The organism is Micromonospora sp. NPDC049004 (genome assembly GCF_040649315.1).
Taxonomy (GTDB): Bacteria; Actinomycetota; Actinomycetes; order Mycobacteriales; family Micromonosporaceae; genus Micromonospora.
Genome location: NZ_JBEZFG010000009.1, coordinates 271,113 through 326,871 on the forward strand (window position 1 = coordinate 271,113; position 55,759 = coordinate 326,871).

Sequence of the window (55,759 nt, forward strand, 5' to 3'; positions counted from 1 at the left end):
CCGGGCCCGGGCCCCACCCCCGGGTGGCCACCGCCGCCGGCTTCCTCCGGCCCGGGCGGGTAACGCCCCCCCCCCGGGGGGGGTGTGCCCCCGCCCCCCCGCCGGCGGTCGCACACCTCGGGGGGCTGATGACGGACGCGTCGCCGACCGAACCGACGACGTCGGGTCGAGTCGTGGAGCTGCGGGTGCACGGCGTCTCCGGGGCGGGCGCCGACCAGGTCCTCAACCGGCCGTACGTGCACCAGGTCGCCGGGGACCGCAGCGGCGGGTTCTACCGCCCCCGACCCGGCTACCCGGACTCGACCGGCACGGACGGGGTGACGCTGGAGGCGTACCGCTGGAGCGACCTGCCGTCCGGCACGGCCGTACGGACGCTGTCGCTGGTGTTCCTGTTGCCGTTCATGCTCTGCAACGTGGCGCTCTGGATGCGCCCGGAGAGCCTGCCGGGCAAACACGTCATCGTCGCGCTGTGTCGGGTGCTCGCGCTCACCCTGACGATGCTCTACGTGCTCTCCATCGTCGGGATGGCGGTGGACCTCGTCGCCTGGCGCTGCATGGGCACGCCGGCCTGCACGGCCGGACGGAGCTGGCTGTCCTGGCTCGGCGGGCGTCCGCCAGGGGTACGGCTGGGCGTGGCGGCCGTGGCGCCGGTCGCCGCGATCGGGATCGTGTGGTGGCTCGGCGCGCGCCCGAGCCACTCGTTCGACGCCTTTCGCACCGGGGCGACCCAGGAGACGTCCGTCCAGCAGTTGAGCGCGGTCGGCCAGTGGGACGGGACCCCGGTGGTGGGACGGCTGCGCTCGGTGCACGTCGCGGCCGCGTTCGCGACGCTGGACGGCAGCCTGCTCGCCGCCTGGGACAGCGAGAACGAGTCGTTGGTGCGGGCGGCGCTGGCGGTGGCGACCGGGGCCGTTCTGCTCACCTGCGTGGTGCTGCTGACGAGGGTGCGGGGCATGGACCGACCCAGCCCGGTGCCCCGGCTGGAGGCGGCCACGCGCGGGCTGCGCACGATCGCGTGCGGCCTGACGATCCTGGTGATCGCGTACACCCTGACCAGCCGCGAGCCGTGGCCGCAGAGCAGGATGCTGCCCGGCTACAGCGCCACCGTGGCCTGGTTGTTCGTCAGCCAGACCGTCCTGCTGGTGATCCTCGCGGCGGTGGTGATCTGGGTGCGCGGCAGTGGGCGACGCGCCGACGGAAAGCGGCTTTCCCGGCTGCGCGCGCTGGGCTCTCCGGTGTTCGTCACGATCGCCGCCGGGCTCGCGGTGGCGTTCTCCGCCGAGTTGGTCTACCGGGTTGCCGACGTGTTGGACCGCGGCGGCGGGCCCACCGCGCCGGAAGCCTTCAGCCCGCCACTGGCGTACAAGTGGGCGATCTTCGGGTTTTTCCTGGCAGTGCTGGCCGCGCTGCTGGTGGGCGTGGTGGCAACCGTGGCGACCCGTCCCAGCCGGTGGCGGGCCGCGCGGGCGATCGTGGCCGCCGACTTCCCGGACGCACCGCCGGAGGCGGGGGCGCGGCTGCGCCGGGTCGAGCAGGCGGTGGCGCGGGCCCGGTTCACCGAACGGCTGGAGCCCCTCACCGTCGTCTACGCCGGCTCCGCCGCGCTCGGACTGGCCACCAGTTTCCTCGGCCTGCTCCAGATCTACCCCGGGGACGTGTTCGAGCAGTACGTCGGTGTGCCCGACAGCTTCGTCAACTTCCTCATCGGGGCGGGCAGCTACACGATCGCCGCGATCCTGGTCGGGCTCGTGATCGGCGGCATCTTCGCGTACCGGACGGCCGGGTTCCGCCGGTACGTGGGCGTCCTGTGGGACCTGGGCACCTTCTGGCCCCGGGGGGCGCACCCCTTCGCCCCACCCTGCTACGCCGAGCGGGCCGTGCCGGAGCTGACCAAGCGGATCACCTACCTCGTGGACCAGGGCGCGGGGGTGCTGCTGGCGGGGCACAGCCACGGCTCGGTGCTGCTCGCGGCCACGCTGCTGCAACTGCCGCCGCGGGTCACCGACCGGGTCGCCCTGCTCACCTACGGGTCGCCGCTGAGCCGGCTGTACTCGCGTCTGTTCCCCGCCTACGTCGACGAGTCGTCGTTGCGGGAGATCGGCGAGCGCGTCGGCTGGCGCTGGGTGAACCTGTGGCGCGACACCGACCCGATCGGCGGGTGGATGTTCGCTCCGCACCGGCCCGGGGACACCGGGACGCTTACCGGGCCGGAGGCGGCGGTGGACCGCCGGTTGACCGACCCGCAGGGCGTGATGCCGCCGCCCAGCGACAGCGTGCCGCCGCCGATCCTGGGTCACTGGCCGTGCGAGTCACAGGAGGAGTTCACGCAGGCGGTGCGGGACCTGGCCGGGCGGCTGCGCGCTCAGCGCCGGACGACGGACTGAGGCGGCGGCCGGATATCGTCGCCGGGTGAGCCCGTCCAAGCAGCCCGAGCGTCGACTGATCGCCTCGAACAAGAAGGCCCGGCACGAGTACATCGTGCTGCGCACGTACGAGGCGGGCATCGTGCTGGTCGGCACCGAGGTGAAGTCGCTGCGCGAGGGGCGGGCGTCGCTTGTCGACGCGTTCGCCCACGAACGCGACGGCGAGATCGTGCTGTACGGGCTGCACATCGCCGAGTACACCTACGGCACGTGGACCAACCACGCGCCGCGCCGCAACCGCAAGCTGCTGCTGCACCGCTCCGAGATCAGCCGGATCTTGGAGAAGGTCCGCGAGGGCGGGGTGACGCTGGTGCCGTTGTCGCTGTACTTCGACAACGGCTGGGCCAAGGTCGAGCTGGCCCTGGCCAAGGGCAAGCGCGCGTACGACAAGCGCCAGACCCTCGCCGAACGGGACGCCAACCGAGAGATCGCCCGGGAGTTGGGCCGGCACCTGAAGGGCCACCCCCGACGCCCCTGACCGCACCTGCGGCCCTGCGATCGCAATATCAGCGCACAAGCGGCCCACTGCACCCTTTCGCGCTCGCAGATGCGAGAGCTAGGGTGACCCGGTGACGATGTTCCGTATCGGCGAGGCCGCCGACCTGCTCGGCGTCAGCGCCGACACGATCCGCCGCTGGGTGGACGCCGGGCGGTTGACCGCCGGGCGCGACGAGCACGGCCACCGCGTCATCGACGGCGTCGACCTCGCGGCGTTCGCCCGCTCGCACGCCGCCGACCCGGACGCGGGAGCGGAGTTCTCCTCCGCCCGCAACCGGCTGCGCGGCATCGTCGTCGACGTCCGCAAGGACACGGTGATGGCTCAGGTGGACATCCAGGCCGGCCCGTTCCGGGTCGTGTCGCTGATGAGCCGGGAGGCGGTGGACGATCTCGACCTCCAGGTCGGGTCGATGGCCGTCGCGGTGATCAAGTCGACGACAGTGGTGGTGGAGCGGGCCACGCCCACCCGGACGAGGGTCGGCGGGTGAGCGGCCGGAGCGTGCTGGCGACGCTGACGGCGATCGCCGTACTGGCGCTGACCGGCTGCGGCGGAGGCGACGACCCGGCGGGCGACGACGCCGACGGCCGGGTCACCGGCACGGTGACCGTGTTCGCCGCCGCCTCGCTGACCGAGTCGTTCACCCGGATCGCCAGCGACTTCGAGGCCGCCAACCCGGGCGTCACCGTCACCCTCAACCTCGCCGGCAGCTCGGCCCTGGCCAACCAGATCAACCAGGGCGCCCCGGCGGACGTCTTCGCCTCGGCCGCCGAGAAGAACATGGCGACGGTGACCGAGGCCGGTAACGCCGAGGGCACACCGAGCGTCTTCGCCCGCAACCAGTTGGTGATCGCGGTGCCCGGCGGTAATCCGCGGGGCGTGACCGGGCTGGCGGATCTGGCCCGTCCGGGGGTGAAGGTGGCGCTCTGCGCCGACCAGGTGCCCTGCGGTGCGGCGGCACGCACCGCCCTGACCGCGGCCGGCGTCGCGTTGACCCCGGTCACGTTGGAGCAGGACGTCAAGGGGGCGCTCGCCAAGGTGAAGCTCGGCGAGGTCGACGCGGCCCTGGTCTACCGCACGGACGCCCGTGCGGCGAGCGCCGACGTGGCCGGCGTCGAGTTTCCCGAGTCGGCGCGGGCGGTCAACGACTATCCGATCGTCGCGCTGAAGGACGCGCCGAATCCGGCCGGCGCGCGGGCCTTCGTCGCGTACGTCCGCTCGGCGCCGGCACAGGCGGTCCTCGCCGGGGCCGGTTTCCAGGCGCCGTGAGTCAGGCCCTTGCCCGTGTCGTGCCGCGCCGACGGGGGCGGGTGCCGGCGGCGCTGCTGATCCCGGCGGGGCTGGGCCTGCTCTTCCTCGTCCTGCCGCTGGCCGGGCTGGTGGTCCGGGCGCCGTGGACGACGCTGCCGCAGCGGCTCACCGCGCCGGGGGCGCTGACCGCGCTGCGGCTGTCGGTGCAGACCGCGACCCTGGCCACCGCGCTCTGCCTGCTGCTCGGGGTGCCGCTGGCCTGGCTGCTGGCCCGGGTCGAGTTTCCCGGCCGCCGGCTGGTCCGCGCCCTGGTCACCGTGCCACTGGTGCTGCCACCGGTCGTCGGCGGCGTGGCGCTGCTGCTGGTCTTCGGCCGGCGCGGGCTGCTCGGCGGCTGGCTCGACGCGACGTTCGGCGTCACCCTGCCGTTCACGACAGCGGGTGTGGTGCTGGCCGAGGCGTTCGTCGCCATGCCGTTCCTCGTCATCGCCGTCGAGGGTGCGCTGCGCGCCGCTGACCACCGCTACGAGGAGGCGGCCGCGACGCTCGGCGCCGGGCGGTGGACCACCTTCACCCACGTCACGCTGCCCCTGGTGGCACCGGGTCTGGCCGCCGGCGCGGTGCTGTGCTGGGCGCGTGCGCTCGGCGAGTTCGGCGCCACCATCACCTTCGCCGGCAACTATCCCGGGCGTACGCAGACGATGCCGCTGGCCGTCTACCTGGCGTTGGAGACCGACCTGGAGTCCGCGATCGTGCTCAGTCTGGTGCTGCTGATCGTCTCGGTGGGCATCCTGGCCGCGCTGCGGGACCGCTGGCTGGCCAGCCCGTGACCGCGCCGATGGACGACGAGACCAGAACCGCGCCGCTGGACGCTGCCGGACCCGCGCCGCGGGACGACGAGGCTGGGCCCGCACCGCTGCTCGACGCCCGGCTCGTCGTCGACCGGGGCGCCTTCCGGTTGGACGTGCCGTTGCGGGTCGCGTCGGGCGAGGTCGTCGCGCTGCTCGGGCCGAACGGCGCCGGCAAGACCACCGCGTTGCGCGCGCTGGCCGGGCTGCATCCGCTCACGGCCGGGCACGTCTCCCTCGGCGGCGTCGACCTGGATCGGCCGGCGAACCGGGGTTGGGTGCCCACCGAACGCCGCCCGGTCGGGGTGGTCTTCCAGGACTACCTGCTCTTTCCGCACCTCGACGCGCTGGACAACGTGGCCTTCGGGCCGCGCCGGCACGGCGTCGACCGGCGGACGGCGCGGGCCACGGCCCGGGACTGGCTCGACCGGGTGGGCCTGGCCGGCCAGGCGCACCGCCGGCCCCGGCAGCTCTCCGGCGGGCAGGCGCAGCGGGTGGCGCTGGCCCGCGCACTGGCCGTCGGGCCGTCGCTGCTGCTGCTCGACGAGCCGCTCGCCGCCCTGGACGCCCGCACCCGCCTGGACACCCGCGCGGAGCTGCACCGCCACCTGGCCGCGCACCCGGGCGCCACGGTGCTGGTCACCCACGACCCGCTCGACGCGTTGGCGCTGGCCGACCGCCTGGTCATCGTCGAGGGTGGGCGCGTGGTGCAGGAGGGCGACGGCCCGAGCGTCACCGCCCGCCCGCGCACCGACTACGTGGCCCGGCTGGTCGGGTTGAACCTCTACCGGGGCCGGGCACAGGGTCACGCGGTACGTGTCACGCCGGAGCTGACCCTCAGCGTGGCCGACCGGCTCGACGGGGACGCGTTCGTCGCATTCCGCCCGGCGGCGGTGGCCCTGCACCCGGCCCGGCCCGACGGCAGCCCCCGCAACACCTGGGCGGGCACCGTGGCGGGCGTGCAGCGCCACGGCGACAACGTGCGCGTGCAGGTGGACGGGCCGATCGGCGTGGCCGCCGACGTCACGCCGGCGGCCGCGGCGTACCTGCGGCTGATCCCCGGCCAGCGGGTCTGGGTCGCGGTCAAGGCCACCGAGACCCACGCCTACCCGGCCACGACCTGACACCCGCGCTGCATGCTGCCGGGGTCGGCGACGGCCCGCGACGAGCGGCGGTCAGTCGGTGAGCAGGTCGGCGTGCGCGGCGCGTAGCCGGGACAGCGCCGGGTCGCTGCCCGGGACGACGCGGCGGTCCAGCTCGGCCCACACCTCGGCCAGCGCCGCGCGGACCGCCCCCAGCTCGGCGGCGTGCCGCTGGCTGCTGCGACGGTGCTGCTCGTCGAGCCGGCGGGCCCAACCGGCGGTGACCGCGGCGAGCCGGTCGCCGTCGGCGCGGGCCTGCGCGCCGCTGCGGGCGGCGACTGCGGGAACGATCGCGGCGACCGGGCGGGGGTCGCCGTCGCGGGTGACGACGGTGACGGCGTCGGTCAGCTCGGCCAACGCGACGAGCTGGCTGAACCGGGTGCGCGCCTCACGCAGCGGCACGGAACGCGGCGGGTCGGATCCAGGGGTGAGCGCAGGGACGGCCATGAATGCATGGTGCCGCCCGGGTACGACAGAAATCCGCAGTCGTCAGTGGACGGTGGGCGGCAGCGTTGTGGGCCGGGCCAGCCACTCGTCGGCCGGCACCGACCAGATTTCCAGGTCGATGCACCCGCGTGGGCTCGGGTGGACCTGGCGCAGGGTGCCGTCGTGGCGCAGGCCGAGGCGCCGGGCCAGGGCGATGCTGCGGGTGTTGGCCGCGTCGGTGCGCCACTCGACCCGCTGGATGCCGCGCTCGCGGACCGCCCAGTCGACGATGCGGCGGATCGCGGGAGCCATCAGGCCCCGCCCCTGCGCGTCCGGCTCCAGCCAGCAGCCGACCTCGCAGACGCCAAGCGTGACGTCGAACGACACGAACATGACCCCGCCGACCAGGGTCCCGTGCCGCCACAGTCCCCAGATGCCTCCGCTGTCACTGGCCCAGCGGTCGGCGTAGCGCTGCAGCACCGCGCGGGCCGACGGCAGGTCGGTGGCGACGAAGGTCGGCGACACCCAGGGGCGAATGTGCTCGCGGGCCCGGTCCAGGTGGGCGAGGAACTCCTCGGCCCGCCACGGCTCCAGCGGGCGCAGTTCGACCTCGTCGGTCAGCGGCAGGGCGAACACCGGGCCTCCCGGGACAGTTGGGTGCACGACGACGGGTAGCAGGCTCGCACAGGTCCGCCGGCTCGCCCCGACCGGGCCTCAGACCGGCAGGTACGTCCGCAGGGCGGCGAACTGGGCCACGGTCAGGTACGAGGGGTTGGCCGCCTGCGGCTGCCGGAACACCTCCAGGGCGGCGAGCCGGTCGTCGGCGCGCAACGCCTGCCGGGGCACCCGCTCGCGCTCGGGGAGGATGGGCAGGTCCAGGGGCACCGACCACTGTCGCTCCGGTGGCCCCGGCTCGGCCACCCCGGTGACCCGCCCGACGCCCCACACCCCGTACGGCAGTCGGGCGCGGCTGCCGCTGGCCCAGAAGACCACCGGCTGCCCGGCGCGCATCAGCCGGGCACGGTAGCCGGGGCGTACGCACCAGCTCGTCACCAGCGGTTCGCGGGCGAACCGGGCGGTGAGGTCGACCGTGTCGGCGTTGCCCTTGATCAGCCAGGCGCCGAGATCGTCGAGGCGCACCCGTGGCTCGGTCATCGCCTCATCCTGCCCCGGCCGGCGGCCCTCCAATCAGATGATCATGTGGGTCCAGTAGGTGAGCCAGAGCACGAACAGCGCACCCTGCACCACGGCGAGGACGGCCGTCAGCCACACGTCGACGCCGGCGGAACGGGCCCAGCGGGCCAGCACCAGGGCCACCGGGAACACGGCCAGCAGGTAACGCAACAGGCTCTTGTAGACCGCCGGGCCCATCGACAGCGGCACCAGGATCATGAGCACGCCGTAGACCAGATACGGCAGCTCCCGGCGACGGAACCCGGCGACCAGCACGGCCAGCACGACCAGGGCGAAGAGGACCCGTCCGGCGTCGCGGGGCCCGCCGGCCAGAGCGTCCACCACCACCGGCACCGGGTTCTGCATCGTGATCCCCCAGCCGACCCGTTGGGCGTGCTGGTAGGCGAACCAGTCCCCGCCGCGCCACCGGCAGAACGCCATGAAGGTGAACCATCCGGCGGGCAGCAGCAGCAACGGCCAGCCGATCCGCAGGTATCCGAGCAGGGCGCGTGGGCCCAGCCGCCAGTCGTGCTGGCGCAGCAGCACCAGCGCCAGCGGCAACGCGACGAGCAGCCCGAGGGACCGGCTCATCGCCAGGAAGTAGCCGAGCACGCCGACCAGCAGCCACCGCCGTCGCTCGGCGTAGTAGAACGCGGCCAGCGCGAGGCAGACGAACAGCGACTCGGTCAGCGCGGCCTGGAACAGAAAAGCCGTCGGCAGCAGCACCAGGTAGCGGGTGAACCGACGGGCCGCGTCCGGGTCGCCGAGCAGCAGCTCGGCCAGCCGGTAGCCGTACACCAGGGCGCCCAGGAACGCGACGTTGCTGATCAGCAGCAGGGCCAGCGCGTTGTCGCCGCCGAGCAGCGCGCCGACCGGCCGGGCGAGGAAGGGGTAGAGCAACGGGAAGCCGAAGTCCCCCCACGGCCGCCCGGTCAGCGGCAGCTCGCTCAGCCGCAGGTAGAGCAGCGCGTCCCAGGCGAACCAGAAGGAGATCCACCGATGGCCGGAGACCTCCCGCTGCTGCGCCCACATCATCGCCTCGTCCGGCGGCGGCGCACCTCCGATGCCGTCCCAGGCATGCAGGACCAGCAGGCCGAGCAGGGTCAGCAGCAGCTTCGCGCCGAGAAAGAGCCCGATGAGGTACGGCCAGGGCGCCGGCACGCGCCGGGCCAGCCGCGCGCCCGCCCCGGCCGTATTGGCCAGCCGGGCGGCCCACGCCACCGCGGCGGGCCGGCCAGCCAGCATCGCTGCGTGTCGCCGGCCGCTTCGCCACCGGTGCATCCGCCCCGCTCCCCCGGTCCGCCGACCCACCCGCCGCGTGAGGGTGCCGCCCCTTTCGTTGTACGCCCCGATGCGCCCCGCCGGAGCGAAACGACCACGACCAGCAGGTGACATCCCGGGCATAACGGGTACGCGCCGCGCCTCAACCATCGGCAGGGAGTACGGGCGGCATGAGCGAGCAGCACGGCACGGTGGTCATCGGCGCGGGGCCCGCGGGGCTCACCGCGGCGTACGAGTTGCTTCGACACGGGCGGCCCGTCCGGGTCTTCGAGGCCGACGAGGTGGTCGGCGGGATCAGCCGGACCGTGGAGCGCGACGGGTGGCGCTTCGACATCGGCGGGCACCGGTTCTTCACCAAGGTGCCCCGGGTGGAGGCGTTCTGGCACGAGATCCTGCCCGACGAGGACTTCCTGACCCGACCCCGGATGAGCCGGATCTTCTACCGGGGCGCCCTGTTCAACTACCCGCTGAGCGCGACGAACGCCCTGCGCAACCTGGGGCTGCCCGAGGCGGTGCGCTGCCTGGGCTCGTACGCCCGGGCCCGCCTGCGCCCGCCGAAGGACCAGTCGCACTTCGAGGGCTGGGTGTCGGCGCGGTTCGGCTGGCGGCTGTACTCGATCTTCTTCAAGACGTACACCGAGAAGGTCTGGGGCATGCCGGCGGACCGGTTGCAGGCCGACTGGGCCGCGCAGCGGATCAAGAACCTGTCGCTGGCCACGGCGATCCGCAACGCGGTGCTGCCCCGCCGCCGCCGCACCGACGTGACAAGCCTGATCGAGGAGTTCCAGTACCCGAAGTACGGGCCGGGGATGATGTGGGAGCGCTGCGCCGAGGAGGTGCGTCGGCGCGGCGGGGAGGTGTCGACGGGCACCTGGGTGACCGCCGTGCACCGCGACCCGAAACGACGACGGGCGATCAGCGTGACGCTCAACGGCGCGGGCGGGCAGCGCACCGAGCCGGCCGACGACGTGATCTCGTCGATGCCGATCTCGGAGCTGGTCGCCGCGCTGCGTCCGCCGGCGCCCCCGGAGGTGCTGGCCTGCGCCGCCGACCTGCGCTACCGCGACTTCCTGACGGTCGCCCTGGTGGTGACGGCCGAGTTCTCGTTCCCGGACAACTGGATCTACGTACACGACCCGGCGGTGCGGGTGGGCCGGATCCAGAACTTCGGCTCGTGGTCGCCCTACCTGGTCAAGGACGGGCGCACCTGCCTGGGCCTGGAGTACTTCGTGTTCGAGGACGACGAGATGTGGCGTACCCCGGACGCCGACCTCGTGGCCCTGGCCACCGCGGAGCTGGAACGGTTGGGCCTGGTCCGCCCGGGGGTGGTCGAGGCCGGGCACGTGGTGCGGATGCCCAAGGCCTACCCGGTGTACGACGAGCGCTACCAGCACAACGTGGACGTGATCCGGGCCTGGCTGGCCGAGGCCGTGCCGAACGTGCACCCGGTGGGGCGCAACGGCATGCACCGCTACAACAACCAGGACCACTCGATGCTCACCGCGATGCTGACCGTCGAGAACATCGCCACCGGCGCAACCCACGACGTCTGGTCGGTCAACGTGGAGCAGGACTACCACGAGCAGTCGACCGGAAACGGTCGACGGGGCACCGGCCGCGACGCGCCGGTGCTGCCGCGCCGGATCGTCACCGCCCCGATCGCCGCTCCCGAGGGCGTCCGCGCAGCCGACGACGGCGGCCGATCCGCGCAGGCGCCCCTGGTCTGACGGACCGGGGCCCGTTAGGCGAACGCCAGCGTCAGATCGGGCCGCTGGTGTAGATCTTCGTGCTGCTCTCGTTGCCGATGAACGGGTTGTTGACGGCCCACAGCAGGCCCTCGTCGTACTCCGGCACGTCGAAGTTGCACATGACCCAGCCGGCGTCAGCTCCGCTGCTGTTGATGCACTGCCGACTCCAGTCCGGTCCCTGGATCGTGCCGGCCGCCGACGCGCCGTTCGCCTTGGTGTCCTTCACCCAGACCCGGTCCCCGTACGCGGCGAAGCATGCCTTGGCGCCGGTCGTCGACACGCACCACACGTCGACACCGTTGGCCGCCGGCGGCGCACCGCTCGGCGTGCCCGTGGCCGCCGACGCCGCCGAGGCGGTTCCGACCAGCACGAGGGCCACTGTCGTCGGCACCATGACCAGGGCACCCGCCAACCGCGTACTCGGCTTCCTACGCATCCACGTCAACTCCCCCAGCATTCATCATGATCGTCACTCCGGTGCTGGACGGTAGCAGTCGGACCGTCGCCGAACGAAGCCGATGTGGACGGTGTCTCATGATCGGTCTGCCATTGATCTGCGACACCGGAGAGAGATCGATCCGTTGGATGGCGGACGGATCAACGTGGCTACCATCCTGTCGTGATCGAGGAGTTGATCAGACGTGCTGCCGCCGAGGACGACGACGCGATCGAGGAGTTGTGCGCGATCGCGGACACCGACCCCCGAAGGCTGACCCCGCACCTGGGTCTCCTGCTCGACCTCGATGTGCTGTACCCGGCGAAGTTGTACCGCGCTGCGGACGCCGACGTGGTCCGTCGGGTCGTCGAGCAGGTCGACAGCGGCCGCACGCCCGATCGGCTCAACCACCTGCTCATGGTCCTGGCGCACAGTGCTCACCCGTACGCCGAGAGCGCACTACGCCGCTGGACGGCGCAGCCTCCCGCGGGTTCGGGCGAGCTGCACGTCGATGCGCTCAGCTACGCTCACGAGGGCGGCTGGGCGGTCGGCTCGGACGGCCGGCGACGGGACCTGTGCGGGGACACCGCGTACCGGTGGCTCCTGCGCGAAACAGCGACCGGCCCCGATCGGCCCGGCTGCCCCTGGTGCGCCTCGCCGCTTTGGGTTGCCGCAGACCTCGACACCACCGATGCCGCCATCGCCGCGGCGCTGGCCCACACCGGCTGGTCCGGGCGGTTGGTGATCGAGACCTGCCACTTCTGCGCCTGCTACACGACGTTGTACAGCCACGTCACTCCGGCCGGTGGCGCCACCTGGTGGGCCGGGAACGCCCGCCCGAGCTACCTCCCGGACGCCGACGAACCGGAGGAACCTCCGACGCTGACGCCGGTCCTCGGTCTGGCCCTGGCGAGCCCGTACCAGGTCAGCGCCTGGAACCAGGGTGGATCGACACTGGGCGGCCGGCCAGAGTGGATCCAGGACGCCGAGCACACCGACTGCCCCGGTTGCGGTGAACCGATGGACTACGTGGGTCTGATCGCCGGCGCCGATCTGGACGAATACGGCGAGGGCGCCTACTACCTGCACCTGCACCAGCCGTGCGGGTTCGCGGCGGTGAACTACCAGCAGAGTTGAGGGCCGGATGGGGTTCCACCACGGGTCGGTGGCGCCTCCGCGTTCGACTCAGAGCCACGTCCAGGGGCGGATCGCCCTCCACACCCGTCCGCGCATCCGTGCGCGCCGCGGGTGGAGGAAGACCTCTATGTCCTCCAGCGCGGTACCGGCGGTACCGGCGAGGTGTGGCAGCGCCCGGGCTCGACGCAGCGCGGCGACCACCCGGCGCTCATCCAGTTGACGGTGGACCCTCGCCAGATGCCCCAGGCACGTCGCGGCGAGCGCACTGACCTGACGATCGTCGTGTTCGAGCAACCGAAGGTGCAGTTCCTGCAGCTCCCGCCAGTCTCCGTCGCCGTACAGGGCGGTGCCGACCATGGCGTCCAGCGCGGCCGACAGGTCGCCGCGGTCGAGCGCGGCGCGTACCTCGTCCGGTGTTGATGGCGGCGGGTTGTGGAAGACGTGATGCTGGTGACGCACCGGCGCATCCTCTCTCATCCGGCGCTGCGGCGCGTTGCCCGAGTCGTCGCGCTCCGTTGGCGACGGCGTCGGACTCCACCGACGAGCCCGGGCGTTGACTGGGCGTAGGTTCACCGGGTGACCGTGTACGACATCGCCGCCACACTGCCCCCGATCGAGGTGCTGCGGGACCGCTGCAAGGCACTCGCCGTGCTGGAGCGCATCATCGACGGTGGCGAGCCCTACTACGCCTACACCCGCAGGTGGGGTGACGACGAAGCGGCGCTGATGGACAACGGTAGCGGCGATGAGTGGACCGTCGTGTTCACCACTGCGGGCGCGTTCATCCGCGTGTTCGACCACGAGTCGGCGATGAGTCCCTACCGCGATCCGCACCACGACCTGTGGACCGGGCTCCTCGACGGCATCCCGTCGGCGTTCCGTCCGCTGATCGAGGAGCCGGCGTTCGGCGACGAAGAGGGCCTGTTCGTCGCCACCGCTGTGCTGTGGCGGCTCTCCAGTGATGACCGCTGGCACGCCGGCGAAGGCATCACGTTCCCCCCGCTCCGTGGACCGCACGGCGACAACGACCCGGACGGCGCCGGCCTGCTCGAGATCCTGCTCGACGACATCGTCGACCGGTACGTCGAGTTCGCCGAGGACTACTACCGGATCGAGGTGGATCCGAGGGTGGTCGAGCACGTCGTCACGTACCGTCCACTCACCGACGCCGTCGTCCAAGCCCTCAACCCGGAAGTGACAGTTGGCCGGCTGCGCGAGGACATCGCCGCGATTGGATATCCGATCGCGGCGGCGTGACGTCAGGCCCCGAATTGACGAATTGATTACCTGGAGTCGGCTGGCTCCCGTCGTCGGCTAGCGCTGCGGGAGGTGTGGCGTCACTTCAGGTAGGCGGCGAGCGGGATGTTCTGCGCCTTGAGGGCGGTGGCGATCAGGCCGGCGATCTGTCGGGCGCCGGCGGCCTCGAAGTGGGTGTGGTCGTTGCAGAAGAACGCGCCGACCGCGCCCGTCGAGTAGTCACCGTTGTTCGGGCACAGCCGGAGCGTGTTGTAGAGCGCCACGCTCCTGGCATGCAGGTCGATGACCGGTACGCCGTTGGCGGCGGCCGCGGCCGTCGTCTCGGTGACGAAACCGCGATTGCCGACGGCGGTGCCGCCGCTGCACGTGATCGCCGCGACCGGGGTGACGAAGATCGGCTTCACGCCTCTGGCTTTGGCGGCTGTCGCCATGACGCCGAGCAGTTCCTTGAAGCGGTTGCTGCCGACGTGTCGCGGGCAGGCCGAGTCGCCGTCGTTGATGCCGAACTGGACGATCAGATAGTCACCGGTCCTGAAGCCGTTGGCGGTGTCCAGCATCGCCGACCATCGCGCGCTGTAGGCGGTCGAGCTGAGCGTGCACTCGCCGGCCGAGTTCTTGGTGGAGGTCACGTTGCCCTCGTACAGCCACGTCTGGATGCTGCGACCGCCGACGGCGCTGTTCTGCACGGTGACGTTCGAGGTGAGGTAGGACGCGAACTGGCTGCCCCAGCCGATCGGACAGGAGCTGGCATTCATCATCGTGGAGTCGCCGGCCATCCACACCCTGATCGGCGCGGGTGGCGATGACGTGGAAGGGGTCGCCTGCGGTGTGCTCGGCTCGGGGCAGGGCGTTGGCCCGGGCGTCTGTGTCGGCGTCGGCGTCTGTGCGGTGGGGGTCGCGGCCGGTGGGCCGGCGCAGGTGACGCCGTTGAACGAGAACGACGACGGCACCGGGTTGCTGCCGCTCCACGAGCCGGTGAAACCGAAGTTGACCGATGCGCCGGAACCGACGGCACCGTTGTAGCTCACGTTGGTCGCGGTCGCCGCCGTGCCGGTGACCGTGACTGTGGCGTTCCACGCCTGCGTCACACCCTGCCCGGGGGCGAGACTCCAACCCAGGGTCCAACTGGTCACCGCGTCACCGAGGTTGGTGACGACGACATCGGCTCCGAATCCGCCGGTCCACTCGCTGGTGACCCGATAGGCGACACCGCACGCCGGGGCGGCGGCCTGGGCGGTGGCGATGCCGAGCCCGCCGGCCGCGACGGTCAGGACCGTTGCCGCCAGGACCACGAGACGCGATCGGCCAACCTTCATCGGGTTACTCCTGCCTCGATCGGAGATGCGCGCCGTCAGGTGGCGGCGGCGCACGGGGAGCCGTTGAGGGCGAACCCGGTCGCTCCGCCGAGCGGGCTGTCGGTGACAAATCCGAAGCTCGTCGAACCGGCGGCCGGGATCACCGCGTTCCAGGCGGCGTTCACCGCGGTGGCCGCACTGCCGGACTGGGTGACTGTGGCATTCCAGGACTGCGTGATCCGCTGACTGCCGGGCAGGGACCAGGTGAGCGTCCAACCGTTGACTGGCACGGTGGAGGTGTTGCTGAGCGTCACGTCGAACTGGGCACCCGTACCCCAGTCACCGGTCTTGCGGTAGGTGAGGGCGCAGGCCCCGCCCGCGGGAGCGGTAGGCGCAGGTGTGGTCGGCGCAGTCGTGGGGGCCGGGCTCGTGGGGGCCGGAGTCGTGGGGTCCGGGGTTGTGGTCAATCGTGCGCTGAGGACCGGGGCCAGCCGGTCGGTGATGGCCTGGTGGCCCGCGTCGTTCGGGTGCACCGAGTCGCTCAGACCACCGGACGGCAGCCAGCCGGTGGTGTCCACGTAGAACACGTTGGCGTCGCCTGCGGCGTTGCGTGCCCGCACCGCCGCCTCCGTCTCCGCGGCATAACGACCGATGAACGTCCGCATGGCGAAGAGCTTGGCGTTCGGGAACCTGGCCCGGATCCGCGTGAGGAAGGTGGTGTACGTCGCCTGGAAGGCCGTGGCGCTCACGCCATGGCTCTTGTCGTTGGTCCCCAGGTTGATCACCACGCCGTCGGCCGTGTAGCGGGAGAAGTCCCACGGGTCGGTGCCGGCCTGGCCACCGGACGACATCCAGTAGCGGGTCTCCTGCGCCCAGCACCCGTCGGTCGTCTCGGCCAGACACATGCCACCGATCGCGATCTGGGTGTGGTCGTAGCCGAGCCTCTCACCGACCTTGAAGCCGTAGTCCGTCACGGCGAGCTGACTGCTCGTGGCGCCCGCGGTGATCGAGTCACCGACGAACTCGACAAGCTTGGGGCGGGCCGGTGGCGCGAAGGTGGCAGCGCCCGACTCCAGGATCAGCCCCTGGAAGACCGCGTCACCGGTGTAGGAGCCGGCCACCTGCCGGTAACTGACGATCAACGTGTGGTTGCCGGCCGCCAGCGCGGTCGGCGTCAGGTTGATCGTGCCGGAGCCGGTGAAGGACGTGAACGCCCTACCGTCGATGCTGGCCCACAGCTGGATGGTGTTGCGCTGCCGGAGCTTCACCGTCTTACCGGTGAACCCGACCCGCAGGTACGCGCCGGCCCAGTACGGCACGTAGGCCGAGGCGTTCGTCTTGTTCCACCGGCCGACGAAGCTGATGTTCGAGTCGGCAGGTGTGCCGTCACCGACCGCGGCCTCGGCGTTGAGGGCCGGCAGACCTGCGGCGAGCACGCCGGCGGCGACTGCGATGAGGGCCGCGGTACGCAGGGAACGGATCTTCGTCATCGGATGGGGTTCCAGCCGTCGTTACCCGCCAGGTAGGCGGTGGGCGTGTACTGGGTGGCGGTGGAGGCGCTCATCTGGGGGCGGTTGGCGTTGACGCCGGCGCCGGCACCGGTGCTGCTGTACTCGGCGAACCGGGCGGTCCGCCACGAGAAGCCGGACATGTCGGTCCAGGGATCGGTGCGGATGTGTGCGCCCATCGCGACGCCCCGGTAGAGGACCTGACCGCGGGCGTTGACGTCGCCGCTGGGGTGCCAGGGCCGGCCCAGATAGACGGTCCTGGCGGGAGCGTTGCTGGTCAGGGTGGTGCCCCAGAACAGGAAGCCGAACTTGTTGTTGATGTCGGTGGCCGCCGCGGTGATGTAACCGTTGTTCGACGACGAGCCCCGGGTGAGCGAGTGCACGGTGCCGTTCTGGAAGACCATGGTGCCCCGCCCGAAGATGAAGTCGACGTCACCCTCCACGTAGGAGTTACGGACGTAGAGACGCCGGACCGAGCTGACACTTGGCGCGTTGACCAGGAGGGTGTCCTGGTTGCCGAGGATGCGGACGTTGTCGAACTGCACCCGGTCGCCGGAGGTGTTGACGGCGACGGCCTGCTCGGCATCGAGGGTGTTGGCGGCCTCGTTGAAGTCGTTCGACATGGTCAGATTGCTGATCGTGGTGTCGTTGGCGTTGACGAAGACCGAGGCACTGCCGGACGTGCCGTACGTGCCGCCACCGGGCTTGGTCTGGCCGGATGCGTGTCCCTCGACGATCACCACCTGGGCGGCGGAGCTGCCCGCGCCGACCAGGGTGAGGTAGGGCTTGTTGGCGGGAATGGTGACCACGCCCCGGTAGGTGCCGGGTCTGATGGTGATGGTGACCGGCACGCTGTTGTTCGCCGCGACACTGTCGATCGCCGCCTGCACGGTCGTGTAGGTGCCGCTGCCGTCGGCGGCCACGGTGATGGAGGCGGAGGCGGAGGCGGACGCGGCGGAGGCCATCGGGACTGCGGCTGCGAGAGCGCACACGGTCACCACCGCCACCGAGCGCACGCGAAGAACCCTGCCGGGTGTGGTCATGAGCGTTCTCCGATCTCAGCGGGCCTCCGCCGGAGATCATGTCGACCGGCGGACGACGGAGTTAAGTTAACGTTAACATCGATGATTGGAAATATGAAGGTGGCGGGCACGGAGGGCGAGCCACCCGTTCATCCGACCCGAACGTCCCTCGTGGACGCGGCGGGTTCGGCGGCCACCGACGGTGTCCTCCTGGGTAGCAGGAGCGGGGTCGCGAGCAGGAGAACGCCGGAGATGGTGATCGCCGTGAGAGGGCTGGTGACTGTCGCGAGGACTCCCCAGATCACCACCAGGGCCGCCTGGACGAGTCTGCTGGCGGCACTCCACGTGCTGAGGACGGGGGCGGTGTGGCCGAGTGGGGTGCGGTGCAGTCGCTCGGTCGCGTAGATCGGGTTGAAGACGCCCATGCAGGTGATCAGCAGGCCCTCGACGACGATCACGGTGACGAGTCCGGGGATGCCCGGCTGGACGAACGCGAGACCGAGGGGAAAGACCGAGCGCAGCCACCCGGAGACGATCATGACCCGGTGCTGACCGTGGCGGACCACGAGGCGAGACGACAGGCGGGCGCCCACCAGGCCGCCGAGCGCCGGGACGCCGAAGGCGAGGCCATACTGCCAGGCCGGCAGGTGGTACTGACCCAGCAGGAGGACAGCCAGGAGCGGGGCGGTGGCCATGATGAGGCCGCCGACCAGGATGGAGTTGAGGAACAGCCCTCGCAGGGCACGGTCGTGCCGGATGAACCGCCAGCCGACCAGAAGATCGGCGCCGCGCAGCCGGCCGGCCCGGTCCGGAGGCGACGCGACGTCGCCGCCACGGATGCGCAGGACCGCGAGCGCCGACAGCAGATAGCTGACGGCGTCGGCGGCGACGGTGACGACCGGCCCGAGCAGCCCGACGAGCGCGCCGCCGAGGGGCGGGCCCACCGCGACCGCCGCCCAGTTCGTGGCCTCGAACCGTCCGTTCGCCACCACCAGGTGATCACCCTGGACGAGATACTTGAGGTACGCCCCGGACGCCGCGGCGAAGGCGATGCCCGCGGCCCCGGAGAGGACCGAGACGACAAGCAACTGGCCGTACGACAGCAGACCGAAGGCGTACGCGAGCGGGACGCTCGCCATGGCCACGAACCGGAGCAGGTCCATGGCGACCAGCACCTGACGCTTCGCCCGGCGCTCGACCCACGGCCCGAACGAGAACGCCACGACCGCCGCGACGGCCGGCCCGACCGCCGCCAGGATCGACACGGCGAACGCCGGCGAGTGCAGGACGCGCACCGCGATCAACGGGAACGCGCCGAAGGCGATCCACGTGCCGTACGTGCTGACGGCGTACGCCGACCACAGCCAACCGAAACTGGACCCCAACCGCGCGCGCATCCGCCCCCCTCGTGACAACCGACGTTCGGGTCCGGGCAGCACACCAGCGCCGCCGACGTCGGCGCAAACAACCGACGTCCGGGCGCGTCACAACCATCTGTTGTGCGGGTGGATGATGTTCCGGTGGATACCGAGGCGGTGCGGTCGTTCGTCCGAGCGGCCGAATTCGGGCAGCTGCAGCACGCGGCCGAGGAGCTGGGCGTGACGCAGCAGGCCGTGTCGAAGCGGATCGCCGCCCTCGAGCGCGCCCTCGACGTGCGGTTGTTCACCCGTACTCCCCGAGGGGTCGAGCTGACGCTCGACGGCCAGGCGTTCCTCCCGCACGCCCGGGGCATCGTGGCCGGGGTGGACCGCGCCCTCGCCGCGATCAGGCCGGGCTCGCGGGCCCTGCGGATCGACGTTCTCGGCCTGCGGTCCGCGCAGGCAGTCGTGCTGCACGACTACTGGCGGTCCCACCCGGAGACCAAGCTCGACGTGGTGACCCTGCGGGTCAACGACCCGCGCGCGGCCGTCGCCGCCGTCCAGGCGGGCGACATCGACGCCTCGTTCCGCTCGGTCACCGACCCGGCCACGCTGCCGCGCGACGTGCGGATGATCCACGCGTTCGACTCACCCCTGGAACTGCTCGTCGGCCCGCGGCACCCGCTCGCCTCCGCGCGCACTCTGACACCGGCCCAGCTGCGCGGGCACCGGATCTGGGTCCCCGGCATCGCGCCGAAAAGCGAGTGGTCGGACTTCTACGACCAGCTCGCCACCGAATTCGACCTGCGCATCGACGCCGCCGGCCCGCACTTCGGCGACGAGGTGCTGCTCGACATCCTCGCGGACTCCGCCGACGTGGCGACCTTCGTCGGCACGCGCGACAGGTACCTCTGGCCGACGAACCACGACCTGCGCCGCATCCCGATCGCGCGCCCGACGCTCGCGTACCCACTCTCGCTCATCCTGCCGCGCGTGAACGCGCACCCGGGGCTCCAGGCGGTCATCGACCACGTCGCGAGCCTGGCGCCAGCCCCGGCGACGACGTGGCGCCCGTCCTGGGCAGCGAAGCCGGTCGGCGGCGGGCCGGGCGGCATTCCCGGAAGCTGACGGACGGGAGCCGGCACCACCCCGCCGGCCGACCGGACCCGCCGCTGTCGCGCCCTAGCAGGATGAGCGGATGTCGAGGACGACCGGAGCGCTCTGCGTCACGGCGCCGTCCGTGACCCGGAGTTGCGGGACGTACCGGCCGGGCGTGACACCACTGACGCGGAACGCGGCCAGGCTCTGCACGAGGTGGCCGTCCCCGGAGCCGGGCGGCACGGTCAGCGGGCTGTACACCTCGACGCCGTCGGGCATGCCGGTGTAGCCGACGGCGAGCTGCGCCGACCAGGTCCCGTCGAGCACGACGAAGAAGTACAGGGTGCGGGGGTCGTCGGGGGTCGCGCAGAGCCGCTGTGGCAGGTCGACGAGCGTCCAGGTCGACGGGGTGCCCGTGGTCGTCGTGGGGGGCGCTGCCGAACCGGGCGTGCCGCCGACGAGGGCCAGCAGCGTTGTCGCCAGCGCGGCGGCGGCGATCCGTGCGGCGGTGCGGGAGAACTTCACCATCGACTCCTGTCCTCTGCGGCCGACATCGGTGGGAAACACCGACGATCCGGCAACCGCCGAGCGGCGGTGGGTCGTCGACACGCTGGACCCGACGCCGGATAAGAACGATATTTGTCGATGCAACAATCCCCCCGGGTGGTCTGCCTGTCAAGCAACCGGGAGCCGGCGGCCCCGCGGTCGATGCCGGCCCTGTCGATCCGGTTGCGGGTCGCCGCTTCGCGGAGCTGTGACAATGCGCGGGTGATCTGTCGAGCGTCCGTGTCCGTCGACGCTCGGAGCTGGTCCGACGGACGGAACGCGAGGCCACGAGGTGGACTGCGACGAGATTCTTGCGGCGCCGCGTCGATCCACCGTGCGCCCGTTCGACGTGTGGGGTGAGGGCCGAGGGGCGGCCCGCCGGATGAGGAGAACGCGATGTCGACGTACATGCTGATCATGCGAGGCACCGACGAGTCGAACGCCGCCATGATGGCCTCGATCGACGAGGCGATGGTCGCGACCCGCACGTTCATCGAGGAGATGGTCAGGGCCGGCGTCCTCCTCGCGGCCGAGGGGCTGGACGATCCGGCCCGAGGCGTCGTTGTCGACTTCGGGGGCGAGGCCCCGGTGGTCACGGACGGGCCGTACGGCGAGACCAAGGAACTGTTCGGGGGCTACTTCCTGCTCGATGTCGCCTCGAAGGAGGAGGCGGTGGAGTGGGCCAGGAGGTTCCCCGCGGTGCGCGGATCCAAGATCGAGGTCCGGCGGGTGGCCGGGGCCGACGAGGTCCCGGCGGACAGCGCGGGCAGCGGCCACCTCTGATGGGTACGGCCGACGTCGAGGCCGTCTGGCGGATCGAGTCGGCGCGGATCGTCGCCGCGCTGACCCGGTTCACCGGCGACTTCGGGCTCGCCGAGGACGCCGCCCAGGAGGCGGTGGCCGAGGCGCTCGTGTCGTGGCGGCGTGCCTCCCCGGCCAATCCGGGCGGTTGGCTGATGGCCACGGCCCGACGGCGGGCCATCGACGCGATCCGTCGCCGACATGCGCTCCAGGAACGGTACGCCCTGCTTGCAGCCGACACGGCAGGTGACGCAGCGGCCGGGCTCGTGGTCGACGAGGACATCGACCCCGACCGGATCGACGACGACGTGCTGGCGCTGATGTTCGTCAGCTGCCACCCGGTGCTCTCCCCCGAGGCCCGGGTGGCGCTGACCCTGCGCGTGGTCGGCGGCCTGTCCAGCGAGGAGATCGCCCGCGCGTTCCTCGTCTCCGTGCCGACCGTGCAGGCCCGCATCACCCGCGCCAAGAAGACGATCGCGGCGGCCCGGGTGCCGTTCGAGCTGCCGCCGGCCGCCGAGCGCCGGGAACGGCTCGGCGGCGTGCTCAGCGTCCTGTACGTGATCTTCACCGAGGGCTCCACCGCCACGTCGGGCGACAGGTTGCTGCGTCCCGACGTCGCGTACGAGGCGATCCGGCTGGCCCGTACGCTGGCCGCGCTTGCACCCGACGAGCCGGAGGTGCACGGCCTGCTCGCGTTGTGCGAGCTGACCGCCGCGCGTTTCCCGGCCCGGACCGGCACGGACGGCTCCCCGGTCCTGCTGGCGGACCAGGACCGACGGCTGTGGAACGTCTCGGCGATCCGTCGCGGGCTGGCCTCGCTGGCCAGGGCGTCGGCCCGCGGGCTCGGCCCGTACGGGTTGCAGGCCGCGATCGCCGCCGCCCACGCGACGGCGCCGTCTGTCGAGGCGACCGACTGGGGGCGGATCGTCGTGCTCTACGAGGCGCTCGGCCGGGTCGCCCCGTCACCGGTGGTCGAGCTCAACCGGGCCGTCGCCGTGGCCATGGCCTCGGGCCCGACGCAGGCCCTGGCCATCGTGGACGAGCTGATCGCCGCGAACCGGCTCCCCGGGTCGCACCTGGTCCCGACCGTACGCGGAGAGCTGCTGGCCCGGCTCGGACGGCGGGCGGAAGCGCGTGCCGAGCTGGAGCTGGCCGCACGGCTGTGCGCCAACCAGCGGGAACGCTCGGTGCTGCTGCGCAAGGCGTCGGAGTCAGCGGACCCAGGACCGGCGCAGCGCGCCCCCATCGATTGACACTTTTCGTTACGACGGTGATAGTAACTGCGTACCGCTCCCATCGGATCGCCTGTGGGGACCCCGCCGGGTGGTCGACGCGATCGCGCCTCGACCTGGCCCGTGGCCTGCGCTGACCGCTGTGGTCGCAGCGCGAACGAACAGCCGCCACCGCCGCCGCAGGGAGCCCACCGTGACATCCGTTGGAGGGGTGCATGAGAAGGAGATCGAAGATCTACGCGGGGCTGGTGAGCGTCATCGTCCCGGTCGCCTCGGTGATCGTGATGCTCGGCGCGACACCTGCCGACGCCGCCGTCGGCGGTTCCGGGCCCTATCCCGCCGACTACGAGACCTCGGCCAGCCTGGCCAACCACACCATCTTCCGGCCCCAGACGCTCCCGTCCGAACGCCTCCCCATCTTTGTCTGGGGCAACGGCGGGTGCTCGGCCAACGGCCTCTCCCAGGGCAACTTCCTGCGCGAGATCGCCTCCCACGGCTTTCTCGCCATCGCCAACGGCGCCCCGAACGGATCGGGCTCCACCACCTCCCAGATGCTCACCCAGTCCATCGACTGGGCCGTCGCGGAGAACTCCCGGCAGGGCAGCAAGTACTTCAACAAGCTCGACACCACCAAGGTCGCCGTCGCGGGCTTCTCCTGCGGAGGACTGGAGGCGTACGCCGTCTCGGCCGACCCGCGCGTCACCACGACCGGCATCTTCAGCAGCGGCCTGCTGAACGACGCCGACGACTACCAGCTCAGGCGGCTGACCAAGCCGATCGCCTACTTCATCGGCGGGCCCAGCGACATCGCCTACCCCAACGCCATGGACGACTGGGGCAAGCTGCCCGCCGGGCTCCCCGCCTTCATGGGCAACCTCAACGTCGGTCATGGCGGCACCTACGACCAGGCCAACGGCGGCGAGTTCGGCCGCGTCGCGGTGCTCTACCTCAAGTGGCGCCTGAAGGGCGACACCACCGCCGGCACCAACTTCGTCGGCCCCGACTGCGGCCTGTGCCGCAGCCAGTGGACCGTCCAGCAGAAGAACCTGACGCTCGACGGCGGCACGCCACCCACCACGCCGCCACCGACCACACCCCCGCCCACGACGCCGCCGCCCACCACACCTCCGCCCACGACGCCCCCGCCGACCACGCCGCCGCCCACCGGCACCCCGGCCTGCACCGCGGTCTACGCCGTCCAGGACCAGTGGAACGGCGGATTCGTCGCCACCGTTACCGTCACCGCGGGGACCGCCGCGCTCACCGGCTGGCGGGTCACCCTCACCCTGCCGAGCGGAGCGGCGGTCAGCTCGCTGTGGAACGGCGTCGCCAGCGGTACCAGCGGCACCATCACCGTGGCCAACCAGAGCTACAACGGACGACTGGCGGCGGGCCAGAGCGCCAGTTTCGGGTTCCAGGGCACGGGCAACGGCACCGGCACGACCGCCACCTGCGCCGGAAGCTGACGTGGGCCAGCTCTGCGGGTCGGCGCCGCCGGCACCGGCCCGCAGAGCTGTCGCGCGCCGTCAGGGCGCACCGGTCGGCATGCGAAACTGCCTCGGTGCCCTGGGAAGCCACGACGCCGCCCCGCCCGCCCGCACACCCCGTCGCGCTGATACCTGTCGACCGGGCGCACCGGGCGGTGCTCGGCAACCTGGGGCAGTTGTACCGCCATGACCTGTCCGAGGCGTACGGTCACCTGCCCAACGACGACGGCACATTCAACGACCGGCCACTCGACCGGTTTCTCGCCGGCGTCGACCCGCAGCGCCGGGCCTGGCTGATCACCGCGGCCGGCCGTACGGCGGGGTTCGTGATGACCACGCCGACCGAGGACGGCGGCACGTCCGTCACCAGCTTCTTCGTCGTGCGCGCGCTGCGCCGCAGCGGCGTCGGCCGTACCGCTGCCGTTCAGGTCATCTCGCTGTTCCCCGGCAGGTGGAGCATCGGCTTTCAGCGTTACAACGCAGGCGTCGAGGCGTTCTGGTCGCGGGTGGCAGACCAGGTCGTCGGGGACGCGTGGCAGGTCCACGATGGTCCCGCCGCCGAGACGCGGCCCCCCGACACCTTCCTCACCTTCACCACCGCCGGCTGACCGGATCGTCGCGGCGAACTGCGGTCCGGCGTGCCATCGGCGGAGCGTGGCCGGGGAACGGTCAGCCCTGTCGCCACACCTGGAACGTCTGCTGCACCCGCCACGCGCCGTCGGGCTGCCGCGCCTCGTTGCGCCAGCGGAACTCGTCGGCGGCGATGTCGGAGAAGGTCCACCGCAGATCACCGCCGTCGAGCACGATCAGCTCGCCGACGCGGGCGGCCCGGAAGGTGTGCGTCCGATGCCGGCCCGGCCCCACCCACGTCGAACGCCAGATGCCCGGCCCTGCCGTCGGATCGGGGAAGCGCACGCTGACGCCGTGCTCGACGCCGGGCAGGATCCAGACGTCGGTGGTCGCACGGCCGCCCAACGCGTACCCGAAGTGCCACTCGCCCCGCCGGACGGACGAGGACCCGTCGGGGTCGTACTCGGTGCAGTCCAGTGCCCAGGAACCCGTGAACTGTCCGAACAGGCTGAGGTCGACGCCATCGGCCGGACCGTCCGCGAGGAAGGCGGCACCGACGGCGAGTGACGAGTCGGGGAGCATGTCGAAACGATAGCCACACCTCCGGCGTCACCGCCGATGCGGCGTGCCGGCCGCCCCCTGCGCCGGTGCGGGCGATCAGGCCATCGAGGAACCCACCTGAGCGGTTCCCACGTTGTCCAGACTGCTGACGTGGCGAATGAGCGCACGTTCGGAGAAGTTCGGTCGGCGCGAAAGCCCGATACTGCTCGACGTGAGTGAAACGGCAGGCCCGGGCCGCTGGGATGTGGCCATCACGGCACTGCGCTCGGCTGCCGACCGGTTCACCGAGCTGGTGGCCGCCGCGCCGTCGCCCACGGCCATGGTCACCGACGACTGGACCCTCGCCGACACCCTCGCGCACGTGGTGTCGATCGCGGCGCTGTACGTCTCCCGGCTGGACGGCACCGAGGTCGCCATCCGGGTGCCCGGCCTGGAGGACATGCTCGCCGTCACGAACGTCGACACGGTCGCCGACGTCAACAGCCACGTGCTCGCCCACTTCACCGAGCGTGATCCGGAAGTCCTGCTGTCGCGGTTGAACACCGCGGTCGCCCGTCTCCTGGCCACGACCGCGGATCCACTGTCGACGGTGAGTTGGCTGGGTAACGCGCGGGTGACGGTCGGCGGCCTGTTCGCCCATCTGACCAACGAGCTGCTCGTGCACGGCTGGGACATCGCGCGGGCGCTGCGCCGACCGTGGCCGATGCCGGACGAACACGCCGCGCTCTACTGGGACCTCTTCATGTTCGACATGCTGCGTGACTCGTACGGAGTGCTGCTCAACACCGCGCTGCCGATGCCTCGCCACCACGTGTCGGTGCAGTTCCGGTCGGAGTTCACCTCGACCACGACGCTGACGCTGGGCGACCGCAGGGTGTGGATCGCGCCGCCCGACGGTCCGTTCGACGCGCGCGTGACGTTCCGGCCCGCCCGGTTCAACCTGATGATGTTCGGCCGGATCAGCATCGCGCAGGCGGTGCTGCGGCGCGACGTCGTCATCGGCGGGCCACGGCCGTGGCGGCTGCCCGCGTTCCTGCGGGTCGTGCACATGCCCAACGGTCGGCTGGCGCCGGCGGGAACGCAGAGGGCAGACCGACCACTGCGGGACAGGCCGAACGACGACGGCGCCGGCTGATCGTCGTACGCCGCGACGGCCGGCCGGCTGTCAGCTGGCCCGGTAGGTGAGGTAGCGGCCCTCTGTCCAGCTGTGGAAGTTGTTGAGTTCGGTTGCCGGACCGCTGCAGTCGGTGCTCTGGTAGCCGGGCACCGAACGGAAGCCACCGCTCCAGGTGAGCATCCAGGCCGCGTCGGCCGGGACCTGATGGCAGATGCCGTCGGGCGTGGCCAGCCTGCCGGCCACCTCGGTCGGGTAGCTCGAGTAGAAGACCAGGCCCTGGTCCGGGCTCTGGAACGGTTCGCCAGCCACCGCAGGCGACCCCGGCAGCGTCATGGCCGATGCGGCGATCAGGACGGCGGCGAGACTCGCGGTGGTCCGGCGGGCGGATGTGCGCATGGGTGGTCCTTTCGGGACGGTGGTCAGAGGGCGGACCGGACGTTGACTCGGTCCAGACTCAGACTGACATATATCGATGTCGTAATCCATCCGGGATACCCTGCGGCACGGATCGCAGCAGACACTCGCGCATGATCGTGTCGGTGAACCCGTGGCTACACTGCACGACCATGCTCTCCGCCGAGATCCTCGACCAGCTCGACGCCGCGGCCGAGGACTTCCGGTTCCCGGACCTGGGCCACGGCTACTACTACGCAGTCGACGCACGGCTGCACGCCTATCGCGACGCGCACCGGTGGGCGCTCATCGTGGAGGCGTTGGGATATTCGCCCAGGGCCGGCAACCTCATCGACGTCCTGCACGTCTTCGGCAACTGCCTCACCACGGGACAGCCGGGCTTTGGCAACGAAGACTTCCTCAGCCGGATCGACAACTGGGACGAGATCGAGGATGTCGACGAGCCCGAGATCTACTGCGGAAACCCGATCGAGGTACGAGGCCGGCGGATCGCCGTAGCAGCCGAGCCGGGTGAGGAACTCATCGACGTGTTTCGCCGGCTCGTCCCCGAACACCGGGAGCTGCTCCTGGCCGACGACGTCGAGCTGCGGCGGCGGATCCCGGCCGACCTCCCCGAGATCATGCGATTGGATCGATGGCATCACCCGGACCTTGTCCAGGACACCCTTCCCAGCGGCTCAACGACCTTCCGCCAGCTCGCCGACGTGCTGGCGACGGGAGACGTGAGTCGGTACGCGCCAGACCTGCCACCCAACACGCACTGGTCCCACTGGCCGGAGTCCGGGAACCTGTGACCCTCGCCGCGAGACGGTGCGGCTGCCGCGATGAGCGGCAATCAGTCCCTCGGGCCAGGGGACGTCGACCCCGGAAGGTTCGCGACGACGAGCTCGACGGCCTCCGCCGCTGTCGTGGCCTCACCGAGCAGCCGTCCATAGCCCGGGGTGTAGACCTGGTAGGGAGGGCCGCCACACACGATGAAGGGCAGGTCGTCGGTGCGGACAGCGGGGTACGGTGGCCGGGCGGTCCGGAAGAACTTCAGCGTTCCGTGCGTGGGAAGCGGGAAGAGCGTTCGCAACGTCGGGTGCTCGTAGGCGGCGGTGACGACCGGCTCGCCGGACCACCACCCCGGTGTGCCGTGCACGAGATCCCGCCACGTCTCGGCGGCTTCGCCGTTCTCCTCCATCGAGCCATCCTCCCACTGCCGGGCCAGGCTGAGCAGGACACCTGACGGGGTCAGTGCCGCTCTGGCTCGTTGATGACCGGAAAGGCCCGCCGCACCTCCGCCAGGAGCTCGTCCCGCCGCGCGGCGTACGTGCTGACCGCCGCCCACAGCGCCTCCAGTGCGGCCTGCAGCGGGTCCGACTCACCGGCGGCCATCAGTGCCGGAAGCGCCATCGGGACCGGGTCCACCGGGGCGTCGAGAACCGCGCCGAGCGAATCGGCCGGGCCGTGACCCGCCGGGCGCAGCGAGACGGTGGAGAACATGACGGGCGGCTCGCCCCGGATCCGTGTCCACAGTGCTGTGTGTTCGGTGAACTCGGCGGGTGGCGGCTCGCCCCGATCCAGGGCCGTCCACGCCGGTGTCATCCAGTCCAGGTCCGCGATGCCGGCGACGGTGAACGCCCGCCGTGCGGCCCAGATCGCGATCTGGCGCTGAATGCCGGCGCCGGCCGCCGCCACCCCGTCGACCAGGTCGCGGTCCAGCACGGCGATGCCGTGGACGTTGCCGCGCACCTGCCGGAGCCGATCACTTGGCGCACGACCGCCCCAGCGCCGCAGCTCATCCCGCCGTCGGTACTCCTGATCGCGGCGCTCCCGCTCCACCCGCCTGAGCATCTCGGCCTCGACCTGCTCCCACAGGGTCGGCGGGGGCGGCAACCCGGCCGCCCAGCCGTGCCAGTACGCGGCGGCCCGGCTGGTCTGGCGCACGATCGCGTCGGCGCGCGGCACGGCGGCTCGGGAACCCTCGCCCGTCGAGCCCTCCGGCCACAGGCACAGCAGGTAGCGGTCCGGCCGCTGATCCATGTACGTGTAATCGTCCTCGTCCAGTTCGTCGGGGTCGAACCCGCCGAACGGGTCCCGCCCCTCGTCCATGCCTGTGGCGCAGTACCGCACGCGGTAGACCGGCAGCCGGCCGGCGTCCTGCCCCTGGGGGGTCAGCGGCAACGGGGCGAGTGACCCGTCGCCCCAGGGGACCAGGTCGACCACCGGGGCCCTGGGCAGAAACGACGCCTCCACCACCTCCTCCCACTCCTGCACCGCGGCCGACGGCTCACCGTCGTACACCTCGACTCGGAAGTGGACCCGCCCGGTGTGCGTGCCGGTCATCAGGAACAGCGCGCCCGCCTGGCCGGCCCCGCAGAGGCCGTTCGCCTGCCCGGCGAACGCCCCGCTCATGTCCGGCAGCTCACGACTCGTCACGTAGATCTGCCCGTAGGCGACCGGCGCCGGGCCGTCGAAGAGAACGCGCATCGGCCGATCCTGCCATCGACCGGCGGACGCCCGCTGTCCCCTCGACCCGACGGCACGCGGGTGATCCGCCCGAGACCCGACCAGGGTTCGCGGGCGCGGCCACTACCGCAGGAAACCGCTTACCCGGCGGCTATTGACGGTCATCGTTGGCTCTCAGTACCGTGATGCGGGCAGCGAGAAAGCGCTTTCCGACCCTCACCGTCCGACAGGGAGCGCCCCATGCCCAAACACCTGCGCGCGATCTGCCTCGCCCTGCTCACCATCGCCACCGTGCTGAGCACCACCACCGCCCTGCCCGCCCAGGCCGCCCCGCGCTTCCGGGTGCTGGTCTTCTCGAAGATCACCAACTACTACCACGACTCGATCCCGGCCGGCGTCGCCGCGATCCAGCAGCTCGGCGCCACGCACAACTTCGACGTCGTCGCCACCACCGACGCGGCCGCCTTCACCGACGCCAACCTCGCCACCTTCGACGCACTGGTCTTCAACAACACCAACTCCACCCCCGCCTCGGGTGACCTGCTCAACGCCAGCCAGCGCGCGGCGTTGCAGACGTTCATCCGCAACGGCGGCGGCTGGGCCGGCCTGCACGCAGCCTCGGCAAGCGAACGCGACTGGCCGTGGTACGAGGGCCTGGTCGGCACCATCTTCGACCACCACCCCGACTTCTCGGCCACCGGCGGCACGTACCCGGGCCGGGTCAAGGTGCTGGACCGTGCCCACCCCTCCACCCGCAACCTGCCGGAGCTGTGGGAGCAGAGCGAGGAGTGGTACAACTGGCGGACCAACCCCACCGGCAACGTGCACACCCTCGCGCAGATCAAGGTGCGCGACGGGATCAGCGGCCTGGACGAGGGCGTCGACCACGCGTACTCCTGGTGTCAGCGCTACGACGGCGGCCGGTCCTGGTTCACCGCCGGCGGGCACGCCAGCTCCCGGTTCAGCGAGCCGGCGTTCCTGGAGCATCTGCGCTACGGCATCGAGTGGGCCGCCGGCGCGGTCGCCGGCGACTGCTCCGCCACCAGAACCGGAAACTTCGAGCGGGTGGGCCTGGTCACCGAGAACCTGGCCGACCCCTTCGAGCTGGCCGTCGCCCCGGACCGGAAGGTCTACTACATCCAGCGCACCGGCGCGCTCAAGGTGGTCAACTCGGACACTCTCCAGGTCACCACGCTGCTCGACTTCGCCTACACCTCGGCGATGACCGACCAGTCCGACGGGCTGCTCGGGATGACCCTGGACCGCAACTTCGCCAGCAACGGCTGGGTCTACCTGCTCTGGTCGGACAAGACCCTCAAACAGCTCAACCTGTCCCGGTTCACGGTGGCGAACAACAGCGTCGCGCTGTCCTCGGAGAAGCGGCTGCTGACCGTTCCGACATACCGCGGTGTGGGTCGCGCCAACTCACACATGGGCGGCTCGCTGGCCATGGACGCGGCCGGTCGCCTGTACGCCGCGATCGGTGACAACACCGACCCGTTCGCCTCCAGCGGTTACACCCCCATCGACGAGCAGGCCGGTCGGGCCGCCTGGGACGCGCAGGGCACCGCCGGCAACACCAACGACCTGCGCGGCAAGATCCTGCGCATCACCCCGCAGGCCGACGGTACGTACACCGTGCCGAGCGGCAACCTCTTCCCCGCCGGCACCGCGAAGACCCGGCCGGAGATCTACGCGATGGGCATGCGCAACCCGTTCCGGATCACCATCGAGCCGCAGACGAACGCGGTAATGGTCGGCGACTACGGCCCGGACGCCCGCGCCGCCGACCCCAACCGTGGTCCGGAGGGGACTGTCGAGTTCAACCGCATCACCGCCGCCGGCAACTACGGCTGGCCGTACTGCGTGGGCAACAACATCCCGTTCACCGACTACAACTTCGCCACCAGCACCTCCGGGGCGAAGTTCACCTGCGCCGCACCGACGAACAACTCCCCCAACAACACCGGTCTGACCGCCCTGCCGGCGGCGAAGCCAGCACTGGTCTGGTACGCGTACTCCGCCTCCAGTCAGTTCCCGGAGGTCGGCACCGGGGGCGGTGGCCCGATGAGCGGGCCGGTCTACGACTACGACCCGGCCAACACCCGCACCACGAAGTTCCCGGAGTACTTCGACGGCAAGTGGATCACCTACGAGTTCACCCGCAAGTGGTTCAAGACGCTCTCGATCCACCGGACCGCGCAGACCTTCACCAACTCGCGCTTCGGTCCCACCGCCGTCGGCGACCTTCAGTCGATCAACGGAATCTTCGACAACATGAGCTGGATCCAGCCCTTCGAGGCGGAGTTCGGCCCGGACGGCTCGCTCTACGTCATCGACTTCGGCGAGGGCACCGGCAGCGGTCGTGGCGGCAGCAACGCCGGCGCCGGCATCTACCGGATCGACTACGTGGCCAACGGCCGACCGCCGACCGCGAAGATCGCCGCCACCCCGGACAGCGGACGCGCGCCGCTCGCGGTCAGCTTCTCCTCGGCCGGTACGGCGGCCGGTGACGGCTCGGCGCTCAGCTACGCCTGGGACTTCACCAACGACGGCACCACCGACTCCACGGCCGCCAACCCGAGCTTCACCTACTCGGCGGCCGGCAAGTTCACCGCCCGGCTGACCGTACGCAACAGCGGCAACGGCCTGACCGCCAGCGCCGTCACCGACGTGGTGGTCGGCAACACCCGGCCCACGGTGACCATCACCGTGCCCGACGGCGGGTTCTTCGACTTCGGCGACAAGATCCCCTACACGGTGACGGTCACCGACCCGGAGGACGCCACCATCGACTGCGCCAAGGTGACAGTCCAGACCCAGCTCGGCCACGACACGCACGCCCACCCGCTGGACGTCTACACCGGCTGCTCGGGCCTGCTCGCCACCGAGGCGGACGCGGGTGACGGCCACGGGCCGGGGCAGAACCTCTACACAGTTGTCACCGCGCAGTACACCGACGGCGGCGCGGCCGGCGGCGTACCGGCGCTGACCGGCTCGACCCGGGCGCAGCTGCAACCCAAGAGCAAGGAGGCCGAGCACTTCAGCGCCCAGTCCGGTCTCACCGTGAACGACCGGACCACCGCCCGCGCCGGCAAGCGGCTCGGCGACGTCGACCACAACGACTGGGCATCGTACGGGCCGGTGGACCTGCGCAACGTCGGCTCGGTGACGCTCGGGGTGACCAACGGCGGCCTCGGCGGCGTCATCGAGCTGCGCACCGGCTCCCCCACCGGCACCCTGATCGGCTCGGCCACCATCGGCTCGACCGGCGGGTGGGACAACCTGGTCTCGCCGACCGTCACGCTCACCAACAAACCCGCCGGCACCACGGTCCTGTACGCCAAGTTCGTCAACGCCGCCCAGGTCGGCGGCACACCGGACCTGCTCTCGCTGGACTGGCTGCGGTTCAACGGGGCCGGCGTCAAACAGGAACCGGGCGGAACGCTGTCGCTCGCGGCCAACCCGGCCAGCGGCACCGCGCCGCTGACCACCACGCTGACCGCCACCGCGACGGCACCGTCGGGGCAGAGCATCACCGACTACGCGTGGGACTTCGGCGACAACAGCGCCGTCTCGCACGGCGCGACCCTGCGGTCGACGACTCACAGCTACCCGCGCAAGGGCACCTACACCGCCCGGGTGACGACCACCTACACCAGCGGGGAGACCCGCTCGATCAACCTGACCGTCACGGTCAGCTGATCACAGGTCGGTGGCGGACGGGCCACACCCCGTCCGCCACCGGCGAGACGGCCGCGCGGAGCCGCTGCCGGCAGAGATCGTGGCGACATCCACCCAGGCGCTGTGACATATTGCCCCCGTCCGGGGGCAGCGGGTTCCGGCAGTCGGTACCTACAGTCGGGCCATGAGCACCGACACCGCCGTGCGGGTCTGGCTCCGCGACCGGGGCGCTGAGCAGATCGCACATCCCGGCGGCAATCTGTACGCCCACCTCTGTCGCGTCAGCGAACGACTCGCCGCGCTCGGCTGCGACGGCGACGTACAGGTTGCGGGCCTCACCCACGCCGTCTACGGCACCGACGGGTTCGACCGCACCCTGCTCGACCGGGCCGACCGTGCGGTCCTGCGGGATCTGATCGGCGCGGACGCCGAGGAACTCGTCTATCTGTACGGCGCCTGCGACCGGAAACGCAGTTGGCCGGAGCTGGCCACGACCGGCCAGGTGTTCGACAGGTTCGTCGGTCAGGTGAGAACGACGGGTGGGGATCGACGTCGGTCGCTCATCGACCTGAGCATCGTCAACGAACTGGACGTCATCGAGCACGATCGCGCGGTGGCTGAGCGGCACGGCGCCTACTTCCGGGCGCTGTTCGCCTCCTGGGCTCCGGCGGCCTCCGCATCGGTCATTCACGACGCGCAGCGGGTCCTGGGGGCGTGACACCCGGGCGCGTACGCGTACGAGCCGTCTACCCCGGCACCTTCGATCCCTTCACCCCCGGGCATGTGAACGTGGTGAGCCGGGCACGCGAGCTCTTCGACGAAGTGGTCGTGCTCGTCGCGGTCAACAGCAGCAAGCGTCCGGGCACCGACGAGGTGCGGCGGGCGGCCGCCGTACGGGCCGTCCTGCCGGTCGAGTGGACGTCCGTCACCGTTGTGGCCTGGAACGGGTTGACCTCCACGTACTGCCACCGGCACGACGTGGGAGTGATCGTTCGAGGCGTGCGCAACACCACCGATCTCCGGTACGAGCACCAACTCGCCGCGATGAACCAGGCGCTGGGTGTTCCCACGGTGTTCCTGCCCGCGCAGCCCGAACTGGCCGCCGTCTCGTCGACAGCGGTGCGCGCGCTGGAGCGCTGACCGTTTCCGCCGGCTCGGCGCGGGGAACTGCTCGGGGTAGAGGTGAGGGGAAAAGATGAGCCGGTACGTACTGTCGCCGACCACCCGGGCGCTGATCCTGCCGTTGCTGGCCACCGTCGCGCTGGCCACCGCCTGCACGACGGGTGGGGACACGCCCGACGCGGCGTCGTCGACCGGGTCGTCGACGAGCGCGGTGGCCACCCCGAGCCCGACCGAACAAGCATCCGCGAGCGCCAGCGCGCCGACGACCATCCCCACGTCGGCGTTCGTCGAGCTGCCTGCCGAGCTGCGAAAGTCCCCCCGCCGCACGACGCCCGTCACCGAGGCCCTACCGACGCTGTGCGGCAACGAGTTCGGCACCGGGGGCCGACAGGTCACCGCGAGCGCGGCGATGACGGTGACCTACAAGAAGGCCGGCGAGGCCGACAGCAACACGCCGCAGGGCATGATCCACCAGACCATCTTCACCTTCGAGGGTGACGGCGCTTCGAACTACCTGCGACGCCTGCGCGACGCGGTGCAGGCGTGCCCCTCGTACGACCAGGGCGGCAACCCCGTCACGGTCACGAGCAAGGCGTTGCCCGGCGTCGGGGACGAGGCGTTGCTGGTGACCCGTACGTGGGACACGACGAGTCTGAGCGGCGAGCGTACCGGCGAGGGCGAATCCTCCGCCCAGATCGCCGTGGCCCGGGTCGACGGGGCGGTGACCGTGTTCCATGACCAGGGCTGGGAGGGCAGCAGCGGCAACCCGACCATCCTGGACCGGACCGTGCGCGACGGCGTGCAGGCCATCGACGCCTGGCAGCGCTGACGGAAGGTGGGGCGGCGCCCGACGGCACCGCCCCACGCTCCGTCAGGAACTACTGCCAGGCACTCTGCTGGGTGGAGACGAGATTGCCGGGGATGATCGTGCCGTTGGTGTTGTACTCGGTGTACGCCCAGAAGTCGCCCTCGGGCAGCGGCCCGTTGGGCTTCAACGTGAAGTTGACGCTCTGACCGCGCTCCGTCGTCGACGGCAGCGTGAGCGTGGCGGGCGAATACTTGGCGTTACGACCGATGATGGCGTGCCGCAGTTCGAAGTCGACGACCGGGCCACCGGGCACCTGCGCGAACACGTACGCGGTGTAGCGCCCCGGCTCGGGCAGGAACTTGTACGCCTGCTCCAAGCTGGTCCAGTACCTGTCACTGCTGTAGACCAGGGTGTCGCCCTTGTACAGGTACAGGTCGAGGTTGGTGTTCGGGTCTTCGGTGTTGGCTTCGACGATGATGCCCGCGGTGTTCGCCGGCACGGTGAAGTCGACAGCCTTCACGCCGGAGGCACGCGGGTCGAAGACGCCGCCGTAGACGCCGGCCGGCATCGAGTACGACTTGCGCAGCATCGGCGTGTAACCGGTGCTGCGACCGGCGAGCGGCCCGGTGAAGCCGGGCTGGACGAAGCCGAAGGAGCCGCTGGTCATCCGGCCGAACTCCTCGCCGTCGTCACCGTACGGCCGGGCGCTGATCCCCCACGGGCGGGCGGCGACCGGGATGCGGGCGCTGTGCCCCTTGCCCTTCCAGGTGATCGACCCGGTCACGTACCGGTCCCAGGGGGCGTTGCCCCGGCGCAGCGTGATGGTCACCGTCGCGGACTTGCCCGGCGCCAGCGTCACCGACGCCGGGGTGACGGTGACCTTCATGCCGGGCAGGCCGGACACCGACGACCGGTAGGTCTCCCGCGCCTTGCCCACGTTGGTCAGCGTGCGCGTGACGGTCACCGGGTGGGTGCCGTCGTACTCGCGCAGGGAGATGGCCGGCAGGTTGAGTTCCTTGCCGTCGGGCTGGGCCGTCTGGCTGAAGGCGACCAGCTCCGCGGCGGTCGGCTCGATGACCAGGCCCGGGTCGGTGGCCCGGTTCAGGTTGATGAAGCCGCTGCCCTGGTCCAGCGGGCTGGTGGTGCCGACGGTGTCGGTCGCGGTGGTCCGCAGCGCCGAGGCGACCCGGCCCGGCGTCCAGTCCGGGTGGGTGGCACGCAGGACCGCCGCCGCGCCGGCCACGTACGGCGACGCCATCGAGGTGCCCGAGTACGCGTCGAAGTCCCGCCCGAAGTTGCCCGCCGGTGAGACGGCGGCGATGATGTCCGACCCCGGGGCGACCAGGTCCGGCTTGAAGACGCCGAAGGTCACCTTGTCGGGGCCGGTGGAGGAGAAGTCCGCGACGCTGGGGACGCCCGGAACGCTGGAGCCGTCACCGCCGGTGCGCAGGGACACCGTCGCGTCGGTGGGGTGCCGCATCAGGTAGTTGAACAGCGTGCCGGCCTGCTTTTCGGTCGGCAGGTACACCACCGGGAAGTTGTAGATCGAGTTGACCCGGTAGTTGCCGACCGGGTCGAACAGCACCATCGCTGCCCCGCCCTTGGTCTTGACCTCGGCGGCGGAGGCGAACGTGTCGGACAGCGCGCAGGCGACGACCTTGCCCTTGATCTTGGCCGCGTCCAGGCTGCCCGGTTCGCAGTAGACGGCGCCCAGCTCCGGCGATCCGGCCTGGTCGCCGAAGACCATCGCCCGCGCGGCGCCACCGGGCAGCGCGTCCAGCGAGCCGCCGACGAGCTTCGTGCCGTCGCCCAGCTTGAGCGTCGCCTCGTCGAGGTTGGTCACCGCCGCGCCGACAGTGGTCACCCAGGGCGCCGCGTTGCTGATGGCGCCGCTCACGATGCCGGTGTTTCCGGCCGACGCCGCCACGAAGACCCCGGACAGGGTGGCGTTGAGGAAGGCGACACCGATGGGGGTGTTGGCCTCCCAGTCGCCGAGCTGCGAGCCGATCGAGAAGTTCAGGACCTGCACGCCGTCGGCGACGGCCGCGTCGATGCCGGCGATGATGTCGGCGTCGAAGCCCATCCCGGCCCAGAGCACCTTGTAGACGGCGATCTGTGCGTCCGGCGCCATGCCGGAGATCGGGCCGAAGCGCCGACCGTCGATGGTGACGTCCGAGATCGGCAGACCGGCGGCAGTCGAGGCGGTGTGCGTGCCGTGCCCCTCCATGTCGCGGGGAGAGAGCAGCTCACCCTCGGGCACCGAGCCGCCGCCCGCGAGCCACGTGTCGGCGAAGTACCGGGCACCCACGATCTTGCCGTTGCAGTGCTCGGCCACGAAGGCCACGCCGGTCTGGCACGTGCCGTGCCAGGTCGGGGGTGCGGGCATCTTCTTGGCGAACGAGGCGCTCTCCGGCCAGATGCCGGTGTCCAGGACGCCGATCACCGTGCCCGCGCCGGTCGCGGGACCGGGCTTGACCGGCTTGGTGGTGGTGCGCTCGGCCGCGGACCGCTCGGCCCCACCCGGGGTGGCGGCGGTCGGGGTGGCGGCCGTCGTGGTGGTCGCGAGTGGCGACGTCGATCGGGTGCCGAGCGCGCGTGCGGCGGTGACGGCGCGAACGCGCTTGTCCGCCCGCAACGCGGTCGCCTGCTGAGCGGTCAGCTTCGCCGAGAAGCCGTTGAAGGCGGCGGTGTAGGCCGCCTTGACCTGGACACCGGCCGCGGCCGCGACGGCGGCCAGCTGCGTGTCGAGGTGCCGGCGGTACGCCTGCGACGGCGCGGACGTCACGTCCAGCCGGCCACCCGGCGTCGGGCGGGTTCGCGCCAGCCCCGAGGTCCCACCGACGTACGTGGTCAGCGGGGCCTCGGCCAGCTCGACGATGTAGACGCCGGAGCCGGACGCGTCCACGGCGGCCTTCGGGCTGGTCTCACTGTTGCCGGGGCGACGGTCCGCCCCGTCGGTCAGGGTGGTGCGCCGGTCGGATCCGGTGGAGAAGTAACCCGGCCCGCTGCTGGCTGGCCGGCCCCCCGGGGCCGCCGACGCCGATCCCGCTACACCGGTTGTGCCGGTGATCATCGCGACGACCAGCGTCGGTATCGCCAGCCTTCGCAGCCTGTTCCCGCTCGTGCGTGAAGACACGAGACTCCTTTCCATCGCTCCCTTGTGGAGCTGCCTCATCGATCGCGACCCGCTCATGGGAGCGCTCCCCCACCTAAGCCCGCGACGGTTAATCGACGGTTTGCTCGGTGTTACGGATCGCTGGTGCACATAAGATCACGATGCGTCAGCCGTGCCTAGATCATGTTTCCGGTCGCAGGTCACGCCTGCTGCGGCCCGAACCACACCACGGCGATGACACCCGTGATGACGATCGCGGACAGCACAACGTGGCGCACCAGAAGCACCCACGGCACCAGCCGGAACGACCGGCCCGTTCAGATCGCGAAGCGGCCCTGACGCCACTGCCAGTGACGGCCGGCCGTCAGGTGGTCGACGATCGCCCGTTGCAGGGCGGTGCGGCGCGGCAGTTGGTCGAGCGGCGTGCTCAGGGTGCGGAACACGAAGCGCCGCACCTCGACGTCGGCGTCCAGTCCTTCGGGCTCCTCGTAGGGCTCCAGCTCGAATCGTCGCTGGAAGCGGACGATGTTGGAATCCTCGGGAAGGTAGTCCCGCAGCTGCGGGTCGAGCAGCCACGAGCCGCAGGAGAACGCCGTGTAACGCTCGTCGGGAAAGTGGCGCGGGAAGAAGGCGCGGGCCTCGTCGAGCGACGCCGAGACCGCTTGCGGGGTCAGCGGCCCCGAGTCGGGGATGTGCAGGCCGATGGCGCCGTCACCACGGTGGTGCTGCAAACGGCCCAGCTCGTAGACGGCGCCACGCACGTGCAGCGTCAACCAGCTCTGCATGACTGGCCACCCCTCGCGGCGCATCCGCCGGTCGACGGCGAGGTTGCGACCCAGGTCCGCGAGGGTCGCCCAGGATACGGCGTCGGGAACCCCGTGGTCGCGGTGGTAGTCCCGAACGACACCGACGAGGGCGAGGTACGCGTACACGTAGAGGTGTTGCCACGCCGGGCCCCGTTCGCGCGGCAGCTCCGGGCCCGGCGGCAGCCAGACGTAGCCGCCGAGATCGGCGCGGACCAGGGCGATCGAGCGGTCCAGGAGCCAGCGCAGCTCCGGAGTCCACAGTGGCGAGTCGGGGTCGGGCCAGCCGGCCATGATCTCGGCGGCGTCGTCCGGGCGGACCGCGAGCCGGTCGAGCATCGCGAGCGCGTCGGCCTTGGCGGGCAGCGGGGCCGACGGCCGGTCGCCGGCGAGGCGGTGCACACGCTCGACCGCCTCGACGGGCACTCCGAGCCGGGCGGCGGTGTCGTCCACGTCCACCGGCCGACTCTACCGCCGGCCGGCGTTCCCGCGCGGCCGGCATCTTCTCGCCAGCGTCACGCCAGACGCCTCCAGAGCACTGTGAGCAGTGCGGCGAGGCCCAGACCGAGCAGTGGGGCGACGCCGATCCCGGCGAGCGTGCAGGCGACCGCGACAAGCGCCGGCGGCATCCAGCACCAGGCGGGCACCCTCCGCGCGGTCCGGCCGCGACGGCGGGCCGCCGCCTCGGTCGCCATCGGCACCACAAGCACCGGCAGCGCGGCGGCCAGCAGCGTCAACCAGGGCAGCACGAGACGGTCGAAGCGCGCCACCGCCAGCAGCCCGCCGAGCACCGCGACGGCGACCATCGCGGGCCGCGCCGGCACCCGCGGCGTCAGGCCGCGCACCGCCAGCGCCCCGGAGTAGGTGGTGGTCAACGCCGCGGCGAAGACGGCCACCGCGACGAACAGATTGGCGTACGCGGCCAGCCCCGACCCGGCGGCGAGGAGCGCGACCACGTCCGCCGAGCCGGTACGCAGCCACAGGCCGGCACCCACGAGCACACCCAGCAATGCCGGCCCGATCAGCAGCCCCACACACCAGACCAGGTCCCGCCGCCGGGCGAGACCCACGCTGAAGTCCGGCGCCCGCAACGCGAACACCGCCGCGTAGCCGATCAGCGCGGCACCGTCGGCCAGCCCACCGGCGGCGAGACGCACCGGGGCACCGGGCGGCGGCAGCACGGTCAGGCACCAGCCGACAAGCACCACCGCGCTGAGCGTGGTGAGCACCGCGACCCGGTTGCCGTACCGGGCCGGCGCCCAGGAGACGGCGAGGACCGCCACCTCCAGCAGCGCCGGCCCGGCCCAGCCCGGCAGGTGCGCCAACGCCGCGAGGGACGCGCCGCCGAGCCCGACGTTGAACCCGTTCCAGCCGATCATCGACACGGTCAGCACGGCCGCCAACAACAGCCGTGAGGTGTCGCCCAGGTACGCGGGCAGCACCGCCGTCAACGTCCCGGCGTCACCGAGCGGCCGGCGCAGGCCGATCCGGCCCTGCCCCCAGAGCAGCGCCGCCATCAGCGCCCCGCCGACCAGCAGCCCGGTCACCGGCACCGCGCCGCCGTGCCGGGCGGCCATCGCCGCACCGAGCACCAGGGTGGCCGGCGCGGTGCCGATGCCCAGCCAGGCGCCGGCCGCCGACGGCCAGCGCCGTCCGGGTGGGTCATCCCGGGACGACGTCCGCGCGCCGGCCAACCCGCCGTCGGGCATTCGCTCAGACAACGTGGCGCAGGTAACCGGCGATCGCCTCGTCCAGCACCTGTGCGCCGGGACGCGCCCACACCTCGGCGGAGAAGACCTCCACCTCGATCGGCCCGCGGTAGCCGGCCGCGTCGACCGCCTCGCGCAGCCGGCGCAACTCGATGCACCCGTCGCCGGGCAGCGCCCGGCCGAGCAGCACCCCCTCGGGCAGCGGGGTCACCCAGTCGCAGACCTGGAACGCGGCGATTCGCGCGCCGGCCCGCGCGATCTGCGCGTACACCGTGTCGTCCCACCACACGTGGTACGCGTCGACGACCACGCCGACCACCGCCGGGTCGAACCGCTCGGCGATGTCCAGCGCCTGGCCGAGGGTGGCGATCACGCACCGGTCGGCGGCGAACATCGGGTGCAGCGGCTCGATGGCCAACCGGACGCCGGCCGCCGCCGCGTGCGGGGCCAGCTCGCCGATCGCGTCAGCGACCCGACGGCGGGCGCCGTCGATGTCCCGGCTGCCGGGCTGCAGACCGCCGGAGACCAGCACCAGCTCGGGTGCGCCCAGCGCGGCGGCCTCCTCGATGGCCCGCAGGTTCTCCGTACGCCAGTCGTCGGCGGTGAAGAAGCCGCCCCGGCACAGGGACGTGACGACGAGCCCGGCGTCGCGGACCAGTTTCGCCGAACGGGCCAGCCCGTACCCGGCCACCGGCTCCCGCCACAACCCGATGCCCGGCACGCCGGCCGCCACGCAACCGGCGACCACGTCGGGCAGCGCCCAGTGCTGGGCGGTGGCCTGGTTGAACGAGAAGCGCGTGAGGCTCACAGGGCTGTTCTTCGTTCGCGACTGCGGGGCTCGCAAACCCGGCTCACTCCTCGCGCTCACTGGGCTGTTCTTCGTTCGCGACTGCGGGGCTCGCAAACCCGGCTCACTCCTCGCGCTCACTGGGCTGTTCTTCGTTCGCGACTGCGGGGCTCGCAAACCCGGCTCACTCCTCGCGCTCACTGGACGACACCCGCGACGGTGAAGAACGCCCGCGCTCGGGCGGCGGCCAGGTCGGCGTCGGGCAGCAGTCCGGCCGCGTCGGCCAGGGTGAGCAGCGTCGCCAGGTGCGCCGGGGACCGCCCGGACTGCGCGCCGCCGACCATGGTGAAGTGGTCCTGGTGACCGGCCAGCCAGGCCAGGAACACGATCCCCGTCTTGTAGTGCCAGGTCGGTGCCGCGAACAGGTGCCGGGCCAGCGGCACGGTCGGCGCGAAGATCTCGTCGTACGTCGCCAGGTCGCCCCGGTCGAGGGCGGCCAGCGCGGCGGCGGCGGCCGGTGCGATCGCCGCGAACACCCCGAGCAGCGCGTCCGAGTGGCCCACCTCGTCACCCCGGATCAGCTCCGGGTAGTGGAAGTCGTCGCCGGTGTAGAGGCGTACCCCCGCCGGTAGCCGGCGGCGCAACGCGACCTCCCGGCCGGCGTCCAGCAGTGACACCTTGATGCCGTCCACGGTGGACTGATGCGCCTTGATCAGCTCGACGACCGTGTCGGCGGCCAGGTCCAGATCGGCGGATCCCCAGTATCCGGTCAACGCCGGGTCGAACATCGGGCCCAGCCAGTGCAGCACCACCGGCTCGTCGGCGGCGGTCAGCAGCTCGTCGTACACCCGGAGGTAGTCCTCGGGGCCGCGGGCGGCGGCGGCCAGGTGCCGGCTGCACATCAGCACCGGCCGGGCGCCGGCCGCGCGGACGTCGTCGAGCTGTTCGCGGTACGCGGCGGCGACCGCCGACAGGGTGGCCGGGCCGGGCGGCAGCTGGTCGGTACCGACGCCCGCGACGATCCGGCCGCCCACGGCACGGGCCTCGGCGGCGCTGCGCCGGATCAGCTCCCGGGTGGCCGGGTAGTCCAGGCCCATCCCCCGCTGGGCGGTGTCCATCGCCTCGGCGACCCCCAGCCCGTACGACCAGAGGTGCCGCCGGAATGCGAGTGTGGTGTCCCAGTCCACGGCCGCCGGGGCCCCCGGCACGTTCTCCGCGCCCGGGTCGGCGACCACGTGCGCGGCGGCGTACGCGATCCGGCCGGTCGCCGGGGCGGCCGGGCGGGCGAAGCCGCTCCCCCCGGCGAGCCGGTGTCGCCGCCCGCCCGGCAGCACCACGTCGGCGGCGCTCATGCCCGCAGCTCCGGCACCTGGACGCGGACGCCCTCGCGGGCGGCGCGCAGCCCCAGCTCGGCGAGCTGTACGCCGCGCGCGCCGGCCAGGAAGTCCCACTGGAACGGCTCGCCGGCCACGACGTGCCGCAGGAACGCCTCCCACTGCACCCGGAAGCCGTTGTCGAACTCCTCGTTGTCGGGCACCTCGCTCCACTGGGCGCGGAAGTCCTCGGTGACCGGCAGATCCGGGTTCCACACCGGCTTCGGGGTGACCGCCCGGTGCTGCACCCGACAGTTGCGCAGCCCGGCGACGGCGCTGCCCTCGGTGCCGTCGACCTGGAACTCCACCAGCTCGTCGCGGTACACCCGCACGCCCCAGGACGAGTTGATCTGCGCGATGATCCCGCCGTCGAGTTCGAAGATGGCGTACGCGGCGTCGTCGGCGGTGGCCGCGTAGGTGCGGCCGTCCTCGTCGACGCGCTCGGGCACGTGGGTGGCTGTCACGCAGGAGACCGCGTTGACCCGGCCGAACAGCTCCTCCAGGACGTAATGCCAGTGCGGGAACATGTCGGACGTGATCCCGCCGCCGTCCTCGGCCCGGTAGTTCCAGGACGGGCGCTGGGCCGGCTGCCAGTCGCCCTCGAAGACCCAGTAGCCGAACTCCCCCCGCACCGAGAGGATCCGGCCGAAGAAGCCGCCGTCGATGAGCCGCTTGAGCTTGCGCAGACCGGGCAGGAACAGCTTGTCCTGCACGACGCCGGTGCGGATGCCGGCCGCGGCGGCGGCCCGGGCCAGGTCGAGCGCGCCGGCGGTGTCCTCGGCCAGGGGCTTCTCGGTGTAGATGTGCTTGCCGGCCTCGATCGCCTGACGGATCGCCTTCTCCCGCTGCTGGGTGACCTGGGCGTCGAAGTAGATCTCGACGTCGTCCCGGGCCAGCGCCGAGGTCAGGTCGGTGGTCCAGTCTGTGAGGCCGTGCCGTTCGGCGAGCTCGCGGAGCTTCGTCTCGTTGCGCCCGACCAGGACCGGTTCCGGCCAGATGGTCGTGCCGTCGGCCACCGGCACGCCGCCGGACTCGCGGATGGCCAGCAGGGACCGGACGAGGTGCTGGCGGTAGCCCATCCGTCCGGTCACGCCGTTGACGATGATGCCGATGGACCTGCGGGTCATGGTGTTCCTTCCGTCGTGCTGGGTGGTGCCGATCCGCGTTCAGTGGTTGGCGGCCGCGCTGCCGAGCAACCCGCGTAGTTCGGTGGCGAGGCGGTCGAAGCGGGGGTCCGACATCACCTGCGCGTAGTCGCGGTGCGCCGGCAGTTCGACCGCGAAGGTGCGGATGATCCGGCCGGGCCGGGCGCTCATCACCACGACCCGGGTGCCGAGGAAGACCGCCTCGGCGATGGAGTGGGTGACCAGCACGACGGTGGTGCCGGTCTCCCGCCAGATGCGGTGCAGCTCGGCGTTCATCTGCTCCCGGGTCAGCGCGTCCAGGGCGCCGAACGGCTCGTCCATGAGCAGCACCGGCGGGGCGTGCAGCAGCGCGCGGCACAGCGCCACCCGCTGCTGCATGCCGCCGGACAGCTCGTGCGGTAACGCCTTCTCGAAGCCGGTCAGGCCGGTCATCTCGATCAGCTCGTCGGCGCGGCAGGCCGCCTGCGCCCGGTCCATGCCGCGCATCTCGGCCTGGAGCAGGATGTTGGCCCGCGCGCCGCGCCACTCGAGCAGCGCGGCCTTCTGAAAGACGAAGCCGATCTCCTTCTGCGGGCCGCGTACCGGGCGCTCCAGCAACGACACCTCGCCGCTGGTGGGCTTGACCAGCCCGGCGACGATCTTCAGCAGGGTGGACTTGCCGCAGCCGGACGGGCCGACGATGGTGACGAACTCCCCCGGCTCGATGTCGAGCGACACGTCGTCGAGGGCTGTGGTCTGCGACCGTCGGGTGGTGAACCGGACGGTCACCCCGGACATTCCGATGGCGGTGCCGGTAGCTGCCGGCGCGGCGCTCACCGGGTCACCCCTGCGCCGCGTACGAGGAGTCCCAGTACGCGTTGGGCGCCCCCGGGTCCTTCAGCTCGGCGTAGCGCGACATCAGGTCGATGGTCTCGGACCACTGGGCCTCGGTGTTGACTCCGGGCGGGCCGTCCCCGCCGAGCAGCGGCAGGTTGAGGGTGAGCTGTTTGGTGAGCACCTCGGGGGCGGGCTCGTTCTCGGCGAGGGCCGCCATGGCGCTCACCGCGCCGGCGGGGTCGCGGGCGGCGTCGGCCCAGGACTTCTGGGTGGCCCGGACGAACTTGCGGGCAAGCTCCGGGTCCTTCTGCAGGGTCTGCGTGTTGGCGATCAGGCCGGTGCCGAGCAGGTTCATCCCGTAGTCGGCGAAGAGCAGCACGTCGACCTTCTTGCCGGTCTTGCTCTCGATGGTCGGGGCCTGGTCGTGGAAGAAGCCCATGATGGCGTCGACCTTGCCCTCGGCGAGCGCGGCGATCTTGCCGGCCGCGTCGACGTTGACCACCTTGACGTCGTTCTTGTTGACGCCGTTCTTCTCCAGCCAGGCCGGGAAGGTCGCGTAGAGGGCGTCGCCGGGCGTACCGCCGACGGTCTTGCCCTTCAGGTCCGCCGGTGTCTTGATGTTCTCCTCGGTGAAGAACTCGACCGAGGAGGGCCCCTTCTCCAGGTACGCGCCGAGGCTGCGCACCGGCATCCCGCTGGCCACGGACTTGAGCAGCACCGGACTGTCGGCCCAGCCGAAGTCGGTCTGCTTCTGGGCGACCTGCTTGACCGTGTTGCCGGAGCCGTTGCCGGGCAGGATCTTCAGGTCGATGCCCTCGGCCGAGTAGTAGCCCTTCTGCAGGCCGTAGTAGAAGGGGGCGTGTTCGCCGTACGGCACCCAGTTGAGGGTGAGGGTGACCTGCTTCTTTCCGTCGGCGCCGGTCGTGCCCGTGGAGTCGTCGGCACCGCAGCCGGTGGCGGCGAGGAGCAGGGCGGTGGTGGCCAGGATGGTGGTGGCGGTGCGTTTCATCGGTGCCTCCGTGATGGGGTCGGTCAGGAGGTGGTGAGGGACACGCCGGCACGGCGGCTGGCGTGCCACGGGATGAGCAGTGCCTCGGCGATCTCGACCAGGACGAACAGGACGATGCCGATGGCGGACATCAGGATCAGGTCGGCGAACAGCAGCGGGGCGTCGAGGTTGCCGTTGGCCAGCAACAGGACGTAGCCGAGCCCTTCGCTGGCCCCGACGAACTCGCCGACCACGGCGCCGACCACGGCGAGGGTGACGGCCACCTTGAGGCCGGCCATCAGGTGCGGCAACGCGTTCGGGAAACGGATCTTGCGGAAGGTGCGCCACGGCCCGGCGCCCATGGTGGCGGAGAGGTCGAGCAGTTCCGGGTCGGTGGACCGCAGGCCGGCCACCCCGGAGATGACCACCGGGAAGAACGCGATGAGCACGGCCAGGATGATCTTCGGGGTGAGGCCGAGACCGAACCAGACCACGAGCAGAGGCGCGATGGCGATCTTCGGGATGACCTGTGCGAACAGGACGATCGGGTAGAGCGCCTTGTCCAGGGTGCGCGAGTAGGCGATGGCGACAGCGGTGGCCAGCCCCAGGGCGGCGGCCAGCACGAAGCCGAGCACCGTCTCGTACAGCGTGACCATGGTGTGCCGGGCCAGCTCGGACCACTGGCCGGTCATCGTGGTCCAGACCTGGCCGGGAGTGGGCACCAGGTAGTTGGGCACGTACTCCCGGGCGGCGACGAACCACCAGGCGACGAAGAAGGCGACCAGCACCAGGGCCGGTCGCCACAGCGAGTCGGCGAGGGCCGCCGCGCGCCGACCGAGCGTGGGGCGTGGTGCACGGCCACCACCGGACGGCGGTTGCGCCACCCTGGACGGACCGTCGACGACTGTCGCACCGACTTTTCCTGGCGCGGAGGCGGCTGCCCGCGCACCGCTCGCCTGGTCGGCGGCGGCCGACCGGCCCGCCGTGTCCAAAGAGTTCTCGGTCACGCGAAACCTCCTCGGGGCCCGGCACGGCACTCGTGGAGCGGGCCGGTCGGCGGATCAGGCAAACGCTTTCCTGGAGCGTAGGCGGCCCCCTCACGCCGGGCAAGGCCTTTCCTCGATCTATTCGTCGATCGGCCCGGCCCCGCACGCGCCGGGCCACCGGCGGCCCGCGCACACCCCGCCGTCAGCGAGACAGCGGCGGATCGGGACCCTCCACTCCGGACGGACGACGCGACGAGCGCCGTCAGTCGCCGGCCGGGTAGGTGTCGAGGAGGCCGCACATGCCGAGCCGGCCCCGCTCGACCGGTTCGGGCACCGCGTACACCCCGGCGTCGCCCAGGTGTCCGGGATCCCCCCGCTCGAGGGCGTCGAGCTGCACGGCGGTGTCGGCGGCGGCACGGCCGGCGCCGGCTTCCCACCGCTGCCGCCAGCGCGCCAGCAACGGCTGGCGCAGCGCGATCGCGGCGGCGTGGAACGCGGCCAGCGCCGCCGGTCCGCCGGATCGCAGCGCCGAGAAGCCGGTCACCGCCAGATCCCGCCGGCGGTACGCGGCACGCACGTCCGCGCCCGGCGCTCCCCCGTCGGGCAGCGCCGCCGCCGCGGCGTACGCCGCCGGGTCGGCCAGCACCTCGGGTGGGAAGGTCAGCACCGCGTCGCCGGCCTCGGGCAGGCCGCTGTTCTGCATGAGCACCACGATGCTCAGCCCACCGGTGTTCACCAGGCGGTGCACGGTGCCCGGTTCGAACCAGACCACCGCCCCCGGCCGCAGCGGCGTCTCCCGGAACCCGGCAGTGGTCAGGGTCTGCACCGCGCCCTCGCCGTCGGTCACCACGTACCCCTCGGTGCAGCACAGGTGCACGTGCGGGGTGCCACCGACGACGCCGTCCGGGGCGCCCGTGTCGTAGACGCGCAGCCGGGAGACGCCGATCCCGCCGGGAAGCGCCGCGAAGCGATCGGACATGGCCGGGCCTCCCTGCGGGAAAGGGCTTTCTCTGCGGTACGGTGACGCTAGCCGGCGCGGCGAAACGCCGTCAACAGACCGAGGGGGCGGGCCATGGCGACCCTGTCCGACGTGGCGCGACGCGCGGGCGTCTCACCCGCCACCGCCTCCCGCGTCATCAACGGCAGCAGCAAACCGGTCACCGACGAGCTGCGCGAGCGGGTGCTCGCCGCCGTCGCCGAGTTGCAGTACGTGCCCAACGCGCACGCCCAACTGCTGGCCCGCTCGCACCGCAGCGCGGTAGGCGTGATCGTGCACGACGTCTCCGACCCGTACTTCGCCGAGATCACCCGAGGGCTCCAACGGGTCGCCACGGACCAGGGTCGGCTGCTGATGATCTGCAACAGCTACCGCGACCCGGACCGCGAACTGGAGTACGTGGAGCTGCTGCGCGGCCACCAGGTGGCGGCGCTGATCCTGGCCGGCTCCGGCTACCACGACGAGGCGTTCACCCGGCAGCTCAACGAGAAGCTCGCCGCGTACGAGGCGACCGGCGGGCGGGTCGCGGTCATCGGTCGCCACGAGCACTCCGGCGACGCCGTCATGCCGGACAACCGGGCCGGTGGTCACCTCGCCGGTCGCGAACTGTGCGAGCTGGGGCACCGGGCGATCGGCGTGGTCGCCGGCCCCCGCATCCTCACCACCACCACCGATCGGCTGGCCGGGCTCCGCCAGGCCCTCGCCGAGCAGGGCCGCGAGCTGCCCGAGCACCGCATCCGGTACGCCGAGTTCGACCGCGACGGCGGCGCCGAGGCCACCGCCCGGCTGCTCGACGCCGACCCCGGGCTGACCGCGATCGTGGCCCTCAACGACTCGATGGCCATCGGCGCCCTGGCCACCCTGCGGGCCCGCTCGCTGGCGGTGCCGCGGCAGGTCTCCGTGGTCGGCTTCGACGACATGCCGATCGCCCGGGACGTGACGCCCGCACTGACCACCGTGCGGCTGCCGCTCGTCGACATGGGAGTCCGGGCGATGTCCCTGGTGCTCGGCGCGGAGGCGCCGGCTCCCCGGGTCGAGGTGCTGTCCGCCGAGCTGATCCGCCGGGACACGTCCGGGCCGGCGCCGACCCAGCGGCGCGAGGCGACCGCGTCGGCGCCCCGCGCCCGGCGAGCCGACGCCGCCTCCTGACCGGGCTCGGCCCCGCGGAGTCCGGTCAGGACGGACGGCGTAGCTGGGTTGCGGATCGAGGACGAACCGGCTGCGGTACGTCCTCCCGGCGGCGTCGCGCGAACGAGCAGATCACGGCGCACGGCGCGGCCCGTGCGGGTGGCGGCCGACGCGGGGTCGGCCGCCACCGGGGTGGGTCAGGGCAGGTCGATCGGGCGCAGCACCCGGTCCACGGTGTGCGCGATCTGCCGGTTGCCCTTGTTGACGTCGAACGTGACCACGCGGGCGTCACGGTCGTTGGTGTCGGCGTCGACCAGTCGCAGCTGGCGGAAGATGAACCAGTAGGTGCGGACGTCGACCTTGACGCTCGGGCCGAGGGCGGTGGTCAGCTCCGCGCCGTCGGCCTTGAGGGCCGCCCTGCGGTCGATCGTCGAGCCCGGCACGACGTGGTAGAGCAGCACCGTCTCCACGGTGTCGATACCCAGCCCGGCGACCGCGGCGAACGCGGCGCTCTCCCCGGGCAGCTTCCTGGCCTTGGTCAGCTCCTGCACCAGTTGCTGGAACGCGGCGTCGTTGGGCAGGAACGCGGTCAGTGCGACGGTGCCGTCGGTGAGGACCTTCACCGGCGAGTCCGGCTTGGCCTCGAGCACCGCCAGCACGGCCGCGGTCAGGACGTCGAAGTCCCGCGAGTTGCGGTCGAAGCCGCTCGTGTCCTTCGTGAGCACCTGGGCGAGCGACGTCGTGCCGAGCGGCTTGGCCTTACCGGTCGCCTGGGCCGGCACGGCCACTGCGGTGGTGGCGAGCGCGGTGGCCACGGCGCCCACCGCCATCCGGGCGGCGAATCGTGCGATCTTCATCAGCGGGCCTTTCGTCGAAGCGACGGATCCGTGACGTCTCGTCACGACACATGCTTCGCGGCCGGCACACCGCCCGGATGCAGCCGTCGCCGGGAAAGTTCGGCAGCCGAAATCCGCTGTCCCCGCCCGGGCGCCCCGCGTAGCCTGCGCCGGTGCTGATCCGTGAGTTCGACGACCAGGACTGGTCGCAGGTGTGGCCAATGATCGAGGACGTGGTCCGGGCGCAGGAGACCTTCCCCTACGACCCGGACATGACAGCGGACACGGCGTACCGCGTCTGGGTGGAGGCCCCGCCCGGCCGGACCGTCGTCGCGGTCGACGGCGAGCGGGTGCTCGGCACGGCGAAGATGGGCACCAACCGGCCCGGGCCGGGCGCGCACGTGTCCACCGCCAGTTTCCTGGTCGCCGCCGACGCGCGGGGCCGGGGTGTGGGCACCGCGCTGTGCCGCGACGCCCTGACCTGGGCACGGCGCCGGGGGTACGCAGGCATGCAGTTCAACGCAGTGGTGCAGACCAACCGGGTGGCGGTCGAGTTGTACCGCAGGGAGGGCTTCGACGTGGTCGGCACCGTGCCGGGCGCCTTCTGCCACCCCACCCTCGGCCGGGTCGGTCTGCACGTCATGTACCAGGAGTTCTGACCGCCCCCGCCGGTGGTCAGCCGGCCTGACCCACCGGGACGGCCGGAGGCGACAGATGTGTCTGCGCGCCAGCGCGGCGGATCGGGGTGAACAGCCCGCCGACGGCGACCAGCAGGCAGCCCGCTCCGGCCGCGAACGCGACAGCCGCGACGCCGTACCGGCCGGCGGCCCAGGTCAGGATGGCGGCGCCGGCCGGCCCGAGGGCGTAGTGCGTGCTCCAGAACGCCGAGGTGACCCGGCCGAGCAGATGGTCGGGGGTGATCTCCTGGCGCAGCGACATCGAGCAGATCCCGCCGACGCTGAGACAGCACAGGTAGACGGCGGTGAGCGTGGTGACCGCCGGCACTGTCGTCGCCATGCCGGCGCCCGCCACCGCGAACCCGCAGACGGCGTGCGCGCCGATCCAGGTGGCGCCGAAGCCACGCCGACGGCGCAGCGGGGCCACCAGCAGCGCCCCGGCGACAGTGCCCAGCGCCGCCAGGCCGAGCACCGCGCCGACCGTGCGTTCGGTGCCGCCGAGGTCGTGCGTGACGTGGTAGATCAGCACATCGGTGAAGCCGTAGGTCAGGAAGATGAACACCGACAGCAGGACGGTCAGCGCGCGGAGCACGGGCTGTCGCCACAGGAACCGCGCCCCGGCCAGGAACTCGGCCAGCGGGCGCTCCCGCGGCACCGCGACGTCGGCGGCCGGAGCGCTGCGCAAGCGGATGAGCCGCAGGCCGGCCGCCGAGAGCGCGAAGCTCGCCGCGTTGACGGCGATGGCGACCGCCGGACCGAAGCGGGCCGACACCACGCCGGCGAGCAGCGGTCCGAGGACGGCGGCCGCCGCGAACGTCGCCTGGAGGCGGCCGTTGGCCTCGGTGAGCCGGTCGGAGTCGACGAGGTTGCGCACCGCGGTCACCGCCGCGACCTGGAACAGCATGCCGGCCGCCTCGCAGATCGGCAGCACGACGAAGAGCAGCCAGACCTGCGGGCCCGCGAGCCAGGCCAGCGGCACCAGGGCGTAGAGGACCAGACGGGCCAGGTCCGCGACGATCATCAGCGTACGGCGGTCGTACCTGTCGACCAGCACCCCGCCGAAGATCCCGGCGACCACCGACGCCGCGCCGGCGACTGCGGTGAGCAGGCCCATCTGCGCCACCGACCCGGTCGCCTGCAACACCAGCAGCGGCACCGCCAGGTAGGCGAACGCGTCACCGGCCGCGGAGAGCGACTGCGCGATCCAGTACGTGCCGAAGGAGCGGTCCCGCCACAGCGGAGCCCGCCGAGGGCTGGCAGCTCGGCTCATCCCGTCGAGGGTAGTGGCCCTCGCAGCGCCGTGCCGACCGTCACACCGGGCCGATGTCACGAACCGGTCGGCGTACCGCATCTCGTGGTCGTCACCTCGATCGGCGAGGGACGGCGAGCGGAGAGGCACCACGATGAGCACAGCACAGACCCCGCACCGGGTCGTGATCCTGGGCGCGGGCTACGCGGGCATGGCCACGGCGATCCAACTCGCGGCGCGCACCCGGCGACGCTCCGACGTGCGGGTGACCGTGGTGAACGCGCAGGAACGGTTCACCGAGCGGTTGCGGCTGCACATGACGGCGACCGGACAGGACGTCGCCGAGCTGACCATCCCCACCCTGCTGGCGGAAACCGGCGCGAGGTTCGTCCGCGGCTGGGTGACGGCTGTGGACGCGCACGCGCGGACCGTCCGGGTCGACGACAGCCAGATGCTGCACTACGACACCCTCGTCTACGGGCTGGGCAGCGTCGCCGACACGGCAGCGGTGCCGGGCGCGCAGGAGCACGCGTACACCCTGGACAGCCCGGCGGACGCGGCGGCGCTCGCCGACCGGCTGGCGCGGCTCGGCGCGGGCACCGTCGTCGTCGCCGGCAGCGGGCTGACGGGCGTCGAGGCGGCGGCCGAGATCGCCGAGCGGCACCCGGAACTGACTGTCGTGCTCGTCGGCCAGCGGGAGCCCGGGGCGGGCATGAACGCGAAGGCACGGGCCTACCTGCGTAACGCCCTCACGCGCCTGGGCGTCCAGGTGCACACCGGCGCGGCGGTGACGCGGGTGCTGCCGGACGGGGTCGAACTGGCCGACGGGCGGACGGTGGCCGCCGCGGTCGTGCTCTGGACCGGCGGCACGCGGGTGTCGCCGCTGGCAGCAGCCGCGGGGCTGACCGTCGACGATCGCGGTCGCGTCGTCACCGACGCGACGCTGCGCTCGGTCTCACATCCGGACGTGTACGCGGTGGGCGACGCCGCGGCGGTCCGGCAGGGCTACGGCGTCCTGCACGGCACGTGCCAGAGCGGCATGCCGACAGGTGTGCACGTCGGGGTGTCGATCGCCCGCAGCGTGCGGGGTCGACAGCCGCAGCCGTTCCGCTTCGGCTACTACCACACACCGGTGAGCCTGGGACGGCGTGAAGCCCTCGTGCAGTTCACCCATCCCGACGACAGTCCGCGCCGGCTGTGCCTCACCGGCCGTACCGCCGTCTGGTACAAGGAGACGGTGAGTGCCTCCCCCTGGCCGACGTACCGTCGCATGTCGCGGATGCCGGCGTCCGGCGCGTTCTGGCCGCGCGGTGGCCGCTTCACCCGCCTGCGGGACGCGCGGTGACCCGGCCCGGCGACGGCGCCGACCAGCAGGTGTTCCACCTCCACCGCAACCTGCTGTTCGCGGTGGCCTACCGCGTCCTCGGTAGTGCGGCCGACGCCGAGGACGCGGTGCAGGACGCCTGGATCGCCTGGTCGGCGGCCGACCGTTCGCAGGTCGCCGACCCGAGGGCGTACCTGGCGCGGATCGTGTCGAACGTGGCGTTGCAGCGTCTGCGCTCGGCCCAGCGTCAACGCGAGACCTACGTGGGGCCGTGGTTGCCGGAGCCGATCCTCACCAGCGGTGACACCGCCGACGCCGTCACGGACGTCGAGTCGGTGTCGATGGCCATGCTGGTCGTGCTGGAGACACTCAGCCCACTGGAGCGAGCGGTGTTCGTCCTGCGGGAGGTCTTCGACTTCAGCCACGCCGAGATCGCGGAGGCGGTGGAGCGCTCCGAGGCCGCGGTGCGCCAGGCCGCGCACCGCGCCCGCGAGCACGTCCGGGCCCGACGTCCCCGCTTCCCGGCGGATCGCGCCCGCCAGCGCGGGGTCACCGAACGGTTCGTCGCCGCCGCCACCGGTGGGGACATCAACACCCTCCTGGAGTTGCTGTCCCCGGACGTCACGCTGTGGACCGACGGCGGAGGCAAGGTCCGCCAGGCCCTGCGGCCGATCGTGGGCGCCCGCACGGTGGCCACCTGGTTCGCCGCCATCGGCACGGTGCCCTACCAGGGTGTCCAGCCCGCCGACAGGACAGTCGCGTTGGCCGAGATCAACGGCGGGCCGGGCGTGGTGTTCCGCGGCGCGGGCCGGGTGATCGCCACCGTCACCCTCGATGTCGACGCCGACGGTCGGGTCGCCGCCATCCACAACGTCGCCAATCCCGACAAGCTGCGGGCCGTCGCCACCGGCGCCGCCCACGACGTCTGGTCGTCCTGAAACGGCCCCGGGAGGGACTCCCGGGGCCGTTTCAGGGGCGTACGCGCAGCGGGTCAGCCCTGGCGCAGCGGCGCGAGCGCGGCGCTCCAGGCCACGACCTGGTCGAGGGTCACGTTGAGCGCGTCCCGCTGGTGGTCGTTGGGCTTGAAGACGCTGAAGTTTTCGAAGTCGGTGAAGAGGGACAGCGCGACCTGCGAGCGCACGTCGGCCATCTGCAGCTCACCGGCGATCAGGCGCAGGTGCTCGACGGCCCGGGCGCCGCCGACCGAGCCGTAGCTGACGAAGCCGACCGCCTTGTTGTTCCACTCCGCGTAGAGGAAGTCGATGGCGTTCTTCAGCGCACCCGAGGTCGAGTGGTTGTATTCGGGCGTCACCATCACGAATCCGTCGAACGACGCGATGGTCTCGGCCCAGCGCAGCGTGTGCGGCTGGCTGTACTGACCCATCGCGGGCGGGTACGCCTCGTCGAGGTGCGGCAGCTTGTAGTCGAGCAGGTCGATCAGCTCGAACTGCGCGTCGGTGCGCTGCTGGGCGATCTCGTGGACCCAACGGGCGACGGCTTCGCCGTTGCGCCCCGGGCGGGTGCTTCCGAGGATGATCCCGATCCTGGTCATGGCTGCGCCTTTCAGTGGTCCGAACCTGGCGCCGGAACGCTAGCCGGTCCTTGCTTGGTCAAGCAAATGACGGACCTATGGGCGTGATCACACGCTGGGTAAGCAATTGCTCAATCAAGCAACTACGCTGGGACCATGACCGACCCCACCGCAGAGCCGCTGCGGCCCCTCGACTCCGACGAGGAGGCGCTCGTCCGCGCCCTGGGCCGGGTGATGTACGTGATGCCCCGCACGATCGACGCCGACATGGTCAACGACCGGCAGCTGCCGCTCACCGAGTACACCGCCCTGATGAACCTCTCCGAGGCGCCGGACCGGCGGATGCGCATGCACGAGCTGGCGGCGGCCTGCTACCTCTCCCTGAGCGGCATGACCCGGACGATCATCCGGCTGGAGACGCAGGGCCTGGTCAGGCGGGAGCGGTGCGAGGAGGATGCGCGCGGCTGGAACGCGGTGCTCACCGACGCGGGCTTCGCCCGGCTCCAGGAGTCCTGGCCCAGCCACCTCGCCGCCGTACGCCGGCGGTTCCTGCGCCACTTCGAGGGCCTCGACCTGGCCCAGCTGGCCCGCGCGTTCGGGCGCGCGGGAGCAGTCGACTAGCTGGTTCGTCGAGGTGATTCAGCCCGCCGGTCACCGGTCGGCGGCCGGCGCCGCCTCCCCCTGCTCGACCTCCTGAATGAGTTGCTTGAGGTGGGCGATCTCGACGCGCAGGGCCGCCCGACCGGCAGCGGTGAGCGTCACCCAGGTGCGCGGGCGCTTGCCCTCGTAGCCCTTCTCGATCTGGATCAGCTCGGCCTTCTCCAGGACGGTCAGGTGCTGCCCGAGGTTGCCTGCGGTCAACTGCAGAGTGGTGCGCAGGAAGCCGAACTCGACCTGGCGAGCCTGGTGCGCGATGGCCAGGATGCCCAGCCGGACGCGCTGGTGGACCACGTCGTCGAGACCGTTGGTGGGATGGTCGGTCATCGCGCCGGAACCTCGGTGCTCGGCTTGAACAGGGCGAACGCGGCACTGCCGAGCAGCAGCAGCGCCGCCGGGACGAGCAGGTGCGGCAGGAAGAACCACCGCGAGGTCGAGTGGATGACCTGGCTGCCCTGCACCAGCACGATCGCCAGGTAGACGAGGGTGTACGCCAGCAGTGCCCGGTTGCGTTCGACCCACGCGAGCACCAGCAGCGCCAGCGCGATGACCGCGATGGGACTGGCCAGCCCGTTGACGAGCCACGCCGTCGGCCCGACCTCGATCTCGACCGGGTCGACGGAGAAGGGGTCGGCGGGGACGGGGACGAGCGGGTGGTACGTCAGCCAGATCGACACGGCGGCCATCAGAGCGGCCAGCGCGACGCCGACGACGACGTAGGGGCGGATCGGGGTGCCCACGCCACGTCGTCGGGACTGCTTGACGTAGAAGCCGGCGATCGCCACGTACGCGAGCACCAGCGCGACGGTCCAGTATCCGAGCTGCGTCGGACTGGGCTCCATGCAGACCGTCTGCCCTTGACGGGACCGGCAGGTGCCGAACAGGTCGAGGTAGGGGGCGTACCGGTAGACGGGTATCGCGACCAGGGTGACCGCCGCGAGGACCA

The 55,759-nt window shown here is 71.8% G+C and carries 55 protein-coding genes (1 of these 55 running past the window's edge); 25 read left to right on the plus strand and 30 right to left on the minus strand.

What is annotated here, in order from left to right; all coding sequences use genetic code 11:
- Window positions 1–128 precede the first annotated feature (128 nt).
- The 6 genes from AB0B97_RS26035 (at window position 129) to AB0B97_RS26060 (ending at window position 6,142) form a co-directional block, all read left to right on the plus strand.
- Window positions 129–2,384, plus strand: coding sequence for a hypothetical protein (locus tag AB0B97_RS26035; protein ID WP_357497202.1), 2,256 nt, complete (start codon window positions 129–131; stop codon window positions 2,382–2,384).
- A gap of 25 nt (window positions 2,385–2,409) precedes the next feature.
- Window positions 2,410–2,901 carry an SsrA-binding protein SmpB gene (gene smpB / locus AB0B97_RS26040; protein ID WP_357497204.1) on the plus strand — a complete coding sequence of 164 codons (492 nt, stop codon included), beginning with the start codon at window positions 2,410–2,412 and terminating at the stop codon, window positions 2,899–2,901.
- A 91-nt stretch (window positions 2,902–2,992) separates the two neighbouring features.
- On the plus strand, window positions 2,993–3,409 hold the full coding sequence (locus AB0B97_RS26045; RefSeq protein WP_357497206.1) for a TOBE domain-containing protein: 417 nt from the start codon (window positions 2,993–2,995) through the stop codon (window positions 3,407–3,409).
- A 41-nt stretch (window positions 3,410–3,450) separates the two neighbouring features.
- Window positions 3,451–4,188: a molybdate ABC transporter substrate-binding protein gene (gene modA, locus AB0B97_RS26050; RefSeq protein WP_357497356.1), complete on the plus strand. Its 738-nt coding sequence runs from the start codon at window positions 3,451–3,453 to the stop codon at window positions 4,186–4,188.
- Window positions 4,185–5,000: an ABC transporter permease gene (locus AB0B97_RS26055; RefSeq protein ID WP_357497208.1), complete on the plus strand. Its 816-nt coding sequence runs from the start codon at window positions 4,185–4,187 to the stop codon at window positions 4,998–5,000. Before modA ends, AB0B97_RS26055 begins: the two co-directional genes overlap by 4 nt.
- Window positions 4,997–6,142, plus strand: a complete 1,146-nt coding sequence (locus AB0B97_RS26060; protein ID WP_357497210.1) for an ABC transporter ATP-binding protein — start codon at window positions 4,997–4,999, stop codon at window positions 6,140–6,142. Before AB0B97_RS26055 ends, AB0B97_RS26060 begins: the two co-directional genes overlap by 4 nt.
- A gap of 51 nt (window positions 6,143–6,193) precedes the next feature.
- On the opposite strand, the gene AB0B97_RS26065 is transcribed toward AB0B97_RS26060, so the two are convergent.
- From AB0B97_RS26065 to AB0B97_RS26080, 4 genes are all read right to left on the minus strand, one after another.
- Window positions 6,194–6,607 (minus strand): type II toxin-antitoxin system Phd/YefM family antitoxin, encoded by a 414-nt coding sequence (locus AB0B97_RS26065; protein ID WP_357497212.1) that lies wholly within the window; start codon window positions 6,605–6,607, stop codon window positions 6,194–6,196.
- Between the two features lie 42 nt (window positions 6,608–6,649).
- On the minus strand, window positions 6,650–7,222 hold the full coding sequence (locus AB0B97_RS26070) for a GNAT family protein (protein WP_357497214.1): 573 nt from the start codon (window positions 7,220–7,222) through the stop codon (window positions 6,650–6,652).
- Between the two features lie 78 nt (window positions 7,223–7,300).
- Window positions 7,301–7,741: an EVE domain-containing protein gene (locus AB0B97_RS26075; RefSeq protein WP_234582494.1), complete on the minus strand. Its 441-nt coding sequence runs from the start codon at window positions 7,739–7,741 to the stop codon at window positions 7,301–7,303.
- Between the two features lie 33 nt (window positions 7,742–7,774).
- On the minus strand, window positions 7,775–9,040 hold the full coding sequence (locus AB0B97_RS26080; protein ID WP_357497216.1) for a hypothetical protein: 1,266 nt from the start codon (window positions 9,038–9,040) through the stop codon (window positions 7,775–7,777).
- 170 nt (window positions 9,041–9,210) lie between these two features.
- Here AB0B97_RS26080 and AB0B97_RS26085 point away from each other — a divergent pair, with 170 nt between their 5' ends.
- The gene (locus tag AB0B97_RS26085; protein ID WP_357497218.1) at window positions 9,211–10,767 is read left to right on the plus strand and encodes an NAD(P)/FAD-dependent oxidoreductase; all 1,557 of its coding nucleotides are present in this window, start codon (window positions 9,211–9,213) and stop codon (window positions 10,765–10,767) included.
- Between the two features lie 31 nt (window positions 10,768–10,798).
- On the opposite strand, the gene AB0B97_RS26090 is transcribed toward AB0B97_RS26085, so the two are convergent.
- A complete protein-coding gene (locus AB0B97_RS26090; RefSeq protein ID WP_357497220.1) occupies window positions 10,799–11,224 on the minus strand; it encodes a hypothetical protein in 426 nt (141 codons plus the stop codon).
- Between the two features lie 183 nt (window positions 11,225–11,407).
- Here AB0B97_RS26090 and AB0B97_RS26095 point away from each other — a divergent pair, with 183 nt between their 5' ends.
- Window positions 11,408–12,361 carry a hypothetical protein gene (locus AB0B97_RS26095; RefSeq protein ID WP_357497221.1) on the plus strand — a complete coding sequence of 318 codons (954 nt, stop codon included), beginning with the start codon at window positions 11,408–11,410 and terminating at the stop codon, window positions 12,359–12,361.
- 48 nt (window positions 12,362–12,409) lie between these two features.
- Here the strand turns inward: AB0B97_RS26095 and AB0B97_RS26100 are convergent, their stop codons facing one another.
- On the minus strand, window positions 12,410–12,820 hold the full coding sequence (locus AB0B97_RS26100; RefSeq protein ID WP_357497223.1) for a hypothetical protein: 411 nt from the start codon (window positions 12,818–12,820) through the stop codon (window positions 12,410–12,412).
- A gap of 117 nt (window positions 12,821–12,937) precedes the next feature.
- Here AB0B97_RS26100 and AB0B97_RS26105 point away from each other — a divergent pair, with 117 nt between their 5' ends.
- Window positions 12,938–13,618 carry a hypothetical protein gene (locus AB0B97_RS26105; protein ID WP_357497225.1) on the plus strand — a complete coding sequence of 227 codons (681 nt, stop codon included), beginning with the start codon at window positions 12,938–12,940 and terminating at the stop codon, window positions 13,616–13,618.
- 80 nt (window positions 13,619–13,698) lie between these two features.
- On the opposite strand, the gene AB0B97_RS26110 is transcribed toward AB0B97_RS26105, so the two are convergent.
- The 4 genes from AB0B97_RS26110 to AB0B97_RS26125 form a co-directional block, all read right to left on the minus strand.
- On the minus strand, window positions 13,699–14,934 hold the full coding sequence (locus tag AB0B97_RS26110) for a cellulose binding domain-containing protein (protein WP_357497227.1): 1,236 nt from the start codon (window positions 14,932–14,934) through the stop codon (window positions 13,699–13,701).
- Between the two features lie 35 nt (window positions 14,935–14,969).
- Window positions 14,970–16,403 (minus strand): cellulose binding domain-containing protein, encoded by a 1,434-nt coding sequence (locus AB0B97_RS26115; protein ID WP_357497229.1) that lies wholly within the window; start codon window positions 16,401–16,403, stop codon window positions 14,970–14,972.
- Entirely contained in the window at window positions 16,400–17,437 is a 1,038-nt protein-coding gene (locus tag AB0B97_RS26120) for a pectinesterase family protein (RefSeq protein ID WP_357497231.1), read from the minus strand. Before AB0B97_RS26120 ends, AB0B97_RS26115 begins: the two co-directional genes overlap by 4 nt.
- 155 nt (window positions 17,438–17,592) lie before the next feature.
- Entirely contained in the window at window positions 17,593–18,840 is a 1,248-nt protein-coding gene (locus AB0B97_RS26125; RefSeq protein ID WP_357497233.1) for an MFS transporter, read from the minus strand.
- Window positions 18,841–18,963: 123 nt separating this feature from the next.
- Between AB0B97_RS26125 and AB0B97_RS26130 the strand changes: the two genes are divergently transcribed.
- Entirely contained in the window at window positions 18,964–19,929 is a 966-nt protein-coding gene (locus tag AB0B97_RS26130) for a LysR family transcriptional regulator (protein WP_357497235.1), read from the plus strand.
- Window positions 19,930–19,983: 54 nt separating this feature from the next.
- Here AB0B97_RS26130 and AB0B97_RS26135 read toward each other — a convergent pair whose 3' ends face one another.
- Window positions 19,984–20,427, minus strand: a complete 444-nt coding sequence (locus AB0B97_RS26135; protein ID WP_357497237.1) for a DUF5980 family protein — start codon at window positions 20,425–20,427, stop codon at window positions 19,984–19,986.
- A gap of 414 nt (window positions 20,428–20,841) precedes the next feature.
- On the opposite strand from AB0B97_RS26135, the gene AB0B97_RS26140 reads away from it, so the two are divergent.
- The 4 genes from AB0B97_RS26140 (at window position 20,842) to AB0B97_RS26155 (ending at window position 24,573) form a co-directional block, all read left to right on the plus strand.
- A complete protein-coding gene (locus AB0B97_RS26140) occupies window positions 20,842–21,228 on the plus strand; it encodes a YciI family protein (RefSeq protein ID WP_357497239.1) in 387 nt (128 codons plus the stop codon).
- Window positions 21,228–22,499, plus strand: a complete 1,272-nt coding sequence (locus AB0B97_RS26145; protein WP_357497241.1) for a sigma-70 family RNA polymerase sigma factor — start codon at window positions 21,228–21,230, stop codon at window positions 22,497–22,499. The genes AB0B97_RS26140 and AB0B97_RS26145 overlap by 1 nt, the downstream gene beginning before the upstream one ends.
- Window positions 22,500–22,693: 194 nt before the next feature.
- Entirely contained in the window at window positions 22,694–23,944 is a 1,251-nt protein-coding gene (locus tag AB0B97_RS26150; protein ID WP_357497243.1) for a cellulose binding domain-containing protein, read from the plus strand.
- Between the two features lie 95 nt (window positions 23,945–24,039).
- Window positions 24,040–24,573, plus strand: a complete 534-nt coding sequence (locus tag AB0B97_RS26155) for a GNAT family N-acetyltransferase (protein ID WP_357497245.1) — start codon at window positions 24,040–24,042, stop codon at window positions 24,571–24,573.
- A 61-nt stretch (window positions 24,574–24,634) separates the two neighbouring features.
- Here the strand turns inward: AB0B97_RS26155 and AB0B97_RS26160 are convergent, their stop codons facing one another.
- The gene (locus tag AB0B97_RS26160) at window positions 24,635–25,117 is read right to left on the minus strand and encodes a hypothetical protein (protein ID WP_357497247.1); all 483 of its coding nucleotides are present in this window, start codon (window positions 25,115–25,117) and stop codon (window positions 24,635–24,637) included.
- Between the two features lie 190 nt (window positions 25,118–25,307).
- Here AB0B97_RS26160 and AB0B97_RS26165 point away from each other — a divergent pair, with 190 nt between their 5' ends.
- Window positions 25,308–26,231, plus strand: coding sequence for a maleylpyruvate isomerase N-terminal domain-containing protein (locus AB0B97_RS26165; protein ID WP_357497249.1), 924 nt, complete (start codon window positions 25,308–25,310; stop codon window positions 26,229–26,231).
- A gap of 30 nt (window positions 26,232–26,261) precedes the next feature.
- Here the strand turns inward: AB0B97_RS26165 and AB0B97_RS26170 are convergent, their stop codons facing one another.
- Window positions 26,262–26,609, minus strand: coding sequence for a hypothetical protein (locus AB0B97_RS26170; RefSeq protein ID WP_357497251.1), 348 nt, complete (start codon window positions 26,607–26,609; stop codon window positions 26,262–26,264).
- Between the two features lie 170 nt (window positions 26,610–26,779).
- Between AB0B97_RS26170 and AB0B97_RS26175 the strand changes: the two genes are divergently transcribed.
- On the plus strand, window positions 26,780–27,421 hold the full coding sequence (locus AB0B97_RS26175; RefSeq protein WP_357497253.1) for a hypothetical protein: 642 nt from the start codon (window positions 26,780–26,782) through the stop codon (window positions 27,419–27,421).
- A gap of 41 nt (window positions 27,422–27,462) precedes the next feature.
- Here the strand turns inward: AB0B97_RS26175 and AB0B97_RS26180 are convergent, their stop codons facing one another.
- Window positions 27,463–27,810: a DUF6193 family natural product biosynthesis protein gene (locus tag AB0B97_RS26180; RefSeq protein WP_357497254.1), complete on the minus strand. Its 348-nt coding sequence runs from the start codon at window positions 27,808–27,810 to the stop codon at window positions 27,463–27,465.
- Between the two features lie 50 nt (window positions 27,811–27,860).
- Complete coding sequence (locus AB0B97_RS26185; RefSeq protein ID WP_357497256.1) at window positions 27,861–29,099, minus strand: hypothetical protein; 1,239 nt, start codon at window positions 29,097–29,099, stop codon at window positions 27,861–27,863.
- A 219-nt stretch (window positions 29,100–29,318) separates the two neighbouring features.
- Here AB0B97_RS26185 and AB0B97_RS26190 point away from each other — a divergent pair, with 219 nt between their 5' ends.
- The 4 genes from AB0B97_RS26190 (at window position 29,319) to AB0B97_RS26205 (ending at window position 34,713) form a co-directional block, all read left to right on the plus strand.
- Entirely contained in the window at window positions 29,319–32,783 is a 3,465-nt protein-coding gene (locus AB0B97_RS26190) for a ThuA domain-containing protein (protein WP_357497258.1), read from the plus strand.
- A 163-nt stretch (window positions 32,784–32,946) separates the two neighbouring features.
- Window positions 32,947–33,480, plus strand: coding sequence for a DUF6817 domain-containing protein (locus AB0B97_RS26195; RefSeq protein ID WP_357497260.1), 534 nt, complete (start codon window positions 32,947–32,949; stop codon window positions 33,478–33,480).
- A complete protein-coding gene (coaD, locus tag AB0B97_RS26200; protein WP_357497262.1) occupies window positions 33,477–33,902 on the plus strand; it encodes a pantetheine-phosphate adenylyltransferase in 426 nt (141 codons plus the stop codon). Before AB0B97_RS26195 ends, coaD begins: the two co-directional genes overlap by 4 nt.
- Before the next feature lie 55 nt (window positions 33,903–33,957).
- On the plus strand, window positions 33,958–34,713 hold the full coding sequence (locus AB0B97_RS26205; RefSeq protein WP_357497264.1) for a hypothetical protein: 756 nt from the start codon (window positions 33,958–33,960) through the stop codon (window positions 34,711–34,713).
- A gap of 49 nt (window positions 34,714–34,762) precedes the next feature.
- Here the strand turns inward: AB0B97_RS26205 and AB0B97_RS26210 are convergent, their stop codons facing one another.
- The 10 genes from AB0B97_RS26210 to AB0B97_RS26255 form a co-directional block, all read right to left on the minus strand.
- Window positions 34,763–37,765 carry a S8 family serine peptidase gene (locus AB0B97_RS26210; RefSeq protein ID WP_357497266.1) on the minus strand — a complete coding sequence of 1,001 codons (3,003 nt, stop codon included), beginning with the start codon at window positions 37,763–37,765 and terminating at the stop codon, window positions 34,763–34,765.
- A gap of 359 nt (window positions 37,766–38,124) precedes the next feature.
- Window positions 38,125–39,069, minus strand: coding sequence for an acyltransferase domain-containing protein (locus tag AB0B97_RS26215; RefSeq protein ID WP_357497268.1), 945 nt, complete (start codon window positions 39,067–39,069; stop codon window positions 38,125–38,127).
- A gap of 56 nt (window positions 39,070–39,125) precedes the next feature.
- A complete protein-coding gene (locus tag AB0B97_RS26220) occupies window positions 39,126–40,331 on the minus strand; it encodes a hypothetical protein (protein ID WP_357497270.1) in 1,206 nt (401 codons plus the stop codon).
- A complete protein-coding gene (locus AB0B97_RS26225) occupies window positions 40,324–41,127 on the minus strand; it encodes a sugar phosphate isomerase/epimerase family protein (protein WP_357497272.1) in 804 nt (267 codons plus the stop codon). Before AB0B97_RS26225 ends, AB0B97_RS26220 begins: the two co-directional genes overlap by 8 nt.
- Before the next feature lie 176 nt (window positions 41,128–41,303).
- Window positions 41,304–42,458 (minus strand): dihydrodipicolinate synthase family protein, encoded by a 1,155-nt coding sequence (locus tag AB0B97_RS26230; RefSeq protein ID WP_357497273.1) that lies wholly within the window; start codon window positions 42,456–42,458, stop codon window positions 41,304–41,306.
- Window positions 42,455–43,606 carry a Gfo/Idh/MocA family oxidoreductase gene (locus tag AB0B97_RS26235; protein ID WP_357497274.1) on the minus strand — a complete coding sequence of 384 codons (1,152 nt, stop codon included), beginning with the start codon at window positions 43,604–43,606 and terminating at the stop codon, window positions 42,455–42,457. Before AB0B97_RS26235 ends, AB0B97_RS26230 begins: the two co-directional genes overlap by 4 nt.
- A gap of 39 nt (window positions 43,607–43,645) precedes the next feature.
- A complete protein-coding gene (locus AB0B97_RS26240) occupies window positions 43,646–44,440 on the minus strand; it encodes an ABC transporter ATP-binding protein (protein WP_357497275.1) in 795 nt (264 codons plus the stop codon).
- 4 nt (window positions 44,441–44,444) lie between these two features.
- A complete protein-coding gene (locus AB0B97_RS26245) occupies window positions 44,445–45,449 on the minus strand; it encodes an ABC transporter substrate-binding protein (RefSeq protein ID WP_357497276.1) in 1,005 nt (334 codons plus the stop codon).
- Between the two features lie 23 nt (window positions 45,450–45,472).
- Window positions 45,473–46,435: an ABC transporter permease gene (locus tag AB0B97_RS26250; protein ID WP_357497277.1), complete on the minus strand. Its 963-nt coding sequence runs from the start codon at window positions 46,433–46,435 to the stop codon at window positions 45,473–45,475.
- 241 nt (window positions 46,436–46,676) lie between these two features.
- Window positions 46,677–47,393, minus strand: a complete 717-nt coding sequence (locus tag AB0B97_RS26255) for a cupin domain-containing protein (protein ID WP_357497279.1) — start codon at window positions 47,391–47,393, stop codon at window positions 46,677–46,679.
- A 93-nt stretch (window positions 47,394–47,486) separates the two neighbouring features.
- Between AB0B97_RS26255 and AB0B97_RS26260 the strand changes: the two genes are divergently transcribed.
- Window positions 47,487–48,560 carry a LacI family DNA-binding transcriptional regulator gene (locus tag AB0B97_RS26260; RefSeq protein WP_357497281.1) on the plus strand — a complete coding sequence of 358 codons (1,074 nt, stop codon included), beginning with the start codon at window positions 47,487–47,489 and terminating at the stop codon, window positions 48,558–48,560.
- Window positions 48,561–48,736: 176 nt separating this feature from the next.
- On the opposite strand, the gene AB0B97_RS26265 is transcribed toward AB0B97_RS26260, so the two are convergent.
- Window positions 48,737–49,396, minus strand: a complete 660-nt coding sequence (locus tag AB0B97_RS26265) for a fasciclin domain-containing protein (protein ID WP_357497283.1) — start codon at window positions 49,394–49,396, stop codon at window positions 48,737–48,739.
- A gap of 152 nt (window positions 49,397–49,548) precedes the next feature.
- On the opposite strand from AB0B97_RS26265, the gene AB0B97_RS26270 reads away from it, so the two are divergent.
- Window positions 49,549–50,034: a GNAT family N-acetyltransferase gene (locus tag AB0B97_RS26270; protein ID WP_357497285.1), complete on the plus strand. Its 486-nt coding sequence runs from the start codon at window positions 49,549–49,551 to the stop codon at window positions 50,032–50,034.
- A gap of 16 nt (window positions 50,035–50,050) precedes the next feature.
- On the opposite strand, the gene AB0B97_RS26275 is transcribed toward AB0B97_RS26270, so the two are convergent.
- Window positions 50,051–51,322: an MFS transporter gene (locus AB0B97_RS26275; RefSeq protein ID WP_357497287.1), complete on the minus strand. Its 1,272-nt coding sequence runs from the start codon at window positions 51,320–51,322 to the stop codon at window positions 50,051–50,053.
- A 133-nt stretch (window positions 51,323–51,455) separates the two neighbouring features.
- On the opposite strand from AB0B97_RS26275, the gene AB0B97_RS26280 reads away from it, so the two are divergent.
- Complete coding sequence (locus AB0B97_RS26280) at window positions 51,456–52,646, plus strand: FAD-dependent oxidoreductase (protein ID WP_357497288.1); 1,191 nt, start codon at window positions 51,456–51,458, stop codon at window positions 52,644–52,646.
- The gene (locus AB0B97_RS26285; RefSeq protein WP_357497289.1) at window positions 52,643–53,563 is read left to right on the plus strand and encodes an RNA polymerase sigma-70 factor; all 921 of its coding nucleotides are present in this window, start codon (window positions 52,643–52,645) and stop codon (window positions 53,561–53,563) included. Before AB0B97_RS26280 ends, AB0B97_RS26285 begins: the two co-directional genes overlap by 4 nt.
- Before the next feature lie 53 nt (window positions 53,564–53,616).
- On the opposite strand, the gene AB0B97_RS26290 is transcribed toward AB0B97_RS26285, so the two are convergent.
- Entirely contained in the window at window positions 53,617–54,177 is a 561-nt protein-coding gene (locus AB0B97_RS26290; RefSeq protein WP_234582539.1) for an NAD(P)H-dependent oxidoreductase, read from the minus strand.
- 135 nt (window positions 54,178–54,312) lie between these two features.
- Here AB0B97_RS26290 and AB0B97_RS26295 point away from each other — a divergent pair, with 135 nt between their 5' ends.
- A complete protein-coding gene (locus tag AB0B97_RS26295) occupies window positions 54,313–54,777 on the plus strand; it encodes a MarR family transcriptional regulator (protein ID WP_234582540.1) in 465 nt (154 codons plus the stop codon).
- A 30-nt stretch (window positions 54,778–54,807) separates the two neighbouring features.
- Here the strand turns inward: AB0B97_RS26295 and AB0B97_RS26300 are convergent, their stop codons facing one another.
- Both AB0B97_RS26300 and AB0B97_RS26305 read right to left on the minus strand, forming a co-directional pair.
- Window positions 54,808–55,140, minus strand: a complete 333-nt coding sequence (locus AB0B97_RS26300; RefSeq protein ID WP_234582541.1) for a transcriptional regulator — start codon at window positions 55,138–55,140, stop codon at window positions 54,808–54,810.
- Window positions 55,137–55,759, minus strand: partial view of a hypothetical protein gene (locus tag AB0B97_RS26305; protein ID WP_357497292.1) — the 3' portion only. The gene runs 112 nt beyond the window's last position; only the last 623 of its 735 coding nucleotides appear in the window; the start codon falls outside the window, past its right edge; its stop codon occupies window positions 55,137–55,139. Before AB0B97_RS26305 ends, AB0B97_RS26300 begins: the two co-directional genes overlap by 4 nt.

Bases quoted from the DNA above. Each gene is read 5' to 3' on its own strand.
- AB0B97_RS26035 (WP_357497202.1), top strand. From the start codon at position 129: ATGACGGACGCGTCGCCGACCGAACCGACGACGTCGGGTCGAGTCGTG.
- AB0B97_RS26065 (WP_357497212.1), bottom strand. From the start codon at position 6,607: ATGGCCGTCCCTGCGCTCACCCCTGGATCCGACCCGCCGCGTTCCGTG.
- AB0B97_RS26075 (WP_234582494.1), bottom strand. From the start codon at position 7,741: ATGACCGAGCCACGGGTGCGCCTCGACGATCTCGGCGCCTGGCTGATC.
- AB0B97_RS26080 (WP_357497216.1), bottom strand. From the start codon at position 9,040: ATGCACCGGTGGCGAAGCGGCCGGCGACACGCAGCGATGCTGGCTGGC.
- AB0B97_RS26085 (WP_357497218.1), top strand. From the start codon at position 9,211: ATGAGCGAGCAGCACGGCACGGTGGTCATCGGCGCGGGGCCCGCGGGG.
- AB0B97_RS26090 (WP_357497220.1), bottom strand. From the start codon at position 11,224: ATGCGTAGGAAGCCGAGTACGCGGTTGGCGGGTGCCCTGGTCATGGTG.
- AB0B97_RS26110 (WP_357497227.1), bottom strand. From the start codon at position 14,934: ATGAAGGTTGGCCGATCGCGTCTCGTGGTCCTGGCGGCAACGGTCCTG.
- AB0B97_RS26115 (WP_357497229.1), bottom strand. From the start codon at position 16,403: ATGACGAAGATCCGTTCCCTGCGTACCGCGGCCCTCATCGCAGTCGCC.
- AB0B97_RS26125 (WP_357497233.1), bottom strand. From the start codon at position 18,840: ATGCGCGCGCGGTTGGGGTCCAGTTTCGGTTGGCTGTGGTCGGCGTAC.
- AB0B97_RS26135 (WP_357497237.1), bottom strand. From the start codon at position 20,427: ATGGTGAAGTTCTCCCGCACCGCCGCACGGATCGCCGCCGCCGCGCTG.
- AB0B97_RS26140 (WP_357497239.1), top strand. From the start codon at position 20,842: ATGTCGACGTACATGCTGATCATGCGAGGCACCGACGAGTCGAACGCC.
- AB0B97_RS26145 (WP_357497241.1), top strand. From the start codon at position 21,228: ATGGGTACGGCCGACGTCGAGGCCGTCTGGCGGATCGAGTCGGCGCGG.
- AB0B97_RS26150 (WP_357497243.1), top strand. From the start codon at position 22,694: ATGAGAAGGAGATCGAAGATCTACGCGGGGCTGGTGAGCGTCATCGTC.
- AB0B97_RS26160 (WP_357497247.1), bottom strand. From the start codon at position 25,117: ATGCTCCCCGACTCGTCACTCGCCGTCGGTGCCGCCTTCCTCGCGGAC.
- AB0B97_RS26170 (WP_357497251.1), bottom strand. From the start codon at position 26,609: ATGCGCACATCCGCCCGCCGGACCACCGCGAGTCTCGCCGCCGTCCTG.
- AB0B97_RS26175 (WP_357497253.1), top strand. From the start codon at position 26,780: ATGCTCTCCGCCGAGATCCTCGACCAGCTCGACGCCGCGGCCGAGGAC.
- AB0B97_RS26180 (WP_357497254.1), bottom strand. From the start codon at position 27,810: ATGGAGGAGAACGGCGAAGCCGCCGAGACGTGGCGGGATCTCGTGCAC.
- AB0B97_RS26185 (WP_357497256.1), bottom strand. From the start codon at position 29,099: ATGCGCGTTCTCTTCGACGGCCCGGCGCCGGTCGCCTACGGGCAGATC.
- AB0B97_RS26190 (WP_357497258.1), top strand. From the start codon at position 29,319: ATGCCCAAACACCTGCGCGCGATCTGCCTCGCCCTGCTCACCATCGCC.
- AB0B97_RS26195 (WP_357497260.1), top strand. From the start codon at position 32,947: ATGAGCACCGACACCGCCGTGCGGGTCTGGCTCCGCGACCGGGGCGCT.
- AB0B97_RS26205 (WP_357497264.1), top strand. From the start codon at position 33,958: ATGAGCCGGTACGTACTGTCGCCGACCACCCGGGCGCTGATCCTGCCG.
- AB0B97_RS26210 (WP_357497266.1), bottom strand. From the start codon at position 37,765: ATGATCACCGGCACAACCGGTGTAGCGGGATCGGCGTCGGCGGCCCCG.
- AB0B97_RS26230 (WP_357497273.1), bottom strand. From the start codon at position 42,458: ATGAGCGCCGCCGACGTGGTGCTGCCGGGCGGGCGGCGACACCGGCTC.
- AB0B97_RS26235 (WP_357497274.1), bottom strand. From the start codon at position 43,606: ATGACCCGCAGGTCCATCGGCATCATCGTCAACGGCGTGACCGGACGG.
- AB0B97_RS26245 (WP_357497276.1), bottom strand. From the start codon at position 45,449: ATGAAACGCACCGCCACCACCATCCTGGCCACCACCGCCCTGCTCCTC.
- AB0B97_RS26255 (WP_357497279.1), bottom strand. From the start codon at position 47,393: ATGTCCGATCGCTTCGCGGCGCTTCCCGGCGGGATCGGCGTCTCCCGG.
- AB0B97_RS26260 (WP_357497281.1), top strand. From the start codon at position 47,487: ATGGCGACCCTGTCCGACGTGGCGCGACGCGCGGGCGTCTCACCCGCC.
- AB0B97_RS26265 (WP_357497283.1), bottom strand. From the start codon at position 49,396: ATGAAGATCGCACGATTCGCCGCCCGGATGGCGGTGGGCGCCGTGGCC.
- AB0B97_RS26275 (WP_357497287.1), bottom strand. From the start codon at position 51,322: ATGAGCCGAGCTGCCAGCCCTCGGCGGGCTCCGCTGTGGCGGGACCGC.
- AB0B97_RS26280 (WP_357497288.1), top strand. From the start codon at position 51,456: ATGAGCACAGCACAGACCCCGCACCGGGTCGTGATCCTGGGCGCGGGC.
- AB0B97_RS26290 (WP_234582539.1), bottom strand. From the start codon at position 54,177: ATGACCAGGATCGGGATCATCCTCGGAAGCACCCGCCCGGGGCGCAAC.
- AB0B97_RS26295 (WP_234582540.1), top strand. From the start codon at position 54,313: ATGACCGACCCCACCGCAGAGCCGCTGCGGCCCCTCGACTCCGACGAG.
- AB0B97_RS26300 (WP_234582541.1), bottom strand. From the start codon at position 55,140: ATGACCGACCATCCCACCAACGGTCTCGACGACGTGGTCCACCAGCGC.